Consider the following 50,324-nt stretch of genomic DNA (forward strand, 5'->3'; position numbering starts at 1 on the left):
CGGGGCGAAGTTGATTTGCCGGTTGTCTGTTTGAGCGTTGGGAAGGCTTTGGCTGACCTGTTCGGGTGGCGGGAGACGGTCGTCGCTGCTCATGACTTTCTCGCCCAGGCTCGCCCCGACGTCGCTGCCGACGAAAGTGCCGACGACGCCGCCCGCCACCTTACCGATTGCACCGCCGGCAAAGCCGCCGATCACACCGCCCAACACTGTGCCGGCGCCCGGAATAATCGAACCCAGCGCCGCCCCGGCGAGCGTGCCAACGGCTCGCCCAATGGCCAGCCCTGCAACCTCGCCGGCCACACCACCCGCGACGCCACCGCCTATCGACCCCACACTGGCGCCAACGGACTCTTTCAGGGTGCCATTGCTCGCGCCCTTGATGAGATTGATACCCGCGTCTGCCACCACCAACGCCAACGAACCGCGCTTCGCGATTCGGCTGGCTCTGTTGGTTTTCGTGGGCGCATCAGGGCCTGATTTTTTGCCTGGCGTGCGCTCGCCCTGGCGTGTGTCGTTGCCTTGTGACTTCCCTTTGCTGCCGGACGGGTCGGACTTGTTGCCACCGGCATCGCGGGGCGCGTCACCCTCGCCCAGGACTTTCCCGGCGACCTTGTCGAAGACTTTGTCCACGACAGTGCCGCCGAGCTTCTTCGCCAGCGGCACCATCACCACCGCGGCCAATGTGAGGGCGGCCGTGGCTTTGGGCAGCGATTCAGCCAGCCAGCCCAAGCCATTCACCACCGAGGTCAGCACCGTCAGTGCGCCGTTTTTCAGGGGTGCAATCGCCGTATCGGAAGCTGTCTCCAGGCGGGTGGTACTGGCCTGGAAGGCTTGTTCATGAGCTTGCGTGGAGTCTGCCCGCCCGGTCGCCGAACGCATGACCGAGCCCTGGTCTCCCAGGACCGAAGTCGCGTAAGTCGACTTGTCGGCCACCGCCGAAAAGGCCTGCTTCAGCGTGTCGATCACCGGCACCAGGCTCAGAATCGAGCGGTTACCGTCGAACAACTGCGTGGCCAGTGCCGCCTGCCGTTCCTGGGGCTGCGCCTTGAGCGCCTCGAGGACCGTCAGCACTGTTTGCGGTGCGTCCTGCTTCATGCCTGCCGCAAGCACCTTCGGGTCAAGCTTGAGCTCTGCCCAGGCAGCACGCTGCCCCTCGGAGGCACCGTCACCCTTGGCCAGCGCGGCGCCGACTTTTTCCACCGCAAGCCCGGCAGACGCCCGGTTGTTACCAACCGTCAGCAACGCCGCCGAAAACGCCGCTACCTGCTCGGGGCTCATGCCCGATGTTCTCGCGGCAGTGCTCTGGCGCACAATCGAACCAATATCCACCGCATCGGCCTTGAGCGAAGCGTGGGAACCCAGCACGTTGGTGGCGTCAGCCAGATCCAGCGCCTGCGGGCGATCCAGCTTCATCGATCCACGCCAGCCGCCCATCATCTCGCCGGCCGTCTTGATATCGGTCTGAAAGGCCGCGGCGATGAGCGCGCTATCGCGGGCGAACTGCAGCAAATCAGCCTGGCGAGTTTCAAGGTCCTTGCCTACGCCGGACCGGGCCCCCACCTGCTCCACCCTTGCCAGGTCGACAGCATCTGCGCCACTTGCGGCAACCATCGGGTCTGACGCCAAGGCCAGGTTGGCTTCGCGCAGTTGTGTGCGCTCATGCCCGGCAAACCCCACCACTTCATGCAGGTCGGTCATCGCCGTTTCCAGCGCCTGCGAGGGTTTGACGGTATCGGATGAGGCGCCGCCCGTGCTATTGCCCTTGCCGGTTTTCAGGGCACCCATCACATCGAGCAATGAGCCGTTGAACCTCTCCAGCGTGTCGATGAGCCGGGTCTGCCCCGTGACCAGTTGCGTCAGTTGCGCACCGACATTCGCCAGTTCCTGGCCCGGCACGGCCTTGGGTACGGTATCAAGCCAGGACGGGCCGGCAAGCATCGGCGCAATCGGCTGGATGCTGGCGCCTGCCCCGGCCGTTTCAAGCGAGCCGTAAATCGCCTCGCCGTCCCTGGCGATGAGCGACCTCAATCCAAATTTACTGTCTGCCATCCGCTCTACTCCTGTTTGACGCCAAGGCGAGTGATCGCGATGTCGTAGCGGCGCAATGCTTTTCCGGCGTCCCAGTCCAGGATTTCCGCTTCATTTACCGAGTAAATGAGCGGCACGATGTCGAGAATTACTTCGATGTCGCGCTCCGAAAGAAGTCCGCCGGTTTGTTTAAAAAATCGTCGATGCGCCCCTGCAGTTCGGTCCAGTCGGGCACGCTGAGGTCGGCGAGATCCGGGATCATCAGGCCGGTGCAGTGGGCAGTGATGAACTCGGCGCGCTCTTTGTTGGTGGCGAGTTTTTTCATCGCCTTGGTGGCGCGCAGGGCGGGCATTTCCAGGGTCAGGCTGGTGAGACGGCGGCCGGCGGTATCAAGAGGCAACAGCAGCGAGACGTGCTCACTGGTCGCCGATTCGCGGGGCTGCTCGTCGGTGTCGAGGAAGTACGAGGCAGGCCGGGTCGACATGTCGTGCACGTACTGGGCGATGCTCACATAGTCCGGACGCTTGAGTTGGTCGAGTTCTTTTTCCGACAGGCCGGTGGCGAGTTTGGCCAGTTCGAAGAACTGATCGTCCTCGTCATCACCGGCCCGGGCCAGCGCGTCTTTTTGCGCGGCGTAGAACAACGGCTTGAGTTGAATCTGCTCGATCAGCGCGCCGGTATCAGCGGTGATCGGCGACAGCAGGATGTGCAGCGGAGGCATCCAGGCCATGAATCAATTCCTTGGTGAAGTATGGGAGCGGGAAAACCCGCTCCCGGGGGCTTAAGGCATCAGTACCGCGCGGCGGGCATCGCCGAGGATGTCGACGCCGTTGAGCACGAACTTCTGGGTACGCACGTCGATGTCGATCACCGGGATGCCGTTTTCCAGGCGGTTGTAGGTGCGGCAGGAGAACTCCAGGGTGATGGCGGGTTTATCGCCCATCTTCAGGGTTGTCTCGGTCAGGGTTTTCAGCTTGCCGCCGATGGTGTGGTAGGTGAAGTAAGTCTTGCCGTCCTGGTCCTGGCCGGCTTCACGCACGTTCAGCAAAATGTCATCGCCCAGGCGCACCCCCAGGGCAAGCATGATTTCCGGACCCGCGCCTTGCAGCTCCAATGTGGCGTTGAGCACTTTGGCGCTCTTGGCCATTTCTTCGGCGATGAAACGTCCGCCGGTCATCTGTTCCATGTCGAAGTCGATCTTCGGCGGTGCGAACGAGGTGACCGTCGCCGACAACGGCAGGCCTTGAAGGGTGGCCGCCATGGCCTGTCTGATTCGGTTGGTAAACATTAGAGAACGTCCTCCAGGAACTGCTCGATGATTTCATCGCGGGCGTTGAGTTGATAAATCATGTGTTCGTTCGGCGCGTAGCGGCCGTAGTCGATGACGATGAACCAGGTGCCGTTCTTGTACTTCTCGACACTGTTCAATTCCGGGTGCAGGTACACGCTGCCGCCGGGAATGGTCTCGTCGGCCACCAGGGTTTGCAGCCAGTCGTTGATGCGCTTGACCTCCTGGTCCATGAACGACTTGGTGAGGTTCTTGGCCATGGCTTTCTGGCCGGCCTTGACCAGCTTGCGGCTGATCGCATCTTCCAGGCCCACGTAGCTGATGAACTTGCCGGTGATGGAGCGGTTACCCAGCAGCGAGAAACCGCCGAGGACGGTGCGGGCGTAGTAGCTCACGCCGTAGCGGTTGAGCAGGTCGCCTTCGGTGGAGGTGTCGAGGATGTTGTACTCAACCACGCGGGACACGTCTTCGGCGAAGGTCACCTGATTGCCCGGGCTTTCCCACTGCTTGACCTTGGCCAGCGCGGCGATGGCCAGGGACGACGGCGCCAGGAACACGTTTTTCTTCGCGGCCTTGGAGTACACCGACGGCATGTTGTGCACCAGCAGGCAACGGTCGAAACCGAGATCGGCACCGCCCAGTTCGCCGCTGTAGGTCACCTGATCGGCGACGGTTGCGTCCTTGCCGTCCAGCACCACACGGGCCTTGATGCGCTTGCCGAAGGAGGCGAATTCGCCGGCCACGGCCTTGGTGCCGGTGAAGCCCGGGGCGCCGATGATGGTCAGGTCTTCGGGGACGCTGGCCAGGGCGGCGAGGCCCAGTTTGCGGCCGGTGACCGGCTCTTCACCGCCGATTACGTTATTGATGGTGTCGGCCGGGGTGGTGCCCTCGTCGACGATCACAACGTAGACCGGCACCTTGACCACTTTGAGGATCTGGTAAACGGCGTGGAACAGCGTGCCGGTTTCAGCGCCGGTAGGGTCCAGCAGCGCCTGGGTGGTGAAGCTGTTGATGCGGAACGGGGCGTTTTTCGGAATCGACGCATGGGCGTTGGGGGCAGTGCCCACCAGGCCGATGACGTTATCGCCCAGGCCACCCATGGCCTCGGGGGATTCGGTGGCGTTCACGGTGATGCCGTTGTGTTCGAAGTTCAAAACCTCAGCCATGATCAGTCAGCCTTCTTCGGGGTGGAGTTGAGGACGCTGGTCAGTTCCAGGCGGCCAGCGGTGCGCAGGGCGGATGCTTCGACGTCCAGCAGTTCCAGTTCCTCGCCGGCGGTAGACCAGTGGCCGTTGCCGGTGGGGAATGGAATGAGGACGGTGTAGGTTTGGCGGTTAAACATGAGTGGAATTCTCCGGGTGGAAAACGCCAAAGCCCCTGCGAGAGGGGCTTTGGGCGGGCGAAAAAAAACCGCTTTCGCGGTGTGTGGTTCAGGTGCGATCAGGCAATGGATAAAGTGCTTTGATCTCCGCAACTTTGTCGCGCCACGCCTTTTCTTTTTCAGGAGTTTCGTCGTATTGCCACTCAAGGAAAAGCGGGTCGGCTTCAGTCACATACAGGGTGCGACGCGCCGCGATAGAACTCTCTAGCTGAGTGGTTTTCGCGGCCTCAATGCACAGCTGTTCTGCTTGTTCGACGGAAAAACCAAGATTTTTGAGAATCTCAATATCCGCAGGAATATTGATCAACTGCTCACCTGCAGGTGTCACGGCAGTTTTAATAGAAAGCGTCATTCAAACCCCCTTCGATGCGTAGATTTTGTCGTTGTCGTAGGAGTACGCCAACCGCTTCTCCGGCAACGTTGCTCCCAGGACCGCGTCGGCATCCGCCAAACGATACGGTCGAACGCACCAACGAATTTCCCAATCGCCTTGAGTACTTTCGCCAATAGCCACCTCGCTATCGGAACGGCTGAAGCCAACAGCGCCGGCAAACGATTTAGTCACCGTGTAACCCAGCCCTCCGCGCAAATAAACACCGGAATGCATTGATGCCTGAATTACTTGACCATCGGCTACACCTTGATACAACGGCCTGACGCCGGTGATATGTCGTGCAACACAGATCATCCCGAAACTTACACCTCGAACCGACTCACGGTAAGTTTGAGAAATACGCTTAATGCTCAATAAGTTACCGTCTCCGTTCCAGATGTAACCGCACCCCTCCATCTGCAAATTCAGCCCCGCGATGTGATAGACACCCTTACCAAAAGGCTCTAACTCTTGATCGCGACTGTAGATCCGGGAAAGAGTAATTTCCGTTTCACCACTTTCATTGCCTGGCATCGTCCACCAGACAGGATAAAACGTATCGGTCGGAAGCCCTGTTAGATCAATTTCCTGTTTATACAGCGCGCGACCATTGATATCTTTGGCTTGCACGCTATTACGCCAAGCGGTGAACTGACTCGACGCCGCCTCTACCCGCGCATCAATTTTTCCAATCTGGTTAGTCACCGTTTCCGTCAGCTTATTACACGCATCAACCACTTTCGTGATAGTCGTTTCAATTCCCATCATCAACTCCCTGTCAATTAGTCTTTCCAGCACTTTTGTCAGTGCAACTACTTCGCTTCGAGATGCATAACCCGCAACATCAGATCAACGTGGCGGGACATATTGCCAACCGAAGCCGCCGCCATGATTGCGATTTCTTCAGCCATCAATACATTCAAATTCTCGCTCCCCACCACAATCGTCACGCTATCCGCCGGCAACGGCGAAATATCCAACGTGAACTTCTGCAGTACCCGAGCGGCCGCCGCTTTATACGTGAGCAGCTTCCCCTCCACGGAATACACCGCCAACAACGTGCCACTGGCGAGGTAAAAACCAAACTCGCCGATCTCATACTCGGCCTCGCCATCAAACAGCGCGGCCATCCGGAGTTGCCGGTCGCCCAGATCCTCGTAGTCCACAATGGCGACCCGCTGGCGCTCGTCATGCAGGGCCACTTCGGTGCCGTCGGGGTTGTAGCGGCCAGTACCAGCGCCAATGTGGGTGATCTCGCCTTTCAAGCCCTGGTTCTTTGCCTGCAGCACTTCATCCAATCCCTTGGAGGTGAAGCGCACCAGGCGTGTAATTTCATCTGTCATGGCTGCGCCCTGAGGTCGTAGTCGTTAATGGTGTAGTGCCGGGCAACCCCGGCACTGTTTAGCCGGGCCGCCAGCCCGAGTTCAGGCAGTACGCCGCACAACTGCAACTCGCCATCGCTGAGCGGTGTGTGCGCCACGCTGCTGCAAGCAAGTACCCCGTGCAGCTTCACTTCGGGCAACGCCCCGGGCGGGCCCTCATCGCCGATGCTCAACCCTGGATCAGCGGCTGCAGCAACACGTAAACCCTGGGAGGTCTCGTGCACGATGGTGATGGTGGCCAGGTCCCGCTCGCTCTTGGCCGCGTTGATGCGGCGGATCAAACGGTTGTGATCGCCACTGGACCAACTGCGACCGATGATTGCCTGCACATCAAAGGTGTAAGGCAGGCCGGTTGGCCGCTGTTGATACCAGGCACTGATATTGGGGGTGAATCCCAGGGATTCGACGGCGTAGCTCAGCGCCTTGGGCGTACCGGCCTGACGCTGGATTTGCCAGGACAAGGCCACGGTGAGGCGCTTCTCCGACTCGCTGGCAGCGGCGTCCCATTCACTGACGCCGCGATCAGCGGCCAGGTAGGGAAGGAATTCAGCCGGCGTCTGCAGCGGGTTCATCAGGGCGGGAAAAGGGGGCGTCACCCGATCGAGCAATTGCCCGAAACCCAGGTCCAGCGCCTTCTCCAACGGCGAACTGTTGGCAGGCAGCAAACTGCCTTTTGGCTCACTCATAGCGTGCGCACCTCCACCTCGACACCCGTGCAATACGGGGCCTGGAACGCGGTAGTGACGATCGGCTCCAGCGGTTCAAGGATTTGCAGTTGTGCAGCTCCCGCCGAGTGGATGGCGTAGTCGATCCAGCTCGGGTCCACCCGCCCTTCCAGGCGATGACAGGACTCTGCATAGTCTTGCAGCAGTTTCTGGGCGGCGACTTGAGTGAGCCCGGAATCCGGGCCGGCGTTGATCTTGGCCACCACGCGGATTTTGTAGCGCAGGATCTGAGCCGCCTGCACCGTGACGAGATCCGTTTCCGGTCGCACGTCAGGCCGGGCGAAATGCCGACGTACACCGTCAAGCAGATCAGCAGAAGGTGTGCCATCCCCGTCTCTGGACAGGACCGTGACCATCACTTCGCCGGGCGCGGTTCGACGGCCATTACCATCCTTGACCCGTGCCGCGTAGCCGTCCGGGTCGAAGGTATAAGTGACCGTCACCACACCCGGCGTAGCACTTTGCACTTTCACCGATGGACGCTCACCGAGGGTGAAAACCTCCCGCCGATACTGCATCCGCGAGCCCGCCGCCGGAGCGTGAGGCGCGAGGTAATAACGCAACCGGGCGTCATCGTCGCTCTCCAATGTTGGCGGTACCGGCGGGAAAGCCGCCGGGTCACCAGGGTCGAGCACCTGGCGCTCAAGGCCCATGTCCGCCAGGCGCGCATCGAGGTTGCTGCCGGTAGCCCACCACGCCAGCATCTGCTTGATGCGGGCGTTGTATTTGCGCTCGTGGGTTTGCAGGCGAACGCAAAAAGCTTCCAGCGCCAACGTCAGCAACTCGCTCTCGTTCTCCAGGCTGACCTTCAGCTTGGCGGCATTTTCTGGTGCACGAGTAGCGACGTAATCAACGACAAACGCCTTGAACTCCGCCAACAGTGGCTCGAACTTATCGACCGCAATGATCGCTGGCTCAGCCAACTGGTTCTGGCCGGGTATCAGCATGCTCATGTCACCACCTCGAAGGATTGCTTGCGGTTTTTCCAGGTGCCGGCGAAGCGCAGCAACAGGCCGGCGCCCTGGCGGTTGGCGACGATGACTTGCGGCTCGAAGTCGGCGATGCCGTTCTGCGGGTTGTAGAACGCCTGGGCGGCATGGCTCTGGGCGAGAATCAGCAGGTCATCGCCGAGGTTTTGCCCGAGCAGCTGCGGGATCATCGAGCCGTACAGCGGGCGCTTCTGGCGAGTGCCCAAGGGCGTGGTCAGCGCTCGGGTAGCGCGCTGCACAAATTGCAGCCAGTCATCGACCGCCGCCCCGGTGTTTCTATCGATTCCGATCATGGGATGTCCTTGTCAGGGGCTGATGACTTGACCCTGGTGGTCCACCACCGGGCCGCTGAAGTGCGCGCCGCCTGCATCCAGCAACAGGCTGGTGCCGCCGACTTGCAGCGTGACGCCCTGGGCGCTCATCGTGAGGCTGGCGGCGCCGACCTTGATGTCGACCTGTTCGCGGGAACCTGTGAACGTGGTGGGGCCATTGACCCAGTTGAAGGTATGGCTGGCGTCGTCGTAGTCGCTCTGGGTACCGTCCTGATGGCGGCGCCGGGTCAGTGTCGAAGCGCTGGAGACCGGTGGAAAGCGGTCGCTGTTCAAGCCGAACAAGGCCACCGATTGCGCCCCGCCCTCCCCGGCGCCGTAGTTGAGCAGCAAACATTGCTCGCCTACTGACGGGATGCGGGTTTCCGTCTGTGCCCCGGCGCTGGGGTTGAAAAAGCGGATCGCCGGGGTGAGCAGTTCGCCGTGGCTGACCTTGCAGGTATTGCTGGCGGCGTCGACCTCCTGGCACACGCCGATTCGGCAGAAACTTTCGGCGCGTCGATACAGGTCTTCGAGCTGGCTTTCCATTTCCGCCAGGCGCTCCACGATCGGCCCCAGTTGCATGCGTAACAGCGCGTCGAACATGGGCTACTCCGCCAGCGGCTTGTATTGGTCGGGGTCGTCGATGTTCGAAACTTCCCAGGTGCAGGCAAAAAGCGGCTTGCCTGTGGGATCGTTGAGCAACGGCGGCCCGATATAGAGGGTTTGGGTGAAGGTGACGGTCCAGGTGTCGTAGTCCGTCTCCGCGCTGGTGCGTATTGAAGGCGTAGCGACAATGCTGGTCGGCAGGTCGCACTGCGCCTGCGGCAGGTTCCAGCGGTTATCCAGCACCAGGTCCATCAGTTGGCTGGCCAGGTCGCAGGCATCAAAGGGCAAGGCACCCGGGGCCACCATGGCCTTGAGTGAAATCCCCAGGGCATGGGCCTTGCGCCCCTCGCGGGAGCGAAGGCCCGGCCCATTGCCTTCGGCCGTGATCAACACGCCGGTGTTGTTCGCGCCGCCCTGAAAGTCCTGATGAGTGCCGACCTTAAGTTCCGGAAACGCCCTGCGCAGTGCCTCGCTGATGGCCTGGGGCAATTGGGAGGGTTTTTCGATAAGTGTCATTTAAGTAGCGTCCTTGCAACGGTTACTGCGGGTCCCGGCCAGGGCCTTCGTTGACGCCGATGCGCTTGGCCGCCCAGCGTTCATAAAGGCCGATGGCCACGTCGGCGCCGGCCATGGCGGTCAGGCACCCAATGGCGCCGGCCGTCCAGATCGACATGCCGGCGGCGTAACACAGCATCAGGGCTGATACCCCGCACACCATGCAGGCCCCCGAACGCAGGGCCAGGCGCCGCATAAGCGACCAACCGCGGGCGCCTTCCTTGTCGGCGCGCCACATTTCTCCGGAAACCCCGCCAATCACCGCCAATACGATGACCAGCCAGATAGGCATTTCCGCCAACGCTTGCTGCTCGTTTGTCATGTCACGCCTCCTGGAATGAGTGATACCGGCAGGTCGCCGGTTGTAGGTGTTTGTTTCAATTTGAATGGGTTCTCTAGGTAGGCATTCCAAAAAGCCCGGTTGCCCGGGCTTTTCAGTAATGATGTCCTCGAACTTTCGGCGCTACTGGCGCGGTACGGTTCTTTCCTCAATGTTTTTCCGACCACGATCCCTGTCTGCCGGATAACTGCTTCTGGTGCTTTACGCTGCACACCCGGGCCAGTTGCCAACCCTCTGAACCGTTAAGGCCGGTTCATCGCTGCCTGTTCTTGAAGCGGTTTGAAACTAAAGAGCGTCGGCATCCTTGCCGGTATTGCCTGGCATCCTTGCCATCGCTTCGATGGCGTCCTTGCCGGTGTTGCGTAACGTCCTTGTCTTCCTTGGCAGCATCCTTGCCGCCTCCACCAGGCCTTCTTGGCTGGCTTGAGATGAAGAATATGCATGTATGCATATACAGTCAATGCACAAATGCATTTATTTTTGCGCAAGAAATGCACAGATGCATTTGTAGCCCCGCAGGCAAAGGGTTTGGTGGTTTTACGCAGACGAAAAAAAGCCCGCTCACTGGCGGGCTTTGTCTTACACAGAAGGGTTAGCGGGCGTACATGCCCCACCAGAAAACGTGACCAAGGATGCTGATCTGTTCATCCTGGATTTCCTGGAAGCTGTAGTCCTCGTCCGGATGTTCATCGCGGTTGAAGCTACGCAGGCGAATCCCGGAAGGCAGGCGATAGAGCTGTTTCACCCGTAGCTGGCCGTTGTGATTGATGGCGTAAAGATCGCCATCGACGATGTCACCAATCCCGCATTTGCCCGCATTGACACCTACGGTGGCGCCGTCGCGCAGCACCGGCAACATACTGTTGCCGCGCACCGTCACGCACTTGGCCTGGTCGAACTGCACACCGTTATGCCGCAGGCTGCGCTTGCCGAATCGCAAGCTGGCCTTCTCGCTTTCCTCAATGACGAATCTTCCTGATCCAGCAGCCAATTCAACCTCGCGCAGAAAGGGGATCGACACCTCGTCATCATTAACGGGTGTTTCGTCGTCCCACAGGCTTATGTCCTTGAGTTCCGAATGCATCGGGTCACGCTCGTCCGACCGCACCGGCACCAGCCCTGCGCGCCCGCGCAGCTGATCGGTGCTGACCTGGAAGTAATCGGCGATGCGCGAGATGTGCTTGTCCGACGGATCCACGATCTTGCCGCTGAGGATCCGGGACAGTGTGGATTGAGGCACGCCGGTACGCCGGTGAAGCTCCGTGGGGGAGATCCGGTCGCGGTCCAGCAGCTCTCTTAAGACGATAGAAACGTTGCGTTTTTGCATAACGCGGATAGTGCAGGCAGTTTTGATGCTTGGCAAATGCTTATTTGCATATTTAATGCATTGATTGCAGATTTTTACCTAACCATTTGTGGTCTGCCTCGCATGCTAACCTGCACCTATCGGAAAAATGCTGGGTTTGTTGATGACGCACTTTGCAGATCCAATCAGAAAAGTCATGACGCAGTCAGAGCAAGAAGTCTCAGACGAAGCGCTGCGCTTTGCTCGCTCAAACAAGAAAATGATTGCCAGGCGTCTGACCGACAAAGCTATCTATCCTCCGGAAGAGGCGCCTGTATCGGTCTACATGGCCGGCTCACCGGGTGCAGGAAAAACCGAGGCATCAATCGCGCTCGTGAATCTTTTCGCCGACACCCCGATCCTTCGAATTGACCCCGATGAGCTTCGTAGCGAATTTGTTGCCTATACCGGCGGTAACTCCTGGTTATTCCAGAGAGGGGTTTCTATTTTGGTGGAGAAGATTCTGGATTTTGCGATGGACCAACAGCAGTCGTTCCTCCTTGACGGAACATTTTCAAACATTGATGTCGCCAGGCGGAATGTGGATCGTTCCTTAAGAAAAGGCAGGTTCGTACAGATTCTGTACGTCTACCAGGATCCGAGGCTCGCTTGGGACTTCGTCAAAGCTCGCGAAGAAGCAGAAGGAAGAAGGATTCGTAAAGAGCATTTCATCGACCAGTACTTTGCCGCACGTGACGTCGTCAACGCACTTAAGCTAGAGTACGGCGGCGATATCCACGTGGATTTGCTGCTCAAGCACATTGACAACTCGGGACGATTGTACAAAGCCGGTGTCGAAAAAATTGACTACCATATTCCTGAGCGACACACGCGGGCCGATCTTGAGGCCAGACTCGGGCAACCATCAGGAGCGTAATGATGATTTCGATTAAGCTGGGCTTGACCAAAGGTGCAAAAAGCCCCTTTGCCGACTTTATTCGTAACGCTAAATCTGATCAAAAAAAGCGCGTATACAGCGAAGTGCTGACCGAAGCGACCAAACAGCAGAACCTTGTATTGATGGCAGCTGAGGCAAAACGAGCCTGACATCTACTAAGGCACTGCAATAAAGAACCCGACCCAGCGTCGGGTTTTTTTATTGATCAACCGAACCCGATCTGTCTTGGTTTCCATCGTAAACCATAGGACAAACACATCGTTTATAAGGCTCGTAGCGAGAATTCAACATCGTATAGCCGCCCACAATGCATAAAAAATCAATGTACCATTAGCCTATTTACCCTTGCCAAAAATCGACAGGAAGAGCTGAACCCCGCGTATGACCGACCTCTCCAGCCACACCCCGATGATGCAGCAGTACTGGCGCCTGAAAAACCAGCACCCTGATCAGTTGATGTTCTACCGCATGGGCGATTTCTACGAGATCTTCTATGAAGACGCGAAGAAGGCGGCCAAGTTGCTGGACATCACCCTGACCGCGCGCGGGCAGTCGGCCGGGCAGTCAATTCCGATGTGCGGGATTCCATATCATTCGTTGGAAGGTTACCTGGTCAAGCTGGTGAAGCTGGGCGAGTCGGTGGTGATCTGTGAGCAGATCGGCGACCCGGCCACCAGCAAGGGCCCGGTGGAACGCCAGGTGGTGCGCATCATCACGCCGGGTACGGTGAGTGATGAGGCGCTGCTGGATGAGCGTCGCGACAACCTGATCGCGGCAGTACTGGGGGACGAACGCCTGTTCGGCCTGGCAGTCCTGGATATCACAAGTGGCAACTTCACGGTGCTGGAGATCAAGGGCTGGGAGAATCTGCTGGCGGAGCTTGAGCGCGTCAACCCGGTGGAGTTGATGATCCCGGACGACTGGCCAAAGGACCTGCCGGCGGAACGTCGCCGTGGGACCAAGCGTCGTGCGCCGTGGGATTTCGAGCGTGATTCGGCGCTGAAAAGCCTGTGCCAGCAATTCTCCGTGCAAGACCTCAAGGGCTTCGGTTGCGAAACCCTGACCCTGGCCATCGGCGCCGCCGGTTGCCTGCTCAGCTATGCCAAGGAAACCCAGCGCACTGCCCTGCCGCATTTGCGCAGCCTGCGTCATGAACGCCTGGACGACACCGTGGTGCTGGATGGCGCCAGCCGTCGCAACCTGGAACTGGACACCAACCTGGCGGGCGGTCGCGACAACACCCTGCAATCGGTGGTCGACCGTTGCCAGACCGCCATGGGCAGCCGCTTGCTCACCCGCTGGTTGAACCGCCCGCTGCGGGATTTGACCGTGCTGCAAGCCCGCCAGACCTCTATTACCTGCCTGCTCGACCGCTACCGCTTTGAAAAGCTGCAACCGCAGCTCAAGGAAATCGGCGATATCGAGCGGATCCTGGCGAGGATCGGCCTTCGTAACGCGCGGCCCCGCGACCTGGCACGCCTGCGCGATGCCCTCGGCGCCCTGCCGCAACTGCAAGCGGCGATGACCGAACTGGAAGCACCGCACCTGCAGCAGCTGGCAGTCACCACCGGCACCTACCCGGAGCTGGCGGCGCTGCTGGAAAAAGCCATCATCGACAACCCGCCCGCGATCATCCGTGACGGTGGCGTGTTGAAGACCGGTTACGACACCGAGCTGGATGAGCTGCAATCCCTGAGCGAGAACGCCGGGCAGTTCCTGATTGACCTGGAAGCCCGTGAAAAAGCCCGCACGGGCCTGGCCAACCTGAAAGTCGGCTACAACCGCGTGCACGGCTACTTTATCGAGTTGCCAAGCAAGCAGGCCGAGCAGGCGCCGATCGATTACCAGCGCCGCCAGACCCTCAAGGGTGCCGAGCGCTTTATCACTCCGGAGCTTAAAGAATTCGAAGACAAGGCGCTGTCGGCCAAAAGCCGCGCCCTGGCCCGGGAGAAAATGCTCTACGAAGCCTTGCTCGAAAGCCTGATCGACAAGCTTGCGCCGTTGCAGGACACCGCAGCCGCCCTGGCCGAGCTGGATGTACTGAGCAACCTGGCCGAGCGTGCCCTGAACCTTGACCTGAACTGCCCGCGCTTTGTCAGCGAGCCGTGCATGCGCATCGTGCAAGGTCGCCACCCGGTGGTGGAGCAGGTGTTGACCACGCCGTTCGTCGCCAACGACCTGTCGCTGGACGACGACACCCGCATGCTGGTGATCACCGGTCCGAACATGGGCGGTAAATCCACCTACATGCGTCAGACCGCGTTGATCGTGCTGCTGGCGCATATCGGCAGCTTCGTGCCGGCGGCAAGCTGCGAATTGTCACTGGTGGACCGCATCTTCACCCGGATCGGTTCCAGCGATGACCTGGCCGGCGGCCGTTCGACCTTTATGGTGGAAATGAGCGAAACCGCCAACATCCTGCACAACGCCACCGAACGCAGCCTGGTGCTGATGGACGAAGTGGGCCGCGGCACCAGCACCTTCGACGGGCTGTCCCTGGCGTGGGCGGCGGCCGAACGTTTGGCGCACCTGCGGGCATATACGCTATTCGCGACGCACTACTTCGAACTGACCGTGCTGCCGGAAAACGAGCCGTTGGTAGCCAACGTGCACCTCAATGCCACCGAGCACAACGAGCGCATCGTGTTTCTGCACCACGTGCTGCCCGGCCCGGCAAGCCAGAGTTACGGCCTGGCCGTGGCGCAACTGGCGGGGGTGCCGGCCGAGGTGATTACCCGTGCTCGCGAGCACCTGAGCCGCCTGGAAGAAACCGCGCTGCCCCATGAGATTCCCGTGGCCAGCCCGGCCAAGGCCAGCAACAAACCCAGCGCGCCGCACCAGAGCGACATGTTCGCCAGCCTGCCTCATCCGGTACTGGATGAGTTGGCTAAGCTTGACCTGGATGACGTGACGCCGCGAAAAGCGCTCGAAATGTTATATGCACTGAAGACTCGGATATAACGCAGACGCTTGCAAGCTGGTAGACTCTCGCGCGGTTTGGGATGCTGCGGGCTTTTAGCCTGGCCTGCAGACTATCGCTCCCGAACCTCGCGAGCCCTGCCACAAAGGGTTTCGCTGCCGCCGCCTGAGGAGAAAATTAGAAATGACCTTCGTCGTCACCGACAACTGCATCAAGTGCAAGTACACCGACTGCGTAGAAGTGTGTCCGGTGGACTGCTTCTACGAAGGCCCGAATTTCCTGGTCATCCACCCGGACGAGTGCATTGACTGCGCCCTGTGTGAACCAGAATGCCCGGCCGTCGCTATTTTCTCCGAGGACGAAGTCCCGGCAGAGATGCAGGAATTTATTCAGTTGAACGTTGAGCTGGCGGAAATCTGGCCGAATATCACTGAGCGCAAAGACCCGATGCCGGATGCGGCAGAGTGGGATGGCAAAAAAGGCAAGATTGCCGACCTCGAACGCTGATAGCGTCGATGCCCTCCAAAAGGCCCCTTGCGGGCCTTTTTGCATTTCTGCGGGGCGGGTTTCACTTTTCTACAGGCAAAAAAAAGGGGCGGTATGACCCGCCCACATTTTTTCCCTAGTCCCTGTGTTCCTTTTCATCGTCCTGATGAATCGCATCCTGCGAGGTTCCCTGAATCATCGTTCCTTGATGACTGTGTCAATCCGTGGACACAGGGCTGATCTTAGAGAGTTCACGGGGAAGTTCAACGGGATCCAACCCGCCGGGTTTTCGATTCACGCGCTCAAACGCGAATAAATAATCTTTATATTTCAATAAGATAGAAATATAGGCAATCAATTCAAGACGCCCCCGCCGATGAAAAAACCCAAACGCTTACGAAAAAGTAAGTGAATGCTTACACCAGCAATTACGTAAAAGAGTAAAAAACGCCTCGTTGGTGTTCACCAGGCAAGAAAAAGCCCCGACAAGGTCGAGGCTTTTTTCCCATCCGGTGGATCAGTCGTCGCTGACAGTAATCGTCGGCATTGCCTGGGCCTCTGCTTCCTGCAGGACGATTCGCGCGCCTACGTGGCGCGCCAGCTCCTGGTAGACCATGGCAATCTGGCCATCGGGCTCGGCAACCACCGTCGGCTTGCCGCCATCAGCCTGCTCTCGAATCCCCATGGACAGCGGCAACGACGCCAGCAGTTCAACGCCGTACTGGGTCGCGAGCTTCTCGCCGCCGCCTTCACCGAACAGATGCTCGGCGTGGCCGCAGTTGGAGCAGATGTGCACCGCCATGTTTTCCACGACGCCCAGCACCGGGATGTTGACCTTGCGGAACATCTCCACACCCTTGCGGGCATCCAGCAGCGCAAGGTCCTGCGGTGTGGTGACGATCACCGCGCCGGCCACCGGCACTTTCTGCGCCAGGGTCAGCTGGATATCGCCGGTGCCTGGCGGCATATCGATCACCAGGTAGTCCAGATTGCCCCAGTCGGTCTGGGTGACCAGTTGCAGCAACGCACCGGATACCATCGGGCCGCGCCAGACCATCGGTGTGTTGTCATCGGTCAGGAAGGCCATGGACATGACTTCCACGCCATGGGACTCGATCGGCACGAACCATTTCTGGTCCTTGATCTTCGGCCGGGTGCCTTCCGGGATGCCAAACATCACGCCCTGGCTCGGGCCATAGATGTCGGCGTCGAGAATCCCGACCCGCGCGCCTTCCCGGGCCAGGGCCAGGGCCAGGTTGGCGGCGGTGGTGGATTTGCCCACGCCGCCCTTGCCGGAAGCCACGGCCACCACGTTCTTGACGTTGGCCAGGCCCGGAATCTGCGCCTGGGCCTTGTGCGGGGCGATCACGCACTGGATGTCGACCCTGGCCGCGCTGACGCCGTCCAGGCCTTCGATGGCCATTTGCAGCATCTGCGCCCAGCCGCTCTTGAACAGGCCTGCAGCGTAGCCCAGCTCAAGCTGGACCGAAACCTTGTCACCCTGCACGTCGATGGCGCGTACGCACCCGGCGCTGACCGGGTCCTGGTTCAGGTAGGGGTCGGTGTACTGGCGAAGAACGGCTTCCACCGCTGCGCGATTGACGGCGCTCATGGGCTACTCCCGAAAAAAGACTGACTAAAACAGGCGGCTATCCTAACCGTTCCAGCGCTCCAGCGGCACGCTTTCGGCCTGTGGGAAAATCCGGAAACAGCCGCACGGGGTGAAATAAATTTCCCGGCGCTTTATAGTGGCCGACCTCCGTTTCATCAAGTAGCCGAGCCCCATGTCCGAGCCACGCAAGATCCTCGTCACCAGCGCCCTGCCCTATGCCAATGGTTCTATCCACCTTGGCCATATGCTTGAGTACATCCAGACCGATATGTGGGTGCGCTTCCAGAAGCATCGCGGCAATCAATGCATTTATGTCTGCGCGGACGACGCCCACGGTTCGGCCATCATGTTGCGCGCCGAGAAGGAAGGGATCACCCCGGAACAACTGATCGCCAATGTCCAGGCTGAACACAGCGCCGACTTTGCCGAGTTCCTGGTGGATTTCGATAACTTCCACTCGACCCACTCCGACGAAAACCGCGAGCTGTCGAGCCAGATCTACCTGCGCCTCAAGGACGCCGGGCACATTGCCACGCGTTCGATCACCCAGTATTTCGACCCGGAAAAGAAAATGTTCCTGGCCGACCGCTTCATCAAGGGCACCTGCCCGAAATGCGGCACTGAGGACCAGTACGGCGACAACTGCGAGAAATGCGGCGCCACTTACGCGCCCACCGACCTGAAGGATCCGAAGTCGGCCATCTCCGGCGCCACCCCGGTACTCAAGGATTCCCAGCACTTCTTCTTCAAGCTCCCGGATTTCCAGCAGATGCTGCAAACCTGGACCCGCAGCGGCACCCTGCAGGACGCCGTGGCGAACAAGATTGCCGAATGGCTGGACGCCGGCCTGCAACAGTGGGACATCTCCCGCGATGCGCCGTACTTCGGCTTTGAGATCCCGGGCGAGCCAGGCAAGTACTTCTACGTGTGGCTGGACGCGCCGATCGGCTACATGGCCAGCTTCAAGAACCTGTGCGACCGCACGCCGGAGCTGGACTTCGACGCGTTCTGGAACAAGGACTCCACGGCCGAGCTGTATCACTTCATCGGCAAGGACATCGTCAACTTCCACGCGCTGTTCTGGCCTGCAATGCTTGAAGGCTCGGGCTATCGCAAGCCAACCGGCATTGCCGTGCACGGTTACCTGACGGTCAACGGCCAGAAGATGTCCAAGTCCCGTGGCACCTTTATCAAGGCGCGCACCTACCTGGACCACCTGTCGCCGGAATACCTGCGCTACTACTACGCCTCCAAGCTGGGCCGTGGTGTCGACGACCTGGACCTGAACCTGGAAGACTTCGTACAGAAGGTCAACTCGGACCTGGTGGGCAAGGTGGTCAACATCGCCAGCCGTTGCGCCGGGTTTATCCACAAGGGCAACGCCGGGGTGCTGGTGGCTGAAAATGCCGCACCTGAGCTGACCGATGCGTTCCTGGCCGCGGCGCCAAGCATCGCCGATGCCTATGAAGCCCGCGACTTTGCCCGGGCCATGCGCGAAATCATGGGCCTGGCCGACCGCGCCAACGCCTGGATCGCCGACAAGGCGCCGTGGTCGCTGAACAAGCAGGAAGGCAAGCAGGCTGAAGTCCAGGCGATCTGCGCCACAGGCGTCAACCTGTTCCGTCAGTTGGTGATCTTCCTCAAGCCGGTATTGCCATTGCTGGCAGCCGACGCCGAGGCGTTCCTCAATGTGCCGCCGCTGACCTGGAATGACCACGCGACACTGCTCGGCAACCATCAGTTGAATGAGTTCAAGCCGCTGATGACCCGTATCGACCCGGTAAAAGTGCAGGCCATGACCGACGCATCGAAAGAAGACCTCGAGGCCAGCAAGACCGATACCGGCGACGCTGCACCTGCGGGCAATGGTGAACTGGCGAAAGATCCGTTGTCGCCGGAAATCGACTTCGACGCCTTCGCTGCGGTGGACTTGCGGGTGGCCCTGATCCTCAAGGCCGAAGCCGTGGAAGGCGCCGACAAGCTGCTGCGCCTGACCCTGGACATCGGTGATGAACAACGCAACGTGTTCTCGGGGATCAAGAGCGCCTATCCGGACCCATCCAAGCTCGATGGTCGCCTGACCATGATGATCGCCAACCTCAAGCCGCGGAAAATGAAGTTCGGTATCTCCGAAGGCATGGTGATGGCGGCCGGCCCTGGCGGTGAAGAGATCTACCTGTTGAGCCCGGACAGCGGCGCCAAGCCGGGTCAGCGCATCAAGTAACAATGGCTAACTGCCTCATGGTCTCGGCCATGGGGCGGTTTCAGCTAGTACCCCCTCCTCGCTTGCCGGATAATCGGATTCTGTTTGCTGTCGGCCCGTTGTTGGCTGTGGCTTTTCCGGGTTCCAACGCAATGATCAAACCATGAGCCTGATTCAACGTATCGACGCCCTGCTGCCGCAAACCCAGTGTGGCAAATGTGGGCATCCTGGCTGCAAGCCCTACGCAGAAGGCATTGCCCAAGGCGAGGCGATCAACAAGTGCCCTCCGGGCGGCCAGGAAACCATTACAGGCCTGGCGCAGCTGTTGAAGCTCCCGGTGCTGGAGTTGGACACATCTCGAGGGGAAGCGCCCGCACAGATCGCGTTTATCCGTGAAGCGGAGTGCATCGGCTGTACCAAATGCATCCAGGCCTGCCCGGTGGACGCTATCGTCGGTGCTGCCAAATTGATGCACACGGTGATTGTCGACGAGTGCACGGGTTGCGACCTGTGTGTAGCACCCTGCCCGGTTGATTGCATCGAAATGCGTCCGTTGAGCACCGTGGTACCGATTGTCGGCGGGCTGGCCTCCAATGATCATGAACGCGAGGCACGCAGCCTCAAGCGCGACCGGGCCCGGCGACGGTTTGAACAGCGCAACGCGCGGCTGCAACGCGAAGAGGAACAGAAACTTGCCGAACGCCAGGCACGCTCCAAGCGCGCCGCCCCGGTAGCTGCGGCCACGGTCAACCCAGTCCAGGCGGCCATTGAGCGGGTTCGTGCACAAAAAGCCGCGGCCATGGACGCCGCCTTGAAGAAGGCCAAGATCAACCTGGCCATGAGCCGCGCCCAATTGCACAAATCCCTGAAAGCTTTCGGCCACCCGCCGACCTTTGAACAGCAGTCGCAGTTGATCATTCTGCAACAGCACTTCGAAACGGCAGAGCAGGCGCTTGCAGCACTGGTGGTGGCTGATGCCCGCACCTGACCCCCTTGAGCACCGGCCCCACGTGATGAAGCGTGTACTGCCGGTGCACGCCGCGTTTATCCTGCTTGGGTTATTGGGCCCGTTTTTCGTAACCACACTGACTGTCCGCAAGGAACCGCTCGCCCCATGAACGCCGCAAAACGCCTGGAAATTTTCCGCCGGCTTCACGAAGACAACCCGGAACCGAAAACCGAACTGGCCTACTCCTCGCCGTTCGAGTTGCTGATCGCCGTGATTCTCTCGGCCCAGTCCACAGACGTCGGCGTCAACAAGGCCACCGCCAAGTTGTATCCGGTGGCGAACACCCCGGAGGCGATCTACGCGCTGGGGGTTGAGGGGTTGTCCGAATACATCAAGACCATCGGCCTGTACAACAGCAAGGCGAAGAATGTCATCGAGACATGCCGGCTGCTGGTGGAACTGCACGGCGGCGAAGTACCGCAAACGCGCGAAGCCCTGGAAGCCCTTCCGGGTGTTGGCCGAAAAACCGCCAATGTGGTGCTCAATACGGCATTTCGCCAATTGACCATGGCGGTGGACACGCACATCTTTCGGGTCAGCAACCGAACCGGTATTGCCCGCGGAAAAAATGTGGTGGAGGTGGAAAAACAGCTGATGAAGTTCGTGCCCAAGCCGTACCTGCTGGACTCGCATCACTGGCTGATCCTTCACGGACGCTATGTCTGCCAGGCCCGCAAGCCGCGCTGTGGCAGCTGCCGCATCGAAGACCTGTGCGAATACAAGGAAAAGACTTCCGACGATTGAGCCATCATTGCTTTTATCGATGAGTCGATTGAAAAAATCTTTTTTACCAGGCCCGAGATTATCGTTATAAGGAGCGCCAACGGCAGTCTTAGCCTGGAGTTAACCTTATGAGCACTGGCAAAGAACAACTGGATGTAGAAGACGACGTTGTTGGCGCTGAATCCGACGATGATGCAGCAGAAGCACCGGTAGAGGTGGCCAAGACCAATTTGAGCAAACGCCGCACCATCGACAACCTTCTGGAAGAGCGGCGCTTGCAAAAACAGTTGGCCGATTACGACTTCGATCTCTAATCGATCCAACGATAAACAGAAGCCTCCCTTGCGGAGGCTTTTTTCTGACTGGATGTAAATGTGAGGCCGGCCTACACCAGACCGTTTCGCTGGGCCAGCTCGATCAAGTCCACCAGCGAGCGGGCGTTGAGCTTGAGCAGCAAGCGGGTCTTGTAGGTGCTCACAGTCTTGTTGCTCAGGAACATGCCATCGGCGATCTCCTTGTTGGTCTTGCCACGGGCCAACTGCTGCAACACCATCATCTCCCGGCCGGACAGGCGCTCGACCATGTCCGCTTCGCTGGCGTTACCCATTGTGGAGCGCACCGAGTTCAACGCCTGGTTGGGGAAGTAGCTGTACCCGCACAGCACCGCCTTGACCGCGCTCAACAGCTCGGTGAGATCCTGTTGCTTGCACACGTAGCCGGCAGCACCCGCCTGCATGCACCGCATCGAGAAATGCCCGGGCGCCTGGGACGTCAGCACCAGCACCTTGAAGGGATGTGCCTGTTTGGTTGATGACAGCCGGCATATAACTTCCAGGCCATCGAGTTTGGGAATTCCAATATCCAGTATGACAATGTCCGGCATATGCTCGCGCGCAAGTTGCAAGGCATCGACACCGTTATCGGTCTCGGCAACGACCTCATAACTATGACGTTCCATTAGCATACGCACAGCAAGACGAATGACGGGATGATCATCCACGATCAGCACTTTATTCATGGGCAAGTCCAATTTCGCTGTTCGAATTATTAAGAGTAAGCACAATAGCCTAGTCGTTTCTCGCTTGGCATAGCGCTCCCCCCCAAGCAACAGCAAGCAGAGACCTAACCCACAAAGACATAGGATTTAACCTACAAAAAAACGCCAGATCGGAGCTATCCAGTTTTGTTGGGGCTTTCAGAACTTTCCGAGCACAAACATATTTTGAGTGAAAATTCCCAGGATTACGCGGGCCCGGGTAAACGCGCCGTACACAAGTTTCAGGAAATGCCCCTTGTGCGCTGTCAGAAGACCTGTGAACCCGGAGGGAAACCGGGTTTTTAAAAGTTCCATTCGACATAATTACTAACGCTCCATAAATCCTACAGGCATGTCAGCATCTGACATATTCGCGGTACATTTCTGAGTGAATTTTCTGTAGTACATAGTTCCTGCCTACAAGAAAAAATCTCACTTTCAACAATGCATCACTTATCGAGCGAAATTAATAAACATTGCCCCCGTAAAAATATAAACACTCCAGATCATCTCCTGGAGTACTTGAACTTTTTCGAAGCGAACAATAAACACAGGCGCGCGCCCGATGATTCCGGATGTATTTTCAACCAAAAAAAAATGGCCCCTTGAGGGGCCATTTTTCATTGCAACTTACAACACTCAGAACAACTTGCGACCTTTGTTGGCCGCAATGCGCATGCGCAACGCGTTCAGCTTGATGAAGCCTGCCGCGTCTGCCTGGTTGTAGGCGCCGCCATCTTCTTCAAAAGTGGCGATGTTGGCGTCGAACAACGACTCATCGGACTTGCGACCGGTCACGATCACATTGCCCTTGTACAGCTTCAGGCGCACAACGCCGTTCACGTGGACCTGGGAAGCGTCGATCATCTGTTGCAGCATCAGACGCTCAGGGCTCCACCAGTAGCCGGTGTAGATCAGGCTGGCGTACTTGGGCATCAACTCGTCTTTGAGGTGAGCCACTTCACGGTCCAGGGTGATGGACTCAATGGCGCGGTGAGCGCGCAGCATGATGGTGCCGCCCGGGGTTTCGTAGCAACCACGGGACTTCATGCCCACGTAACGGTTCTCGACGATGTCGAGGCGGCCGATACCGTGTTCGCCACCGATACGGTTCAAGGTCGCCAGTACGGTGGCCGGGGTCATTTCGACGCCGTCCAGCGCGACGATGTCGCCGTTGCGGTAGGTCAGTTCCAGGTACTGGGCCTTGTCAGGAGCGTTCTCCGGGGAGACGGTCCATTTCCACATGTCTTCTTCGTGCTCGGTCCAGGTGTCTTCCAGCACGCCGCCTTCATAGGAGATGTGCAGCAAGTTGGCGTCCATCGAGTACGGGGACTTCTTCTTGCCGTGACGCTCGATCGGGATCGCGTGCTTTTCAGCGTAGTCCATCAGCTTTTCACGGGACAACAGGTCCCATTCACGCCACGGAGCAATCACTTTTACACCTGGCTTCAAGGCGTAGGCGCCCAGTTCGAAACGCACCTGGTCGTTGCCCTTGCCGGTGGCGCCATGGGAAATGGCGTCGGCGCCGGTTTCGTTGGCGATTTCGATCAGGCGCTTGGCGATCAGCGGACGTGCGATGGAAGTACCCAGCAGGTACTCGCCTTCGTAGACAGTGTTGGCGCGAAACATCGGGAAAACGAAATCGCGGACGAACTCTTCGCGCAGGTCGTCAATGTAGATCTCTTTCACGCCCATGGCTTGCGCCTTGGCACGTGCAGGTTCGACCTCTTCGCCCTGACCCAGGTCAGCGGTGAAGGTCACCACTTCACAGTTATAAGTATCCTGCAGCCACTTGAGGATCACCGAAGTGTCCAGGCCGCCGGAATACGCGAGAACGACCTTGTTTACGTCGGCCATGCCATCACTCCACGGGGTTGTACGGAAAGGCGTCGATTCTACCGACCAAAACCGTGAAATTACAGAGGCGCGACAGCAAATGAAGATAAAGCGACAGATTATGTCGAGCGGGCGACGAAACGCCGCACCTTATGAGGTGGCGGCAGCGTTGCCTGGCGCCTTGGCCTGGGGCGCCGGTTTGTCGGGGGCTGCCACCCGTTCGAGCTGAATATTCACCCGGCGGTTTTTCGCCCGGTTGGCCGCGTTGGTGTTCGGCGCCAGCGGATAGCTTTCGCCATGAAAGCGCAGGGTAATCTGCGATTCCTGGATGCCATTGGCCTTGAAGTAGTCCATTACCGCCAATGCACGACGCCGCGAAACGTCGCGATTGGTCAGGCGATTGCCGCTGTTGTCGGAGTGGCCATTCAACTCGACGTGGTTAACCGTCGGGTCGGCTTTCATGAATTCGAGAATCACCGAGAGCTTTTTCCTGGCCGCCGCGTCCAGTTCGATGCCGCCACCCGGGAAACCCACCTCGGTCTGTCTGACCTGCTCGAAATTCATCGGCAGCAGCTTGGTGGTGCAGAGTTGATAGTCGTTGTAGGCCTTGCTGAATTTCGCCGGCAGCAGGCGGATCTCGGAGTAACCGCCGTCGCGGCTATAGTGGCGCACCGTCGGGCTGCGCCCTTCGAGCAGGCCGGTAAACAAACGCCCGGCCTGGGCCTGGGAGCTGTTGAACAGCACATCGCCACTGCCGACACGCACCGCCCCCAGGTTGATATCGCCACGCCCCGGCTGCCACGGCGCAGCCGCCGCCAATAGGGTTGCGGAACCGGCACCCAACGAGCCGTTAAAGGCTTTCAGGCGAAACGTCGCCTGCTCGCCGGCCCGGCGCACGAACTCGCCCGAGCCGAAATCGGTGATCGGCTGGGTCAAGCGGCACTCGAATTTATCGCCCTCCACTTTCCACTCAATATTCTCCAGACGTGTCTGGAACGTGAGGGCCATCGCGGGCAGGCTGGCGAACACACTGAGCAGGGCTAGATAATGCTGGCGCACGGGAGGCTCCACTGGTTTCTACAACACATCAAGGCGTCATACATCGTTAAGGCATACCCAGGGATATCGGTCGCATCCTGCAAAACTTGATAGCGAGTGCCTGCAAGAGTCTTTTCCGGTAGCATTCCCACCAGATTGACCCGCCTGGAATCCCCAATGTCCGACCGCCTGACCCTGCTGCGTCCCGACGACTGGCATATTCATCTTCGCGATGGTGCTGCGTTGCCCCAAACCGTGGCCGATGTAGCGCGCACGTTTGGCCGCGCCATCATCATGCCTAACCTGGTACCTCCGGTGCGTAACGCCGCGGAAGCCGACGCCTATCGCCAGCGCATTCTCGCTGCACGACCGGCCGGCAGCCGCTTCGAACCGTTGATGGTGCTGTACCTGACCGACCGCACCCAGCCCGAAGAAATCCGCCAGGCCAAGGCCAGTGGTTTCGTGCACGCCGCCAAGCTGTACCCGGCCGGCGCGACCACCAACTCCGATTCCGGCGTCACCAGTATCGACAAGATCCTGCCGGCCATCGAAGCCATGGCCGAAGTGGGCATGCCGTTGCTGATCCACGGTGAAGTCACCCGTGGCGATGTCGATGTGTTCGATCGTGAAAAGATCTTCATCGACGAGCACATGCGCCGAGTTGTCGAGCTGTTCCCAACCCTCAAGGTGGTGTTCGAGCACATCACCACCGCCGATGCCGTGCAGTTCGTCACCGAGGCTTCGGCCAACGTCGGCGCGACCATCACCGCGCATCACCTGCTGTACAACCGCAACCACATGCTGGTGGGCGGGATTCGGCCGCACTTCTATTGCCTGCCGATTCTCAAGCGCAACACGCACCAGGTAGCGCTGCTCGATGCCGCCACCAGTGGCAGCGAGAAATTTTTCCTCGGTACCGACTCTGCACCTCACGCCCAACACGCCAAGGAAGCCGCGTGTGGTTGTGCCGGGTGTTACACCGCCTATGCGGCGATCGAGTTGTATGCCGAAGCGTTCGAACAACGCAACGCCCTGGACAAGCTTGAAGGGTTCGCCAGCCTCAACGGCCCACGTTTCTATGGCCTGCCGGCGAATACCGACCGCATTACCCTGGTCCGTGAAGACTGGACCGCCCCCACCAGCCTGCCGTTTGGCGAGCTGACCGTTATCCCGCTGCGCGCCGGTGAAACACTGCGCTGGCGCCTGCTGGAGGAACACCCGTGAGTGAAGACCATTACGACGACGACCAGGAACACGGCGGCGGTGGTGGCGGTTCCCGTCACCCGATGGCCGAGCGTTTCCGTGGCTACCTGCCCGTTGTCATCGACGTAGAAACCGGCGGCTTCAATTGCGCCACTGACGCGTTGCTGGAAATCGCCGCCACGACCATCGGCATGGATGAACAGGGTTTCGTGTTCCCGGAACACACCCACTTCTTCCGCGTCGAGCCGTTCGAAGGCGCCAACATCGAAGCGGCGGCCCTGGAATTCACCGGGATCAAGCTTGATCACCCACTGCGCATGGCCGTCAGTGAAGAAGCGGCGCTGACCGACATCTTCCGTGGCGTACGCAAGGCCCTGAAGGCCAATGGCTGCAAACGCGCGATCCTGGTGGGCCACAACAGCAGCTTCGACCTGGGCTTCCTCAATGCCGCCGTGGCGCGCCTGGACATGAAGCGCAACCCGTTTCACCCGTTCTCCAGCTTCGACACTGCGACCCTGGCCGGTTTGGCCTATGGCCAGACCGTGCTGGCGAAGGCCTGCCAGGCTGCCGGTATCGACTTCGACGGTCGTGAGGCCCACTCGGCCCGCTACGACACCGAGAAGACCGCCGAGCTGTTCTGCGGCATCGTCAACCGTTGGAAACAGATGGGCGGCTGGGAAGACTTCGGCGACTGAAGCCAAATCCCGCGCATAAAAAAACCGGCCCTCTCAGGCCGGTTTTTTTTGCTTCGAACGTGACTTACAGCTTGCCAGCGTTCTCGGTCAGGTAAGCCGCAACGCCTTCTGGCGAAGCGTTCATGCCTTTGTCGCCTTTTTTCCAGTTGGCAGGGCAAACTTCACCGTGCTCTTCGTGGAATTGCAGAGCGTCGACCAGGCGGATCAGCTCTTCCATGTTACGGCCCAGCGGCAGGTCGTTGATGATCTGCGAGCGTACAACGCCCTTGTCGTCGATCAGGAACGCGCCACGGAATGCCACGCCGCCTTCGGACTCAACGTCGTAGGCCTTGGCGATGTCGTGCTTCATGTCGGCAGCCATGGTGTATTTGACTTTGCCGATGCCGCCATCATTGATGGCGGTGTTGCGCCAGGCGTTGTGGGTGAAATGGGAGTCGATGGAAACGGCAACCACTTCAACATTACGCGCCTTGAAATCGTCCATGCGGTGATCCAGGGCGATCAGCTCCGATGGGCAGACGAAGGTGAAGTCCAGCGGGTAGAAGAACACCAGGCCGTATTTGCCTTTGATGGCTTCAGACAGTTTGAAGCTGTCTACGATTTCGCCATTGCCGAGGACGGCGGGTACGTCGAAATCCGGGGCTTGTTTGCCGACGAGTACGCTCATTGGGTATCTCCTGATGGTGGTGACTGAAGTAAAAGGATCCGTCCCAGTGTGCCGCAGCTAAACGACAGGCCTGTGACGTGATCACGCTTCGTGAAGACCGACCATCATACCGGAAAAAAGCCGTTCGTCAGTGAAGCCGCGTGCAAACACCAAGGCTTGAGAAACTACTTTGACAATCATTCTCGTTAACATTAAGATCCGTCGCACTTAAGCCTTAAACCGCGATGGTTCTCCCTTATGTATGTCTGCCTTTGCACTGGCGTCACCGACGGACAAATCCGCGAAGCAATCTACGAAGGTTGCTGCAGCTACAAGGAAGTACGTGAAACCACCGGCGTTGCCAGCCAATGCGGCAAATGCGCCTGCCTCGCCAAGCAAGTGGTACGGGAAACCCTGACGCAGCTGCAAACTGCCCAGGCTGCGATCCCCTACTCAGCAGAATTTACACACGCTTAATCAGCGTGTTTTAAAGAACCGGACTTAGTGTCCGGTTTTTTTATGCCCGAAATTCAAACAGTTAGCGCCAAGACGCGGAACACAAACATTCTTATTCCGATTAATTTTCATTTATTATTCAATAACTTAGGTTTGACAGTAGTAAATGCGCAGCTCAAACTCCGCCTTATATACAGCTAATACAGGGCAGGACCCCAATCATGAAAGGCGACATCACAGTCATCCAGCAACTCAACAAAATCCTTGCCAATGAACTGGTCGCGATCAATCAGTACTTCCTGCATGCGCGCATGTATGACGATTGGGGCCTGGAAAAGCTGGGCAAGCGTGAATACAAAGAATCCATCAAGGCCATGAAGGACGCTGACGCGCTGATCAAGCGCATCCTGTTCCTGGAAGGCCTGCCGAACGTGCAGGACCTGGGCAAGCTGAACATCGGCGAGCACACCCAGGAGATGATCAACTGCGACCTGAACTTCGAGCGCAAGAGCCACACCGACCTGAAGGCCGCCATTGCTCATTGCGAATCCAAGGGCGACTTCGGCAGCCGTGAACTGCTGGAAGATATCCTTGAAGACCAGGAAGAACACATCGACTGGCTGGAAACCCAAATCGGCCTGATCGACAAAGTGACTATCGAGAATTACCTGCAATCGCAGATGGGTGAATAACCCTTCAATTCCCGGCCACTAAAAAGCCCCGCTCTCTTTCGAGAAGCGGGGCTTTTTATTGCCGCGGCCTAAAACAAATCAGGCTTCGGTCTTCGCAGCTGCTTTGGCCGCTGCGTCTTTGATCAGTGCCTGCAACGAACCATCAGCCGCCATTTCGGTGATGATGTCGCTACCGCCGACCAGCTCACCGGCAACCCACAGCTGCGGGAAGGTTGGCCAGTTGGCGTACTTCGGCAGGTTGGCGCGGATTTCCGGGTTCTGCAGGATATCCACGTAGGCGAACTTCTCGCCACATTGCATGATTGCCTGGGAAGCCTTTGCGGAGAAGCCACACTGGGGAGCGTTAGGGGCGCCCTTCATGTAAAGCAGAATAGTGTTGTTGGCAATCTGCTCTTTGATCGTTTCGATGATATCCATGGAACACCTCGGCTGGAACTTTCCGACTCATGGGTCGGCACGGTGGCGCATTGTAACGCAAACCCCAGCGTGACGCTCGGACTCCCCGACAGACAATCCTTACGCCGCCGCCACCTGCACCGGCACGCCGTTCAGCGCTGCGTTGCCCGACAGCTCATCCAGTTGCCGCTCATCCGTCAGGTCATTCGCGCTCGCCCCCGGCTGCCCGCTGGCGATGGTCATCTGCACGCCAGGGCGGCCGTGGCCCCAACCGTGAGGCAGGCTGACCACGCCGGGCATCATGTCGAGACTGGCCAACACTTCCACCTCGATCATGCCGATCCGCGAGCTGACCCGTACCCGCTGCCCGTCAGTCAACTGGCGATGGGCAAGGTCATCCGGATGCATCAGCAGTTGATGGCGAGGCTTGCCCTTCACCAGCCGGTGGTAGTTATGCATCCAGGAGTTGTTGCTGCGCACATGCCGGCGGCCGATCAGCAGCAACTCATTCACCTCGGGCACCGGCTGCGCGGCAAAGCGCGCCAGGTCGGCAAGGATCACCGACGGTGCAGCCTGCAGATGGCCATTAGCGGTTTTCAGGCGGCCTGCGAGGTTGGGTTTCAGCGGCCCGAGGTCCAGGCCATGAGGGTGATCGGCCAGCGCGGCAATGGACAACCTGTCGCCATAAGGCCCGGCTCGCAGCCCGAAGTCGATCATCTGCGCAGGCGGCATCGTCGGTTTGAGTGTATTACCCGTCTTCTCGGCAAACGCCCGGGCCAGGCCGACGAAGATTTCCCAGTCATGCAACGCACCCTCGGGTTTCGGCAGGATGGCGCGGTTGAAACGGGTGACGTTACGCACCGCGAACATATTGAAGGTGGTGTCGTAGTGATCGTTTTCCAGGGCCGAGGTGGACGGCAGGATCAGGTCGGCATAACGCGTGGTCTCGTTGATATACAGGTCGATGCTGACCATGAACTCCAGGCCATCCAGCGCCTGCTCCAGTTGCCGGCCGTTGGGCGTGGACAACACCGGATTGCCCGCCACCGTCACCAGGGCGCGGATTTGCCCTTCACCCTCAGTGAGCATTTCTTCAGCCAGTGCCGATACCGGCAGCTCGCCCCCGTACTCGGGTCGCCCGGAAACCCGGCTTTGCCAGCGATTGAAATGCCCGCCGGAAGTCGAGGCCACCAGGTCGACGGCCGGTGTAGTGCACAAGGCCCCGCCGACTCGATCCAGATTACCGGTCACCAGGTTGATCAACTGCACCAGCCAATGGCACAGCGTGCCAAACGCCTGGGTCGATACGCCCATGCGGCCATAACACACTGCTGTGTCGGCCGCAGCGAAGTCCCGGGCCAACTGGCGGATCTGCTCGGCGGGCACCGCACATTGACGGCTCATGGCCTCGGCGGTGAATCCGGCCACGGCGTGGCGCACGTCATCCAGGCCGTCCACCGGCAGGTGACTGTCACGGGTCAGGTTCTCGGCAAACAGTGTATTGAGCAATCCGAACAACAACGCCGCATCACCGCCCGGGCGCACGAACAGATGCTGGTCGGCCATCGCCGCCGTCTCGCTGCGGCGCGGATCAACCACCACGACTTTGCCGCCGCGAGCCTGGATGGCCTTCAGGCGTTTCTCCACATCCGGCACGGTCATGATGCTGCCGTTGGACGCCAACGGGTTGCCGCCGAGGATCAGCATGAAATCGGTATGGTCGATGTCCGGGATCGGCAGCAACAGGCCGTGGCCGTACATCAGGTGGCTGGTGAGGTGGTGGGGTAACTGGTCCACCGAGGTGGCGGAAAAACGATTGCGGGTCTTCAACTGGCCAAGGAAGTAGTTGCTGTGGGTCATCAGGCCATAGTTGTGCACGCTCGGATTGCCCTGGTACACCGCCACCGCGTTCTGCCCGTGACGCGTCTGAATCGCGGCCAGGCGCTCGGCTACAAGTACAAAGGCGTCTTCCCACGGGATCGGCTGCCATTCGCTGCCCACCCGCAACATGGGCTGGTGCAGGCGGTCCGGGTCATTCTGGATGTCTTGCAGGGCCACGGCCTTGGGGCAGATATGGCCACGGCTGAACGTATCCAGGGGGTCGCCCTTGATCGAGGTGATCGCCAGGCTTGCGTCTTCGCCCTGGGTAGTTTCCAGTGTGAGGCCGCAGATGGCTTCGCACAGATGGCAGGCACGGTGGTGGAGAGTCTTGGTCATGGCCAGTCTCTTTTATTGTGGGCTAGGCACTTCGGACGAAAACTATGGCCCGCCCGGGGCAGCAGCGCCAGCAACGTTCGTCGTGTGAATCGAGCGGCATCAGGCCAGGCCATGAGGAAACATCAGGAAATGTTTCAGAAGCCTTCGGCAGCCCGCTGAAACCGACGCAGCCCGGCCTCAGCCCGCCCTCACGCATTGCAATGTGGCGCAGCGCCAGTGTACAAATGACCCGCTGCTGTCAGGAAACAGGCTTCAAAAGCGCCCTCCCCGCGTCCTTGAACTCCCCTAAAAACTGTAGCCCTATTGGTAAGACGCGACATTTAATTATAAGATCGCGCCTTCCCCTATTTCGTCGCCCCGTGCGGCTTTCGCCGCAGGTCTCGCCCGTTTTCAAAATAAACCAGGCTTTGAGTATCTGCGGTCTGTTGCAAAAAGGTAGTTAATGATGAGCGCAAGGCACTTTCTCTCCCTGATGGATTGCACGCCCGAAGAGCTGGTCAGCGTGCTCCGTCGAGGCATTGAGCTTAAAGACCTGCGTAACCGCGGCGTACTGTTCGAGCCTTTGAAAAACCGCGTGCTCGGGATGATTTTCGAGAAGTCGTCCACCCGCACCCGCGTGTCTTTCGAAGCCGGCATGATTCAGCTCGGCGGCCAGGCTATCTTCCTGTCACCTCGCGATACCCAACTGGGCCGTGGCGAGCCGATCAGCGATTGCGCGATCGTGATGTCGAGCATGCTGGATGCGGTGATGATCCGTACCTTCGCCCACAGCACCCTGACCGAATTTGCCGCCAACTCCCGAGTGCCCGTGATCAACGGCCTGTCCGATGACCTGCACCCCTGCCAGTTGCTGGCCGACATGCAAACCTTCCTCGAACAGCGCGGCTCGATCCAGGGCAAGACCGTGGCCTGGATCGGCGACGGCAACAACATGTGCAACAGCTATATAGAAGCGGCGATCCAGTTCGACTTCAAATTGCGCGTTGCCTGCCCTGAAGGCTACGAGCCGGATGCACGTTTCCTGGCCCAGGCCGGCGACCGCGTGACCATCGTCCGCGACCCGCGTGAGGCGGTCATCGGCGCACACCTGGTGAGCACCGACGTGTGGACCTCCATGGGCCAGGAAGAGGAAACCGCCAAGCGCCTCAAGCTCTTCGCCCCGTTCCAGGTCACCCGCGCCCTGCTCGACCTGGCCGCGCCGGACGTGCTGTTCATGCACTGCCTGCCCGCCCACCGTGGCGAAGAAATCAGTCTCGACCTGCTGGACGATCAACGTTCAGTAGCCTGGGCCCAGGCGGAAAACCGCCTGCACGCACAAAAAGCCCTGCTCGAGTTTCTGGTTGCGCCGGCGTACCGTCCTGCATGAGCCAGCCACTACTGCTGAACCTGCGCAATCTGGCATGCGGCTATCAAGACCAACGGGTGGTGCAGAACCTCAATCTGCACCTCAACGCCGGCGACATCGGTTGCCTGCTGGGCTCCTCGGGCTGCGGCAAGACCACCACCCTGCGAGCGATTGCCGGGTTTGAGCCGGTGCATGAAGGCGAGATCAGCCTGGCAGGCGAAGTCATTTCCAGCGCCGGTTTCACACTGGCTCCGGAGAAACGTCGGATCGGCATGGTGTTCCAGGACTACGCGCTGTTTCCACACCTCAGCGTGGCCGACAACATCGCCTTCGGGATTCGCAAGCACCCGCAAAAAGAGCGTGTGGTCGCTGAATTGCTGGAACTGGTGAACCTGAAGAACCTCGGCAAGCGCTTCCCCCACGAACTCTCGGGCGGCCAGCAGCAACGCGTCGCCCTGGCTCGCGCCCTGGCGCCGGAACCGCAATTGTTGCTGCTGGACGAACCCTTCTCCAACCTCGACGGCGAACTGCGGCGCAAACTCAGCCACGAAGTACGCGATATCCTCAAGGCGCGGGGCACCAGTGCGATTCTGGTGACCCACGACCAGGAAGAAGCCTTCGCAGTGAGTGACCATGTCGGTGTGTTCAAGGAGGGTCGCCTGGAGCAGTGGGATACACCCTACAACCTCTATCACGAACCGCTGACACCCTTTGTCGCCAGCTTCATTGGCCAGGGTTACTTCATTCGCGGGCAGTTGAACACGCCGGAATCGGTTACCACCGAACTGGGGGAGTTGCGCGGCAATCGTGCCTACACCTGGCCAACCGGCGGCGCGGTGGATGTGTTGCTGCGCCCGGACGACATCGTTTATGCACCGGACAGCGCCTTGAAGGCGCGGATTGTCGGCAAGACCTTCCTCGGCGCGTCGACCCTGTATCGCTTGCAGCTGCCGACAGGCGCTCAGCTGGAGTCGATCTTCCCCAGCCACGCCGATCACTTGGTCGGTGCCGACGTGGGCATTCGCGTGGCAGCCGAGCACCTGGTGTTGTTCCAGGCCTCAGGCAGCACCGCAGCACAAATCCCTCAGGTTGAGTCAGGCGTTCGACGCTACAGCACCGCCTCCTGACGTCAACGCATCACGCCCGGCCAATTTCCGCGAACTTGGCCTGGGTGTGTTCGGCCAGCACTGTCGCTGCCAACTCCACCTCAAGCCCCCTTCTCCCCGCACTGATAAAAATTGTCGGAAACGACTGCGCCGTCACATCGATGAAGGTGCGCAGGCGTTTCTTCTGCCCCAGCGGGCTGATGCCGCCCAACAAGTAACCGGTGGCCCGTTGCGCCGCTGCCGGGTCTGCCATCTCGACCTTTTTTACCCCTGCCGCCTGCGCCAACGCCTTTAAATCCAAACTTCCGACGACCGGCACAACCGCCACCAGCAGCTCGGCTTTTTCACTGCTGGCCAGCAGGGTCTTGAACACCTGCGCCGGGTCCAGGCCCAATTTTTCCGCGGCCTCCAGACCATAGGACGCTGCCTTGGGATCATGTTCGTAACTGTGAATTCGATGTTCGGCGCGAACTTTTTTCAACAGGTCCAATGCGGGCGTCATGTGGGCTCCAGGCTTGGCAAAAAGGTGAAAAAACAGACAGCCAATTCTAGGCCAACAACAAGCAAAAGGCTCTAGTCCGAAGCCCTCTGCCACGCGCTCACGCGCACCTTCCCTGCCGCTTCCCGCGCCCACGGCACGATCATTCACCACACCAATAATTACAAAATGACCGATCGTTCACTTTCGACCTTTGACAGCCGTCATTCTTGTCTATATTTTTTCGTTTACGAATACTGTAGGAATGCACCTACGGATTCACAGCAGTAAGCCGCGAACAGGATGGGGATCCTCGCCACGGTGAAAATCGCCGATTGCCCGTTGCGGCAAAACGCCAGACAACAACAAAAACAGAGGTTTTCCATGACAACTGCTCTTCAACAGCCTTCACTTTCAAGTCAATGCATGGCCGAATTCCTGGGCACTGCGTTGCTGATCTTCTTCGGTACCGGATGTGTTGCTGCGCTCAAGGTCGCGGGTGCCAGCTTTGGGTTGTGGGAAATCAGTATCATCTGGGGGATCGGCGTCAGCATGGCGATCTACCTGAGCGCCGGTATTTCCGGGGCTCACCTCAATCCGGCGGTCAGTATCGCCCTGTGCATCTTTGCCGATTTCGACAAGCGCAAACTGCCGTTCTACATCATCGCCCAAGTCGCCGGGGCCTTCTGTTCGGCCGCGTTGGTTTACACGCTCTACAGCAACCTGTTTTTCGATTACGAACAAACCCACCACATGATTCGCGGCACCCAGGCTAGCCTGGAATTGGCGTCGGTGTTCTCCACCTACCCGCATCCGCTGCTGGGCACGGCCCAGGCGTTCCTGGTGGAAATGGTCATCACCGCGATCCTGATGGGCGTGATCATGGCCCTGACCGATGACAACAACGGCCTGCCCCGCGGCCCGTTGGCGCCGCTGCTGATTGGTTTGCTGATTGCCGTGATCGGCAGTGCCATGGGCCCGCTGACCGGCTTTGCGATGAACCCGGCCCGTGACTTCGGCCCCAAGCTGATGACCTTTTTCGCCGGTTGGGGTGAAATGGCTTTCACTGGCGGGCGCGACATTCCTTACTTCCTGATTCCGATCTTTGCGCCGATTGTCGGCGCCTGCCTCGGTGCTGCCGCCTATCGCGGGCTGATTGCCCGTCACCTGCCCAGCGCCGCACCTGCTACAACTGATGCAACCGAAGCGGCTGCCACCGCCAAAACCCGTACTTCCTGATGCGATAGCCTGGGCCGTACTGCCCTTTTGCGGCCCAGGCTGTTTACTGACTTCCCTATTCTCCGTCCAAGGCAATCGACATGACCGACATTCAGAATAAGAACTACATCATTGCCCTCGATCAGGGCACCACCAGTTCCCGGGCGATCATCTTCGATCGTGACGCCAACGTGGTCTGCACCGCCCAGCGTGAATTCACCCAGCATTACCCGCAAGCCGGCTGGGTCGAACATGACCCGATGGAGATTTTCGCCACCCAGAGCGCGGTGATGGTCGAGGCCCTGGCACAAGCCGGCCTGCACCATGACCAGGTCGCGGCCATCGGTATCACCAACCAGCGTGAAACCACCGTGGTCTGGGACAAAATCACCGGCCGTCCGATCTACAACGCGATCGTCTGGCAATGCCGCCGCAGCACCGAGATCTGCCAGCAGCTCAAGCGCGACGGCCACGAGCAATACATCAACGACACCACCGGCCTGGTCACCGACCCGTACTTCTCCGGCACCAAGCTCAAGTGGATCCTCGACAACGTCGAAGGCAGCCGCGAACGTGCGCGTAACGGCGAGCTGCTGTTCGGCACCATCGACAGCTGGCTGATCTGGAAATTTACCGGTGGCAAGACCCACGTCACCGACTACACCAACGCCTCGCGCACCATGCTCTTCAACATCCACACCCTGGAGTGGGATGCGAAGATGCTGGAGATTCTCGACGTGCCGCGCGAAATGCTGCCGGAAGTGAAGTCTTCCTCGGAAATCTACGGTCGCACCAAAAGCGGTATCGCCATCGGCGGTATCGCCGGTGACCAGCAGGCGGCGCTGTTTGGCCAAATGTGCGTAGAACCGGGCCAGGCGAAAAACACCTACGGCACCGGCTGCTTCCTGCTGATGAACACCGGCGACAAGGCGGTGAAATCCAAGCACGGCATGCTCACCACCATCGCCTGCGGCCCGCGTGGCGAAGTGGCCTACGCCCTGGAAGGCGCCGTGTTCAACGGCGGTTCCACCGTGCAATGGCTGCGTGATGAGTTGAAGATCATCGCCGATGCCACCGACACCGAATACTTCGCCGGCAAGGTCAAGGACAGCAACGGCGTGTACCTGGTGCCAGCCTTCACCGGCCTGGGCGCTCCGTACTGGGACCCGTATGCCCGTGGCGCGCTGTTCGGACTGACCCGTGGCGTACGCGTGGATCACATCATCCGTGCAGCCCTGGAGTCGATTGCCTACCAGACCCGTGACGTACTCGATGCCATGCAGCAGGATTCCGGCGAACGCCTCAAATCCCTGCGGGTAGACGGTGGCGCGGTCGCCAACAACTTCCTGATGCAGTTCCAGGCCGACATCCTCGGTACCCAGGTTGAACGCCCACAAATGCGCGAAACCACCGCGTTGGGCGCCGCTTACCTGGCCGGCCTGGCGTGCGGTTTCTGGGGCAGCCTGGACGAACTGCGTGGCAAGGCGGTAATCGAGCGTCAATTCGAACCGCAGCTGGAAGAAGCGGCGAAGGAAAAACTCTACGCCGGCTGGCAGAAAGCAGTCAGCCGCACCCGCGACTGGGAACCCCACGAAGGCGCTGAATAAGCCAAGCGCCGGACGCGCATAGGGTTGTAACTGGCAGGGAGCAGATTCCTGCGTCATCATGGGCCACTTTTTACGGCAGCCCAAAGGACGCACCATGAATCTGCCTCCCCGCCAGCAACAAATCCTCGAACTGGTTCGCGAACGCGGCTATGTGAGTATCGAGGAAATGGCGCAGCTCTTCGTTGTCACCCCGCAAACCATCCGCCGCGATATCAATCAACTGGCGGAAGCCAATCTGTTGCGCCGCTACCATGGCGGCGCAGCCTATGATTCCAGCGTTGAAAACACCGCGTACGCCATGCGTGCCGACCAGATGCGCGACGAAAAACAGCGCATCGGCGAAGCCATCGCCGCGCAAATCCCCGATCACGCCTCGCTGTTTATCAACATCGGTACCACCACCGAATCGATCGCGCGTGCGCTGCTTAACCACAGCCACCTGAAAATCATCACCAATAACCTCAACGTCGCCATGATGCTGAGTGCCAAAGACGACTTCGACGTACTCCTGACCGGCGGCAACGTGCGCCGGGATGGCGGTGTGGTAGGCCAGGCCAGCGTTGATTTCATCAACCAGTTCAAGGTCGATTTCGCCTTGGTGGGCATCAGCGGTATCGATGAAGACGGCAGCCTTCTGGACTTCGATTATCAGGAAGTACGGGTTTCCCAGGCGATCATTGCCAATGCGCGCAAGGTGATCCTGGCGGCGGACTCCAGCAAATTCGGGCGCAACGCCATGATTCGCCTGGGACCCATCAGTTTGATTGATTGTTTAGTCACCGATCAGCAGCCGGTCCCGGCACTGGTGCAACTGTTGAATCAGCACAAGATTCGACTGGAAGTGGTGTAAGCCTATACAGGGGGTGTCCTGCCCCCTGATGTTCACAAATTTTCCTTTGTTCGCCCTTCGATCAGTATTTTCAATCGAAGCGGGCTGGCTGTGCCTGCGTTTATAAGCTACCATTTTCGCAAATGAACATTTATGTTCGAATTCCAATACGAAAAAGATTGCGAGGCCAGCCGATGAACCCTTCTACCTTGCCTGCCCCACCGCTTGCCGAAGTCTATGACGTCGCCGTTATCGGTGGCGGGATCAATGGCGTCGGGATTGCAGCAGACGCAGCCGGTCGCGGTTTGTCGGTATTCCTTTGCGAAAAGGACGACCTGGCCAGCCACACTTCCTCCGCGAGCAGCAAGCTGATCCACGGTGGCCTGCGTTACCTGGAGCATTACGAATTCCGCTTGGTGCGCGAAGCCCTGGCTGAACGTGAGGTGCTGTTGGCCAAGGCCCCGCACATCGTCAAGCAGATGCGCTTTGTATTGCCTCACCGCCCGCACCTGCGTCCGGCATGGATGATTCGCGCCGGCCTGTTCCTGTATGACCATCTGGGCAAGCGGGAAAAACTCGAAGGCTCCAAGAGCCTCAAGTTCGGCCCCGACAGCCCGCTGAAAAGCGAAATCACCAAAGGCTTCGAATACTCCGATTGCTGGGTCGACGACGCCCGCCTTGTAGTACTCAACGCCATGGCTGCGCGGGAAAAGGGTGCGCACATCCACACCCAGACCCGTTGCGTCAGCGCACACCGCAGCAAAGGCCTGTGGGAAATGAACATGGAACGTGCCGACGGCAGCCTGTTCTCGATCCGCGCCCGAGCGCTGGTGAACGCTGCCGGCCCGTGGGTGGCCAAGTTCATCAAGGATGACTTGAAGCTGGATTCGCCCTACGGCATCCGTCTGATCCAGGGCAGCCACCTGATCGTACCGAAGCTGTATGAAGGCGCCCACGCGCACATCCTGCAGAACGAAGACCAGCGTATCGTCTTCACCATTCCGTACCTGAATCACCTGACCATCATCGGCACCACCGACCGCGAATACACCGGCGACCCGGCGAAAGTGGCGATTACCGAAGGTGAAACCGACTACATGCTCAATGTGGTCAACGCGCACTTCAAGAAGCAGCTGAGCCGCGATGACATCGTGCACACCTATTCCGGCGTGCGCCCGTTGTGCAACGACGAGTCCGACAACCCGTCGGCCGTGACCCGCGACTACACCCTGGCGCTGTCCGGCACCTCGGGCGAGGCGCCGTTGCTGTCGGTGTTCGGCGGCAAGCTGACCACCTACCGCAAGCTGGCCGAATCGGCGATGACACAACTGGCGCCTTACTTCACGCAGATGCGCCCAAGCTGGACGGCTACAGCCACCCTGCCCGGCGGCGAAAACATGAGCACGCCAGAAGCCCTGGCCGATGCAATCCGTAGCAAATACGACTGGGTGCCGAGCGAGATTGCCCGTCGCTGGTCCACCACTTACGGCAGCCGCACCTGGCGCCTGCTGGAAGGCGTGCAATCGCTGGCGGACATGGGTGACCACCTCGGTGGCGGCCTGTACACCCGCGAAGTCGATTACCTGTGCGCTGAAGAATGGGCCACTCAGCCCCAGGACATCCTGTGGCGCCGCAGCAAGCTGGGCCTGTTCACCACGCCGCAGGAGCAGGAGAACGTGCAGCGTTACCTGTCCAAGGTTGAGCACAACCGCGGCAAGATCGAAGCGGCCTGATCAGCCCGACGTAAAAAAGCCCCTGCACCGAAAGGTCCGGGGGCTTTTTCATGCCTGCAGATGACGCTGATAGCGCAGGCCCATTTCACGAATCCCGCTGAAGGCTGAGCCCAGCAACACGGGATAAGCCGCCTGCAAAAAGCCCGGTGTGGCCGTCGCGAGGGCCCGCTCCAACCATAGGCAGGCCTGCACTTCGTCGCCGTCGTGAGCCAGCTCCGCAGCATGGTTGTATTGCCCGCGGAAATCCCCGGCCTCGGCTGAGCGCTGATACCACTGGCGCGCCAGTTGAACATCCTTGGGCACCACCACGCCTTCATGGTGGAACCGACCCAACAGGTTCATCGACTTGGCGTGCCCCTTGGCCGCAGCCTGGCGGAACAGTTCATATGCCGCGACAAGGTCACGCTCCACACCACGGCCACGCGTCAGCAACTGGCCGTAGTTATACAAACCCCAATCCAGCCCCAGATCGGCGGCCTTGCGGTAATGCCGCGCACTGTCTTCCAAGTCGACCTCGCAGCCCCAGCCATTCTCCAGGCAGCGCCCGATCATGTTGATCGCCATGGGGTGACGCTGCCGCGCAGCGATGCGAAACCAGCTCAACCCCAGCGCCTCATCCTTCTGCACGCCACGACCGTCAAGCAGCAGCTGGGCCAGGGTCGCCTGTGCGTCGGCATCTCCCAGCTGTGCCGCATACATCACCCAGCGCACATAGGCACGCGGGTTATCACCGATATCCGAGGGCTCGCTGCCTGGCTGTGCGCTCTGCATTCCTGCCCCGAGTAGCGATCAAGGACCGCAAAAAGTTTCATGATTTATTTGGTTACAAAGTATTACATTTGAGATCGCTTATCAATTACGATCGCATCTCACTAACACTAACAAGAGATTACTCAATGGCTACCGGCATCAGTTCTGCCCCCCTCTCATCGCGGCATTTGCTCGCGTCGGCAGTGGGCCTGGCAGTGGCTGCGCAAGGAGGATTCAGTTACGCGGCGGAGCCCGCACCAGAAGACAACACAGGGGTCATCCAACTCGGCGCGACCAGCATCGAAGGCCAGGCCCCGAGCCAGAGCGTCTACAACCCTGTGGCGCCTTCTTCCCCCAAGTACACCGAGGCCCTGCGCGACACGCCGCAGACCATCACGGTGGTGCCCAAGGAAGTCATTCATGACCAGAACCTGCTGACCCTGCGCGACGTGCTCAGCACCGTGCCGGGGATCACCTTCGGGGCCGGCGAAGGTGGCAGCGGGTATGGCGACAGCATCAACCTGCGCGGCTTCTCCGCCAGCGGCGACATCTACGTGGACGGCGTGCGCGACAGCGCGCAGTACAGCCGCACCGACCCGTTCAACCTGGAGCAGGTCGAAGTCGTCAGCGGCGCAAGTTCGGTGTATTCCGGCTCCGGCGCGGTCGGTGGCACCATCAACCTGGTGAGCAAACAGCCGGAATTACGCGACAAAACCACCATCAGTGCGGGCATCGGCACCGATAACTACAAGCGCACCACCCTGGACACCAACCAGACGCTGAACGACACCACCGCGTTCCGCCTGAACCTGATGGCCCATGGTAACGACGTGCCTGGCCGCGATTATGAAGATTACGAACGCTGGGGCATCGCGCCCTCCATCGCGTTTGGCCTGGGCACGCCGACACGCGTCACCGTCAGTTACGAGCACCAGAAAGACAACAACACGCCGCAGTACGGCATCCCGATCTACAACGGCAAGCCCATGCCGGGCGTGGGTTGGAGCGACTACTACGGCTACCACAACATCAATGACCAGCAAATCACCTCGGACTCGTTCAGCCTGAAGCTCGAACACGACTTCAACGACGCCGTCTCGGTGCGCAACTTCACCCGCGTCGAGCGGGTGCGCCAGGACCTGCGCGCTTCCGGCCCCGAAGGTGCATTGACCGGCTGCCTGGCCAGCGGCACCCAGATCACCGGCGCCCCTTGCGCCGCAGGCCTGCAGCCGGGCTACTTCCAGCCAAGCGGCGGCTCACTGGGTAACGAGCGCAACACCCAGAACAAGATGTTCACCAACCAGACCGACGTCACCAGCCACTTCAGCACCGGGTTCATCGACCACACGCTGGTGACCGGCATCGCCATCAGCCGCGAGGAATACGAGGCGGATACCGGTAAATGGCTGACCAACGCCAACGGCAGCACCATCGTCCCACCACCGGTCAGCTACAGCGATCCGAACTCCGAATGGTCCGGCCCCGTCAACTTCACCCGGGCCGCCCACATTGACGGCGCGCTGAACAACCGCGCCGCCTATGCCTTCGACACGCTCAAGCTCAACCCACAGTGGGAAATCAACGGCGGCCTGCGTTACGAGCACAACGCCGGCAGCTCGGTGACCAATGCCTATTCCAGCACTGGCGTGGAAACGCCCGGCACTCGCTACGGCCAGGCGGATGACCTGACCTCCTACCGCCTGGCGCTGGTCTACAAACCGGTGGAAAACGGCAGCTTCTATATCGCCTACGGCAACAGCAAGACGCCGTCCCAGGCCAGCGTCAATGGGGGTTGCTACACCCCGGCCAAAAGCTCAAGCATCGCCACCAACAACTGCGATGTTTCCCCGGAAACCGCCGTCAGCTATGAGATCGGCACCAAATGGGACCTGCTCGACAATGCCCTCTCGCTGACGGGCGCGATCTTCCGCAATGACCGCACCAACTATAAAGTCGCCGACAATGACCCGAGCAACCTGAGCGGCACCCAGACCCTCGACGGCAAGGCACGTGCAGACGGTGTGGCGCTGGGCCTGAGCGGCCAACTTACTGACCACTGGAAAGTCTTCGCCAACTACACCTACCTGAACACTCGTGTGCTGCGCAGCGCCAGCGATTACACCCTGGCGACCACCGGCATCGACGTGCAGAAAGGCGAGCCGCTGACCTTCACCCCCAAACATGCAGCCAGCATCTGGACGGTGTACGACCTGCCCTACGACTTCCAGGTGGGCTACGGCATCACGGCGCAAACCAAGCAGTACCTGGTCAGCGCCGCCAACTCGCCGACTTCCCCCGGCTATGCGGTGCAGCGTGCGATGCTCGGTTACAAGGTCAACAAACAGTTGAACCTGCAGCTGAACATCAACAACCTGTTCGACAAGGAGTACCTCACCCGTATCCGCAACAACGGTTGGGCAGTGCCCGGCGATGGCCGCGCGGCAGTGGTGTCGGCCGACTATACGTTCTGACAGAGCCACACCCAAAAGCCCCGGGAGCCACACTCCCGGGGCTTTTTCATGGGCGATACAGGCCCACGCCGCCATTCGGTTTTCCGAACGCCATAGCTCAACCTATTCGGTTTGCCGGACCAAAACAGGAGAAAAAACCCGTAACACAAAGTTAATCTCTATATAAATCATATGGTTAACCTTTTATTTCTGGTCTGGCACGACTCATGCTCTACACTCGTAGGCGATTGCCTGAGGCGCCTCAGGAGCCGTCATAGGCTTTCGCAGTACTGTTTATATAAAAACGTGGCCGTCCCAACCGGTCTCATAAAAAAAACAAATGTCGAGGAAGTATTGATGCGCATCGTTCCCCATATCCTGGGCGCAGCTATCGCTGCTGCTCTGATCAGCACTCCAGTTTTCGCCGCCGAACTCACCGGCACACTGAAGAAAATCAACGACTCCGGCACGATCACTCTCGCTCACCGCGACAGCTCCATTCCGTTTTCCTATATCGCGGATGGTTCGGGCAAACCCGTGGGCTACTCCCACGACATTCAGCTGGCTATCGTTGAAGCCCTGAAAAAAGACCTGAACAAACCCGACCTGAAGACCAAGTACAACCTGGTCACCTCGCAAACCCGTATCCCGCTGATCCAGAACGGCACCGCGGATATCGAGTGCGGCTCCACCACCAACAACGCCGAACGCGCCCAGCAGGTTGACTTCACCGTCAATATCTTCGAAATCGGCACCCGCCTGCTGGTCAAGAAAGACAAGGAAGGCAAGCCGTCCTACAGCGATTTCGCCGACCTGAAAGGCAAGAACGTCGTGACCACCGCCGGCACCACGTCCGAGCGCATCATCAAGGCGATGAACGCCGACAAGCAGATGGGCATGAACGTCATCTCCGCCAAGGACCACGGCGAGTCCTTCCAGATGCTGGAAAGCGGCCGCGCCGTTGCCTTCATGATGGACGACGCCCTGCTGGCCGGTGAAGAAGCCAAGGCCAAGAAGCCGGACGACTGGGTCATCACCGGTACTCCACAGTCCTTCGAAGCCTACGCCTGCATGGTTCGCAAAGACGACCCAGCCTTCAAGAAGGCCGTGGATGATGCGATCGTCGGCCTGTACAAGTCCGGCGAGATCAACAAGATCTACAGCAAGTGGTTCGAGAGCCCGATTCCACCAAAAGGCCTGAACCTCAACTTCCCGATGAGCGACAAGGTCAAGGATCTGATCGCCAACCCAAGCGACAAGCCAGCGCCTGACGTAAAAATCTGATACCTGACTAAGCTTATGTCCTGAGGGAGCCAACCCTCCCTCAGGCGTCTGTTGCTACCTGCTGGCTTTAATTTTGGAACACTCGACCTGGCGGTTTTCGAGCCGATCGCGTGTGCCTGGCGTTCACCGTCGGGCGGGAAAGGATCTTCCCCAAGCGGGTGCTTGTACATCGATCGATCTCGAGGGGAGACCCTAATGAATTACAACTGGGACTGGGGCGTGTTCTTCAAGTCCACCGGCGTGGGCAGCGAGACTTATCTCGACTGGTACATCGCCGGCTTGGGCTGGACCATTGCCATCGCCGTCGTGGCATGGATCATCGCCTTGCTGCTGGGGTCCATTCTGGGCGTCATGCGCACCGTGCCAAACCGCATCGTATCGGGCATCGCGACCTGCTACGTGGAACTGTTTCGCAACGTACCGCTGCTGGTTCAGCTGTTCATCTGGTATTTCCTGATACCCGACCTGCTGCCGCAGAACCTGCAGGACTGGTACAAACAAGACCTCAACCCGACCACCTCGGCCTACCTGAGCGTTGTGGTGTGCCTGGGCCTGTTCACCGCCGCCCGTGTGTGCGAACAAGTGCGTACCGGCATCCAGGCGCTGCCACGTGGCCAGGAATCCGCCGCACGCGCCATGGGCTTCAAGCTGCCGCAGATCTACTGGAACGTGCTGCTGCCCCAGGCCTACCGGATCATCATTCCGCCGCTTACCTCGGAATTCCTCAACGTCTTCAAGAACTCCTCCGTGGCGTCCCTGATCGGCTTGATGGAACTGCTGGCGCAAACCAAACAGACCGCCGAGTTCTCGGCCAACCTGTTCGAGGCCTTCACCCTGGCCACGCTGATCTATTTCACCCTGAACATGAGCCTGATGCTGCTGATGCGCGTGGTCGAGAAGAAAGTCGCCGTGCCCGGCCTGATCTCCGTGGGGGGTAAATAATGGACTTCGATTTCAGCGGCATCATCCCCGCCATCCCGGGCCTGTGGAACGGCATGGTCATGACCTTGCAGTTGATGGTCATGGGCGTGGTCGGCGGCATCATCCTGGGTACGATCCTCGCGCTGATGCGCCTGTCGTCCAGCAAACTGCTGTCGCGCCTGGCCGGCGCCTACGTGAACTACTTCCGCTCGATCCCGCTGCTGCTGGTGATCACCTGGTTCTACCTGGCGGTGCCGTTCGTGCTGCGCTGGATCACCGGCGAAGACACCCCGATCGGTGCGTTCACCTCCTGCGTCGTGGCCTTCATGATGTTCGAGGCGGCGTACTTCTGCGAAATCGTGCGGGCCGGCGTGCAGTCGATCCCCAAGGGCCAGATGGCCGCGGCGCAAGCGATGGGCATGACCTACGGCCAGACCATGCGCCTGATCATCCTGCCCCAGGCGTTCCGCAAGATGACCCCGTTGCTGCTGCAACAGTCGATCATCCTGTTCCAGGACACCTCGCTGGTCTACACCGTGGGCCTGGTGGACTTCCTCAACTCCGCCCGTTCCAACGGCGACATCATCGGCCGCTCCAATGAGTTCCTGATCTTCGCCGGTGTCGTCTACTTCATCATCAGCTTTTCCGCCTCGCTGCTGGTCAAGCGTCTGCAAAAAAGGTTTGCCGTATGATCTCTATCAAGAATATCAACAAGTGGTATGGCGACTTCCAGGTGCTGACCGATTGCAGCACCGAGGTTAAAAAAGGCGAAGTGATCGTGGTATGCGGGCCGTCCGGCTCGGGCAAATCGACCCTGATCAAGTGCGTCAACGCCCTGGAACCGTTCCAGAAAGGCGACGTGGTGGTCGATGGCACCTCCATTGCCGACCCGAAGACCAACCTGCCGAAACTGCGCTCGCGCGTTGGCATGGTGTTCCAGCACTTCGAGCTGTTTCCGCACCTGACCATCACCGAAAACCTGACCATCGCGCAGATCAAGGTATTGGGCCGCAGCAAGGAAGAAGCCACCAAGAAGGGCCTGCAACTGCTGGAGCGCGTCGGTCTGTCGGCTCACGCCCACAAGCACCCGGGCCAGCTTTCCGGCGGCCAGCAACAGCGTGTGGCGATTGCCCGTGCGCTGGCGATGGACCCGATCGTCATGCTGTTCGACGAACCGACCTCGGCCCTCGACCCGGAAATGGTCAACGAAGTGCTCGACGTGATGGTGCAGTTGGCCCAGGAAGGCATGACCATGATGTGCGTGACCCACGAAATGGGTTTCGCCCGCAAGGTAGCTGACCGGGTGATCTTCATGGACGCCGGCAAGATCATCGAAGACTGCCCGAAAGAGGAATTCTTCGGCGACATCAGCGCCCGCTCCGAGCGTGCGCAGCACTTCCTCGAGAAAATCCTGCAGCACTAAGCACTGCCCTGTTGTGGTGGGTCGGGCAACCCCACTCACCACAACTGGTTGACCCAAGGCATCTGTGATGAAATGCGACCCCAACCTCTTTCGCGCCGCGCCGCCATCACTTGCCGTGAAGCCTCGTCTGATTCGCCAATTGTTCCTGCCGCCGCTGATCATCGCCCTGATGATCGGACTGGGTTACGTCGGCTTCTGGATCAGCGAGTTCTATGGGATCCGCACCCTCAGCGATACCGGCGAACGCCAGCTGGAACTGCACGCCCGCACCGTCGAGAGCGAACTCAGCAAATACACCTACCTGCCCAGTCTCCTGGAGCTGGAATCCAGCGTCTCCAGGCTGTTGGCCGACCCGAATCAAGAAACCCGCAAAACCGTCAACGACTACCTCGAAGGCCTGAACCGGCGCAGTCGCAGCCGGGCGATCTACGTGATGGACACCACCGGCCGTGTGCTGGCGACCAGCAACTGGCGCGATGCCGACAGTTACCAGGGTGAAGACCTGTCCTTCCGTGCCTATTTCCAGAATGCCGTGCGCGGCCAGCCCGGCCGGTTCTACGGCATCGGCAGCACCAACGGCGAACCCGGCTATTACCTGGCCCATGGTCTGGAAGAGCACGGCAAGATCATCGGCGTCGCCGTGGTCAAGGTACGCCTGGAAGCGCTGGAAGAGCGCTGGCAGCGGGCGCGCCTGGAGGCCTTCGTCAGTGACGAGAATGGCATCATCATTCTCTCCAGCGACCCGGCCCGTCGCCTCAAGTCCGTGCGGCCATTGAGCGATGACACCAAGGACCGCCTCGCCCACAGCCTGCAATACTACTGGGCGACGCTCAACGAGCTGGAACCACTGGCCCGCGAACGCCTCAACGAAGGCACCGAGAAATTGACCTTCCCGGCCAACAGCGAAGTGGTGGCCGACGAGCATGAGGTCAGCTACCTGGCCCAGACCCGCCCACTGAACGACACCCCCTGGAATTTCACCCTGCTCACCCCGCTGAACGACCTGCGCCGGGCCGCCATCAACCAGGGCATCCTGGTGGCCGTAGCCTTTGCGCTGGTGGCATTCCTGCTGATTGCCTGGAACGAGCGCCGCAAGGTGATCGCCACCCGCCTCGCCGCCCGGGAAGCCCTGCAGGAAGCCAATAACCAGCTGGAGCGACGGATTGCCGAACGCACCACCGACCTGCGGGCCAGCAACGAGCGGCTCAAGAGCCAGATTCGCGAGCGGCGCCAGGCCGAGGAAACCTTGCGCCGAGCCCAGGACGAACTGGTGCAGGCCGGCAAACTCGCGGCCATCGGCCAGATGTCCACCAGCATCGCCCATGAATTGAACCAGCCACTGGCCGCCCTGCGTACCCTGTCGGGCAACACCGTGCGCTTCCTTGAGCGTGGGGCGCTGGACACCGCCAGTGCCAACCTCAAGACCATCAACGAACTGATCGACCGCATGGGTCGCATCACCGCCAGCCTGCGCTCCTTTGCCCGGCGTGGCGATGACCAGGGCGAAGCCAATCTGGGCAAGGCGGTGGACGCTACGTTCCAGATCCTCGGCAGTCGCCTGGAGACCCTGCCGCTGACGGTGCACCGCCACTTCAGCAGCGCGCAGTTGCAGATCGACCAGACACGCCTGGAGCAGATCCTGGTCAACCTGATGGGCAACGCCCTGGACGCGATGCAGGCGCAACCGGCCCCCGAACTGTGGCTGGAAGGCGACATCGCCGACGGCAAATATCGCCTGCGGGTGCGCGATAACGGCCACGGGATTGATCCCGAGACCCGCAAGCATTTGTTCGAACCGTTCTTTACCACCAAACCCGGCGAACAAGGCCTGGGCCTCGGCCTCACGCTGTCGGCCAGCCTCGCGGCGGCGACCGGCGGCAACCTCGCCGTCGAGCATCCGGCCAGCGGTGGTACTGCCTTTGTCCTGAGTTTGCCGCTGGCGAGCCCTCAACAAGTCGAGTCGAAATGAACGCAGAAAAAACCACCGACCTGACCGTCCTGATCGTCGAAGACGACCCCCATGTATTGCTCGGCTGCCAGCAAGCCCTGGCTCTGGAAGACATTCCCAGCGTGGGCGTGGGCAGTGCCGAAGAAGCCCTGACCCTCGTCGGTGAAAACTTCGCCGGCATCGTCATCAGCGATATTCGCCTGCCGGGCATCGACGGCCTGGAGTTGCTGACCCGGCTCAAGGCCCTGGATAAAAGCCTGCCGGTGGTGCTGATCACCGGCCACGGCGATATCTCCATGGCCGTGGGCGCGATGCGCAACGGCGCCTATGACTTCATGGAGAAACCCTTCTCTCCCGAGCGCCTGGTGGACGTAGCCCGCCGCGCCCTGGAACAACGCGGTTTGGCCCGGGAAGTCTGGTCGCTGCGCCGGCAACTGGCCGAGCGCGATTCGCTGGAAGGCCGGATCATCGGCCGCTCCCCGGCCATGCAGAACCTGCGGGAATTGATCGCCAACGTCGCCGACACCTCGGCCAACGTGTTGATCGAGGGCGAGACCGGCACCGGCAAGGAATTGGTCGCGCGCTGCCTGCACGATTTCAGCCGGCGCCACTCCCACCAGTTCGTCGCCTTGAACTGCGGCGGCCTGCCGGAGAACCTGTTCGAAAGCGAAATCTTCGGCCACGAAGCCAACGCGTTCACCGGTGCCGGCAAGCGCCGCATCGGCAAGATCGAACACGCCCACGAAGGCACGCTGTTCCTCGACGAGGTGGAAAGCATGCCGATGAACCTGCAGATCAAGCTGCTGCGGGTGTTGCAGGAACGCACCCTGGAACGCCTGGGCTCGAACCAGAGCGTGGCGGTGGATTGCCGGGTGATCGCCGCGACCAAGTCCGACCTCGACGACCTGAGCCGCGCCAACCAGTTTCGCAGCGACCTGTACTACCGCCTCAACGTGGTGACCCTGGAACTGCCGCCGCTGCGTGAACGCCGCGAAGACATCCTGCAGTTGTTCGAACACTTCCTGCAGCAGTCGTCGCTGCGTTTCGACCGCACCGCGCCGGACCTCGACAACCAGACCCTGTCCAGCCTGATGAGCCATGACTGGCCGGGCAACGTGCGTGAACTGCGCAACGTGGCCGAGCGGTTTGCCCTCGGTTTGCCGGCGTTCAAGAAGAGCGGCGCCAGCAGCGGCAACCATGGGCTGGCCTTTACCGAAGCGGTGGAGGCGTTCGAGCGCAACCTGCTCAACGATGCCTTGCAACGCAGCGGCGGCAACCTGACCCAGGCCAGCCAGGAACTGGGGATGGCCAAGACCACGTTGTTCGATAAGGTCAAGAAGTACGGGCTGAGCCACTAGGAGCGCATTGTGGATTTATTGTTGAAGGCGGCATTGGGTGCGGGGGTGGTGCTGATTCTGGCGGCGCTGGCCAAGACCAAGAACTACTACATTGCAGGGTTGGTGCCGCTGTTTCCGACGTTCGCGTTGATTGCGCATTACATTGTCGGCAAGGGTCGGTCGGTGGAGGATCTGAAGACCACGATCGTGTTCGGGATGTGGTCGATCATTCCGTACTTTGTGTACCTGGCGACGTTGTATGTGATGGTTGACCGGATGCGTCTGGAGGCTTCGCTGGCGGTGGCGGCGGTAGCGTGGTTGATGGCGGCTACGATTTTGGTCAGCGTTTGGGTTCGCATGCACGCCTGACATGTGGAGCCGAATGAGTGTGTTTGTCCATTTTTTAGGTAACGGCTGATATTGGTTCCGCTCTTACAGCGGCTCACTTTTGAACAGCGCAAAAGAGTGTTGAAGAGCAAAAGCCAAATCAAAATCTAAAGCGGGCA

At 59.8% G+C, this 50,324-nt stretch carries 49 protein-coding genes and 1 pseudogene (1 of these 50 cut by a window edge); 26 read left to right on the plus strand and 24 right to left on the minus strand.

The genetic code is table 11. The features are described 5' to 3' along the window. The 15 genes from HX821_RS17645 to HX821_RS17715 all read right to left on the minus strand — a co-directional run. Positions 1-2,028, minus strand: partial view of a phage tail tape measure protein gene (locus HX821_RS17645; protein WP_256344340.1) — the 5' portion only. The gene continues 150 nt to the left of window position 1, outside the view; the window shows 2,028 of its 2,178 coding nt (coding positions 1-2,028); the start codon lies at positions 2,026-2,028; its stop codon lies beyond the left edge, outside the window. A 148-nt stretch (positions 2,029-2,176) separates the two neighbouring features. Beyond that, positions 2,177-2,758 (minus strand): phage tail assembly protein, encoded by a 582-nt coding sequence (locus tag HX821_RS17650; RefSeq protein WP_177036160.1) that lies wholly within the window; start codon positions 2,756-2,758, stop codon positions 2,177-2,179. Between the two features lie 51 nt (positions 2,759-2,809). After that, positions 2,810-3,316, minus strand: a complete 507-nt coding sequence (locus tag HX821_RS17655; protein ID WP_003208662.1) for a phage major tail tube protein — start codon at positions 3,314-3,316, stop codon at positions 2,810-2,812. Continuing rightward, positions 3,316-4,482 carry a tail protein gene (locus tag HX821_RS17660; protein WP_008433540.1) on the minus strand — a complete coding sequence of 389 codons (1,167 nt, stop codon included), beginning with the start codon at positions 4,480-4,482 and terminating at the stop codon, positions 3,316-3,318. The genes HX821_RS17655 and HX821_RS17660 overlap by 1 nt, the downstream gene beginning before the upstream one ends. 2 nt (positions 4,483-4,484) lie before the next feature. Continuing rightward, positions 4,485-4,658 carry a hypothetical protein gene (locus HX821_RS17665; RefSeq protein ID WP_003208665.1) on the minus strand — a complete coding sequence of 58 codons (174 nt, stop codon included), beginning with the start codon at positions 4,656-4,658 and terminating at the stop codon, positions 4,485-4,487. Positions 4,659-4,746: 88 nt separating this feature from the next. Beyond that, a complete protein-coding gene (locus HX821_RS17670; protein ID WP_177036161.1) occupies positions 4,747-5,049 on the minus strand; it encodes a hypothetical protein in 303 nt (100 codons plus the stop codon). Next, positions 5,050-5,835, minus strand: a complete 786-nt coding sequence (locus HX821_RS17675; protein WP_177036162.1) for a phage tail protein — start codon at positions 5,833-5,835, stop codon at positions 5,050-5,052. Between the two features lie 47 nt (positions 5,836-5,882). Beyond that, positions 5,883-6,413 carry a hypothetical protein gene (locus HX821_RS17680; RefSeq protein ID WP_177036163.1) on the minus strand — a complete coding sequence of 177 codons (531 nt, stop codon included), beginning with the start codon at positions 6,411-6,413 and terminating at the stop codon, positions 5,883-5,885. Beyond that, the gene (locus tag HX821_RS17685; RefSeq protein WP_102369831.1) at positions 6,410-7,138 is read right to left on the minus strand and encodes a phage tail protein I; all 729 of its coding nucleotides are present in this window, start codon (positions 7,136-7,138) and stop codon (positions 6,410-6,412) included. Before HX821_RS17685 ends, HX821_RS17680 begins: the two co-directional genes overlap by 4 nt. Further along, the gene (locus tag HX821_RS17690; RefSeq protein ID WP_177036164.1) at positions 7,135-8,130 is read right to left on the minus strand and encodes a baseplate J/gp47 family protein; all 996 of its coding nucleotides are present in this window, start codon (positions 8,128-8,130) and stop codon (positions 7,135-7,137) included. The genes HX821_RS17685 and HX821_RS17690 overlap by 4 nt, the downstream gene beginning before the upstream one ends. Beyond that, entirely contained in the window at positions 8,127-8,459 is a 333-nt protein-coding gene (locus tag HX821_RS17695; protein WP_003208675.1) for a phage baseplate protein, read from the minus strand. Before HX821_RS17695 ends, HX821_RS17690 begins: the two co-directional genes overlap by 4 nt. Before the next feature lie 12 nt (positions 8,460-8,471). Beyond that, positions 8,472-9,080, minus strand: a complete 609-nt coding sequence (locus tag HX821_RS17700; protein WP_177036165.1) for a phage baseplate assembly protein V — start codon at positions 9,078-9,080, stop codon at positions 8,472-8,474. 3 nt (positions 9,081-9,083) lie between these two features. Then, positions 9,084-9,599, minus strand: a complete 516-nt coding sequence (locus HX821_RS17705; protein ID WP_177036166.1) for a hypothetical protein — start codon at positions 9,597-9,599, stop codon at positions 9,084-9,086. 22 nt (positions 9,600-9,621) lie between these two features. Beyond that, complete coding sequence (locus HX821_RS17710) at positions 9,622-9,960, minus strand: phage holin family protein (RefSeq protein ID WP_003208680.1); 339 nt, start codon at positions 9,958-9,960, stop codon at positions 9,622-9,624. Positions 9,961-10,570: 610 nt separating this feature from the next. Next, positions 10,571-11,305, minus strand: coding sequence for an XRE family transcriptional regulator (locus HX821_RS17715; protein WP_032899152.1), 735 nt, complete (start codon positions 11,303-11,305; stop codon positions 10,571-10,573). A gap of 142 nt (positions 11,306-11,447) precedes the next feature. Between HX821_RS17715 and HX821_RS17720 the strand changes: the two genes are divergently transcribed. The 4 genes from HX821_RS17720 (at position 11,448) to fdxA (ending at position 15,648) form a co-directional block, all read left to right on the plus strand. After that, complete coding sequence (locus tag HX821_RS17720; RefSeq protein WP_256344341.1) at positions 11,448-12,200, plus strand: zeta toxin family protein; 753 nt, start codon at positions 11,448-11,450, stop codon at positions 12,198-12,200. Beyond that, on the plus strand, positions 12,200-12,370 hold the full coding sequence (locus HX821_RS17725) for a hypothetical protein (RefSeq protein WP_003208685.1): 171 nt from the start codon (positions 12,200-12,202) through the stop codon (positions 12,368-12,370). The genes HX821_RS17720 and HX821_RS17725 overlap by 1 nt, the downstream gene beginning before the upstream one ends. A 232-nt stretch (positions 12,371-12,602) precedes the next feature. Further along, positions 12,603-15,182, plus strand: coding sequence for a DNA mismatch repair protein MutS (mutS, locus tag HX821_RS17730; RefSeq protein ID WP_087695283.1), 2,580 nt, complete (start codon positions 12,603-12,605; stop codon positions 15,180-15,182). A gap of 142 nt (positions 15,183-15,324) precedes the next feature. Continuing rightward, positions 15,325-15,648: a ferredoxin FdxA gene (gene fdxA, locus HX821_RS17735; protein ID WP_003208688.1), complete on the plus strand. Its 324-nt coding sequence runs from the start codon at positions 15,325-15,327 to the stop codon at positions 15,646-15,648. 496 nt (positions 15,649-16,144) lie between these two features. Here the strand turns inward: fdxA and apbC are convergent, their stop codons facing one another. Next, positions 16,145-17,239, minus strand: coding sequence for an iron-sulfur cluster carrier protein ApbC (apbC, locus tag HX821_RS17740; protein WP_102369833.1), 1,095 nt, complete (start codon positions 17,237-17,239; stop codon positions 16,145-16,147). A gap of 172 nt (positions 17,240-17,411) precedes the next feature. On the opposite strand from apbC, the gene metG reads away from it, so the two are divergent. The 4 genes and pseudogenes from metG to HX821_RS17760 all read left to right on the plus strand — a co-directional run bounded on the left by metG (position 17,412) and on the right by HX821_RS17760 (position 21,488). Then, the gene (gene metG / locus HX821_RS17745) at positions 17,412-19,463 is read left to right on the plus strand and encodes a methionine--tRNA ligase (protein ID WP_003208690.1); all 2,052 of its coding nucleotides are present in this window, start codon (positions 17,412-17,414) and stop codon (positions 19,461-19,463) included. Between the two features lie 121 nt (positions 19,464-19,584). After that, positions 19,585-20,406, plus strand: a pseudogene (gene rsxB / locus HX821_RS17750) (electron transport complex subunit RsxB); the annotation flags it as partial. A gap of 150 nt (positions 20,407-20,556) precedes the next feature. Continuing rightward, positions 20,557-21,195, plus strand: a complete 639-nt coding sequence (gene nth, locus HX821_RS17755) for an endonuclease III (protein ID WP_003208694.1) — start codon at positions 20,557-20,559, stop codon at positions 21,193-21,195. Between the two features lie 107 nt (positions 21,196-21,302). After that, complete coding sequence (locus tag HX821_RS17760; protein WP_003208696.1) at positions 21,303-21,488, plus strand: PA3496 family putative envelope integrity protein; 186 nt, start codon at positions 21,303-21,305, stop codon at positions 21,486-21,488. 71 nt (positions 21,489-21,559) lie between these two features. Here the strand turns inward: HX821_RS17760 and HX821_RS17765 are convergent, their stop codons facing one another. The 3 genes from HX821_RS17765 to HX821_RS17775 form a co-directional block, all read right to left on the minus strand. Next, positions 21,560-22,192, minus strand: coding sequence for a response regulator transcription factor (locus HX821_RS17765; RefSeq protein ID WP_003208698.1), 633 nt, complete (start codon positions 22,190-22,192; stop codon positions 21,560-21,562). A 657-nt stretch (positions 22,193-22,849) separates the two neighbouring features. After that, entirely contained in the window at positions 22,850-24,067 is a 1,218-nt protein-coding gene (locus tag HX821_RS17770) for an argininosuccinate synthase (protein ID WP_003208700.1), read from the minus strand. A 129-nt stretch (positions 24,068-24,196) separates the two neighbouring features. Beyond that, on the minus strand, positions 24,197-25,105 hold the full coding sequence (locus HX821_RS17775) for an OmpA family protein (RefSeq protein ID WP_177036167.1): 909 nt from the start codon (positions 25,103-25,105) through the stop codon (positions 24,197-24,199). Between the two features lie 156 nt (positions 25,106-25,261). On the opposite strand from HX821_RS17775, the gene pyrC reads away from it, so the two are divergent. Together pyrC and rnt are read left to right on the plus strand one after the other, a co-directional pair. Next, positions 25,262-26,308, plus strand: a complete 1,047-nt coding sequence (gene pyrC, locus HX821_RS17780) for a dihydroorotase (protein ID WP_003208703.1) — start codon at positions 25,262-25,264, stop codon at positions 26,306-26,308. Then, positions 26,305-26,982: a ribonuclease T gene (gene rnt, locus HX821_RS17785; RefSeq protein WP_003208704.1), complete on the plus strand. Its 678-nt coding sequence runs from the start codon at positions 26,305-26,307 to the stop codon at positions 26,980-26,982. Before pyrC ends, rnt begins: the two co-directional genes overlap by 4 nt. A 64-nt stretch (positions 26,983-27,046) precedes the next feature. On the opposite strand, the gene HX821_RS17790 is transcribed toward rnt, so the two are convergent. Next, positions 27,047-27,649 carry a peroxiredoxin gene (locus tag HX821_RS17790; RefSeq protein WP_003172097.1) on the minus strand — a complete coding sequence of 201 codons (603 nt, stop codon included), beginning with the start codon at positions 27,647-27,649 and terminating at the stop codon, positions 27,047-27,049. 237 nt (positions 27,650-27,886) lie between these two features. On the opposite strand from HX821_RS17790, the gene HX821_RS17795 reads away from it, so the two are divergent. Beyond that, positions 27,887-28,105 (plus strand): bacterioferritin-associated ferredoxin, encoded by a 219-nt coding sequence (locus HX821_RS17795; RefSeq protein WP_003208706.1) that lies wholly within the window; start codon positions 27,887-27,889, stop codon positions 28,103-28,105. A gap of 200 nt (positions 28,106-28,305) precedes the next feature. After that, entirely contained in the window at positions 28,306-28,776 is a 471-nt protein-coding gene (bfr, locus tag HX821_RS17800; protein WP_008433502.1) for a bacterioferritin, read from the plus strand. A gap of 78 nt (positions 28,777-28,854) precedes the next feature. Here bfr and grxD read toward each other — a convergent pair whose 3' ends face one another. Both grxD and HX821_RS17810 read right to left on the minus strand, forming a co-directional pair. Further along, positions 28,855-29,193 (minus strand): Grx4 family monothiol glutaredoxin, encoded by a 339-nt coding sequence (grxD, locus tag HX821_RS17805; protein WP_003208710.1) that lies wholly within the window; start codon positions 29,191-29,193, stop codon positions 28,855-28,857. A 99-nt stretch (positions 29,194-29,292) separates the two neighbouring features. After that, complete coding sequence (locus tag HX821_RS17810) at positions 29,293-31,389, minus strand: molybdopterin oxidoreductase family protein (RefSeq protein WP_177036168.1); 2,097 nt, start codon at positions 31,387-31,389, stop codon at positions 29,293-29,295. Positions 31,390-31,834: 445 nt separating this feature from the next. On the opposite strand from HX821_RS17810, the gene argF reads away from it, so the two are divergent. Further along, positions 31,835-32,755 (plus strand): ornithine carbamoyltransferase, encoded by a 921-nt coding sequence (argF, locus tag HX821_RS17815; RefSeq protein WP_003208712.1) that lies wholly within the window; start codon positions 31,835-31,837, stop codon positions 32,753-32,755. After that, positions 32,752-33,861, plus strand: a complete 1,110-nt coding sequence (locus HX821_RS17820) for an ABC transporter ATP-binding protein (protein ID WP_008433494.1) — start codon at positions 32,752-32,754, stop codon at positions 33,859-33,861. Before argF ends, HX821_RS17820 begins: the two co-directional genes overlap by 4 nt. Positions 33,862-33,871: 10 nt before the next feature. Here the strand turns inward: HX821_RS17820 and ybaK are convergent, their stop codons facing one another. Then, entirely contained in the window at positions 33,872-34,342 is a 471-nt protein-coding gene (ybaK, locus tag HX821_RS17825; RefSeq protein ID WP_003208718.1) for a Cys-tRNA(Pro) deacylase, read from the minus strand. 360 nt (positions 34,343-34,702) lie between these two features. Between ybaK and HX821_RS17830 the strand changes: the two genes are divergently transcribed. The 4 genes from HX821_RS17830 to glpD all read left to right on the plus strand — a co-directional run bounded on the left by HX821_RS17830 (position 34,703) and on the right by glpD (position 39,705). After that, positions 34,703-35,557 (plus strand): MIP/aquaporin family protein, encoded by an 855-nt coding sequence (locus HX821_RS17830; RefSeq protein ID WP_008433490.1) that lies wholly within the window; start codon positions 34,703-34,705, stop codon positions 35,555-35,557. 80 nt (positions 35,558-35,637) lie between these two features. Continuing rightward, complete coding sequence (gene glpK, locus HX821_RS17835; protein ID WP_003208721.1) at positions 35,638-37,143, plus strand: glycerol kinase GlpK; 1,506 nt, start codon at positions 35,638-35,640, stop codon at positions 37,141-37,143. 94 nt (positions 37,144-37,237) lie between these two features. Then, positions 37,238-37,993, plus strand: coding sequence for a DeoR/GlpR family transcriptional regulator (locus HX821_RS17840; protein WP_003208723.1), 756 nt, complete (start codon positions 37,238-37,240; stop codon positions 37,991-37,993). A 173-nt stretch (positions 37,994-38,166) separates the two neighbouring features. After that, positions 38,167-39,705: a glycerol-3-phosphate dehydrogenase gene (gene glpD, locus HX821_RS17845; protein ID WP_177036169.1), complete on the plus strand. Its 1,539-nt coding sequence runs from the start codon at positions 38,167-38,169 to the stop codon at positions 39,703-39,705. Between the two features lie 48 nt (positions 39,706-39,753). Here glpD and HX821_RS17850 read toward each other — a convergent pair whose 3' ends face one another. Beyond that, the gene (locus HX821_RS17850; RefSeq protein ID WP_177036170.1) at positions 39,754-40,476 is read right to left on the minus strand and encodes a tetratricopeptide repeat protein; all 723 of its coding nucleotides are present in this window, start codon (positions 40,474-40,476) and stop codon (positions 39,754-39,756) included. A 125-nt stretch (positions 40,477-40,601) separates the two neighbouring features. Here HX821_RS17850 and HX821_RS17855 point away from each other — a divergent pair, with 125 nt between their 5' ends. The 8 genes from HX821_RS17855 (at position 40,602) to HX821_RS17890 (ending at position 50,187) form a co-directional block, all read left to right on the plus strand. Continuing rightward, a complete protein-coding gene (locus HX821_RS17855) occupies positions 40,602-42,926 on the plus strand; it encodes a TonB-dependent siderophore receptor (RefSeq protein WP_003208728.1) in 2,325 nt (774 codons plus the stop codon). A 336-nt stretch (positions 42,927-43,262) separates the two neighbouring features. Beyond that, positions 43,263-44,189 (plus strand): glutamate/aspartate ABC transporter substrate-binding protein, encoded by a 927-nt coding sequence (locus HX821_RS17860; RefSeq protein WP_008433481.1) that lies wholly within the window; start codon positions 43,263-43,265, stop codon positions 44,187-44,189. 195 nt (positions 44,190-44,384) lie between these two features. Beyond that, positions 44,385-45,131 carry an amino acid ABC transporter permease gene (locus tag HX821_RS17865; protein ID WP_003208731.1) on the plus strand — a complete coding sequence of 249 codons (747 nt, stop codon included), beginning with the start codon at positions 44,385-44,387 and terminating at the stop codon, positions 45,129-45,131. Further along, positions 45,131-45,802, plus strand: a complete 672-nt coding sequence (locus HX821_RS17870; RefSeq protein WP_003208733.1) for an amino acid ABC transporter permease — start codon at positions 45,131-45,133, stop codon at positions 45,800-45,802. The genes HX821_RS17865 and HX821_RS17870 overlap by 1 nt, the downstream gene beginning before the upstream one ends. Next, positions 45,799-46,533: an amino acid ABC transporter ATP-binding protein gene (locus tag HX821_RS17875; protein ID WP_003208734.1), complete on the plus strand. Its 735-nt coding sequence runs from the start codon at positions 45,799-45,801 to the stop codon at positions 46,531-46,533. Before HX821_RS17870 ends, HX821_RS17875 begins: the two co-directional genes overlap by 4 nt. 67 nt (positions 46,534-46,600) lie before the next feature. Beyond that, positions 46,601-48,502: a sensor histidine kinase gene (locus HX821_RS17880; protein WP_003208735.1), complete on the plus strand. Its 1,902-nt coding sequence runs from the start codon at positions 46,601-46,603 to the stop codon at positions 48,500-48,502. Next, a complete protein-coding gene (locus HX821_RS17885; protein ID WP_003208736.1) occupies positions 48,499-49,839 on the plus strand; it encodes a sigma-54 dependent transcriptional regulator in 1,341 nt (446 codons plus the stop codon). Before HX821_RS17880 ends, HX821_RS17885 begins: the two co-directional genes overlap by 4 nt. A gap of 18 nt (positions 49,840-49,857) precedes the next feature. Further along, positions 49,858-50,187: a GlpM family protein gene (locus HX821_RS17890; RefSeq protein ID WP_174717800.1), complete on the plus strand. Its 330-nt coding sequence runs from the start codon at positions 49,858-49,860 to the stop codon at positions 50,185-50,187. The last annotated feature ends 137 nt before the right edge of the window (positions 50,188-50,324 follow it).

It is taken from the genome of Pseudomonas sp. B6001, from assembly GCF_013386015.1.
Classification (GTDB): domain Bacteria; phylum Pseudomonadota; class Gammaproteobacteria; order Pseudomonadales; family Pseudomonadaceae; genus Aquipseudomonas.

Excerpts from the sequence above, each read along its gene's own strand:
- HX821_RS17650 (WP_177036160.1), bottom strand. The coding sequence starts at position 2,758 with ATGGCCTGGATGCCTCCGCTGCACATCCTGCTGTCGCCGATCACCGCT.
- HX821_RS17655 (WP_003208662.1), bottom strand. The coding sequence starts at position 3,316 with ATGTTTACCAACCGAATCAGACAGGCCATGGCGGCCACCCTTCAAGGC.
- HX821_RS17660 (WP_008433540.1), bottom strand. The coding sequence starts at position 4,482 with ATGGCTGAGGTTTTGAACTTCGAACACAACGGCATCACCGTGAACGCC.
- HX821_RS17665 (WP_003208665.1), bottom strand. The coding sequence starts at position 4,658 with ATGTTTAACCGCCAAACCTACACCGTCCTCATTCCATTCCCCACCGGC.
- HX821_RS17670 (WP_177036161.1), bottom strand. The coding sequence starts at position 5,049 with ATGACGCTTTCTATTAAAACTGCCGTGACACCTGCAGGTGAGCAGTTG.
- HX821_RS17675 (WP_177036162.1), bottom strand. The coding sequence starts at position 5,835 with ATGGGAATTGAAACGACTATCACGAAAGTGGTTGATGCGTGTAATAAG.
- HX821_RS17680 (WP_177036163.1), bottom strand. The coding sequence starts at position 6,413 with ATGACAGATGAAATTACACGCCTGGTGCGCTTCACCTCCAAGGGATTG.
- HX821_RS17685 (WP_102369831.1), bottom strand. The coding sequence starts at position 7,138 with ATGAGTGAGCCAAAAGGCAGTTTGCTGCCTGCCAACAGTTCGCCGTTG.
- HX821_RS17690 (WP_177036164.1), bottom strand. The coding sequence starts at position 8,130 with ATGAGCATGCTGATACCCGGCCAGAACCAGTTGGCTGAGCCAGCGATC.
- HX821_RS17695 (WP_003208675.1), bottom strand. The coding sequence starts at position 8,459 with ATGATCGGAATCGATAGAAACACCGGGGCGGCGGTCGATGACTGGCTG.
- HX821_RS17700 (WP_177036165.1), bottom strand. The coding sequence starts at position 9,080 with ATGTTCGACGCGCTGTTACGCATGCAACTGGGGCCGATCGTGGAGCGC.
- HX821_RS17705 (WP_177036166.1), bottom strand. The coding sequence starts at position 9,599 with ATGACACTTATCGAAAAACCCTCCCAATTGCCCCAGGCCATCAGCGAG.
- HX821_RS17710 (WP_003208680.1), bottom strand. The coding sequence starts at position 9,960 with ATGACAAACGAGCAGCAAGCGTTGGCGGAAATGCCTATCTGGCTGGTC.
- HX821_RS17715 (WP_032899152.1), bottom strand. The coding sequence starts at position 11,305 with ATGCAAAAACGCAACGTTTCTATCGTCTTAAGAGAGCTGCTGGACCGC.
- HX821_RS17720 (WP_256344341.1), top strand. The coding sequence starts at position 11,448 with ATGACGCACTTTGCAGATCCAATCAGAAAAGTCATGACGCAGTCAGAG.
- HX821_RS17725 (WP_003208685.1), top strand. The coding sequence starts at position 12,200 with ATGATGATTTCGATTAAGCTGGGCTTGACCAAAGGTGCAAAAAGCCCC.
- mutS (WP_087695283.1), top strand. The coding sequence starts at position 12,603 with ATGACCGACCTCTCCAGCCACACCCCGATGATGCAGCAGTACTGGCGC.
- fdxA (WP_003208688.1), top strand. The coding sequence starts at position 15,325 with ATGACCTTCGTCGTCACCGACAACTGCATCAAGTGCAAGTACACCGAC.
- apbC (WP_102369833.1), bottom strand. The coding sequence starts at position 17,239 with ATGAGCGCCGTCAATCGCGCAGCGGTGGAAGCCGTTCTTCGCCAGTAC.
- metG (WP_003208690.1), top strand. The coding sequence starts at position 17,412 with ATGTCCGAGCCACGCAAGATCCTCGTCACCAGCGCCCTGCCCTATGCC.
- nth (WP_003208694.1), top strand. The coding sequence starts at position 20,557 with ATGAACGCCGCAAAACGCCTGGAAATTTTCCGCCGGCTTCACGAAGAC.
- HX821_RS17760 (WP_003208696.1), top strand. The coding sequence starts at position 21,303 with ATGAGCACTGGCAAAGAACAACTGGATGTAGAAGACGACGTTGTTGGC.
- HX821_RS17765 (WP_003208698.1), bottom strand. The coding sequence starts at position 22,192 with ATGAATAAAGTGCTGATCGTGGATGATCATCCCGTCATTCGTCTTGCT.
- HX821_RS17770 (WP_003208700.1), bottom strand. The coding sequence starts at position 24,067 with ATGGCCGACGTAAACAAGGTCGTTCTCGCGTATTCCGGCGGCCTGGAC.
- pyrC (WP_003208703.1), top strand. The coding sequence starts at position 25,262 with ATGTCCGACCGCCTGACCCTGCTGCGTCCCGACGACTGGCATATTCAT.
- HX821_RS17790 (WP_003172097.1), bottom strand. The coding sequence starts at position 27,649 with ATGAGCGTACTCGTCGGCAAACAAGCCCCGGATTTCGACGTACCCGCC.
- HX821_RS17795 (WP_003208706.1), top strand. The coding sequence starts at position 27,887 with ATGTATGTCTGCCTTTGCACTGGCGTCACCGACGGACAAATCCGCGAA.
- bfr (WP_008433502.1), top strand. The coding sequence starts at position 28,306 with ATGAAAGGCGACATCACAGTCATCCAGCAACTCAACAAAATCCTTGCC.
- grxD (WP_003208710.1), bottom strand. The coding sequence starts at position 29,193 with ATGGATATCATCGAAACGATCAAAGAGCAGATTGCCAACAACACTATT.
- HX821_RS17810 (WP_177036168.1), bottom strand. The coding sequence starts at position 31,389 with ATGACCAAGACTCTCCACCACCGTGCCTGCCATCTGTGCGAAGCCATC.
- argF (WP_003208712.1), top strand. The coding sequence starts at position 31,835 with ATGAGCGCAAGGCACTTTCTCTCCCTGATGGATTGCACGCCCGAAGAG.
- HX821_RS17820 (WP_008433494.1), top strand. The coding sequence starts at position 32,752 with ATGAGCCAGCCACTACTGCTGAACCTGCGCAATCTGGCATGCGGCTAT.
- ybaK (WP_003208718.1), bottom strand. The coding sequence starts at position 34,342 with ATGACGCCCGCATTGGACCTGTTGAAAAAAGTTCGCGCCGAACATCGA.
- HX821_RS17830 (WP_008433490.1), top strand. The coding sequence starts at position 34,703 with ATGACAACTGCTCTTCAACAGCCTTCACTTTCAAGTCAATGCATGGCC.
- glpK (WP_003208721.1), top strand. The coding sequence starts at position 35,638 with ATGACCGACATTCAGAATAAGAACTACATCATTGCCCTCGATCAGGGC.
- HX821_RS17840 (WP_003208723.1), top strand. The coding sequence starts at position 37,238 with ATGAATCTGCCTCCCCGCCAGCAACAAATCCTCGAACTGGTTCGCGAA.
- glpD (WP_177036169.1), top strand. The coding sequence starts at position 38,167 with ATGAACCCTTCTACCTTGCCTGCCCCACCGCTTGCCGAAGTCTATGAC.
- HX821_RS17850 (WP_177036170.1), bottom strand. The coding sequence starts at position 40,476 with ATGCAGAGCGCACAGCCAGGCAGCGAGCCCTCGGATATCGGTGATAAC.
- HX821_RS17855 (WP_003208728.1), top strand. The coding sequence starts at position 40,602 with ATGGCTACCGGCATCAGTTCTGCCCCCCTCTCATCGCGGCATTTGCTC.
- HX821_RS17860 (WP_008433481.1), top strand. The coding sequence starts at position 43,263 with ATGCGCATCGTTCCCCATATCCTGGGCGCAGCTATCGCTGCTGCTCTG.
- HX821_RS17865 (WP_003208731.1), top strand. The coding sequence starts at position 44,385 with ATGAATTACAACTGGGACTGGGGCGTGTTCTTCAAGTCCACCGGCGTG.
- HX821_RS17870 (WP_003208733.1), top strand. The coding sequence starts at position 45,131 with ATGGACTTCGATTTCAGCGGCATCATCCCCGCCATCCCGGGCCTGTGG.
- HX821_RS17875 (WP_003208734.1), top strand. The coding sequence starts at position 45,799 with ATGATCTCTATCAAGAATATCAACAAGTGGTATGGCGACTTCCAGGTG.
- HX821_RS17880 (WP_003208735.1), top strand. The coding sequence starts at position 46,601 with ATGAAATGCGACCCCAACCTCTTTCGCGCCGCGCCGCCATCACTTGCC.
- HX821_RS17885 (WP_003208736.1), top strand. The coding sequence starts at position 48,499 with ATGAACGCAGAAAAAACCACCGACCTGACCGTCCTGATCGTCGAAGAC.